Here is a 57,671-nt window from a genome sequence, read left to right on the forward strand (position 1 = left end):
CCAGGCGTCCGCGCGTCCGTCAGCCAGCGCCCGCGGTCCACCAGCAGGCGTGCGACGAAGTCCACGGCCAGTCCCGCCCACGCCACGCAGGCCAGCACCAGCGCGATCCGGGACAGGGTCTCGGCCCCCGTGAGATGCAGAGCGACCGACACGATGGCGGTGGCCACCACGGCGGCCCCGGCCGCCGGCGGACGCTGCGCCCACCAGGCACGGAGGGGGGACTTGCCGGACATGTCGCCGATGCTAAGGAGCATCACCGGTGGTGCGGCCGGGGCACGCGCGCGAGGAGCGTGAAAACCGCGCGGGCGCGGGACAGCGGCGGGGGCGCGGGGCGCCCGGGGGTGGTGGGGTGAGGGCGGGTGTGGGGGAGTGGCCGGGGGCGCCCGAGGCTCGGCGACGTGCGCCCCCGGCCTCCGGCCCCTGCCCCCGTCACCTCAAGCCGGTCGCACCACGCTGTGGATGATCGACTCGCCGCCGTAGTAGATCGACTCCTCCCGGACGTACGCGCCGGGCTTCGGGGCGTGGATCATCATGCCGTTGCCGATGTAGATGCCGACGTGGCTGACGTCGTCGTAGAAGAAGACCAGGTCGCCGGGCTGGGCGTCGGCGAGGGAGACGGTCGTGCCGGCGTTCACCTGGTCGTAGGTGGTGCGCGGCAGGGAGACGCCCGCGGCCTTCCAGGCGGCCTGCGAGAGCCCGGAGCAGTCGTAGGAGCCGGGTCCGGTCGCTCCCCAGACGTACGGCTTGCCGATCTGCGCGCGGGCGAAGGCGATGGCCTTGGCGGCCTTCGTGGCGTAGGAGGAGTCGGAGGCGGAGGACGAGGAGCCGCTGGAGGACGACGTCGACGACGAGGACGACGAGGTGTCCTGCTTGGCCGCGGCAGCGGCGGCCGCCTGCTGCTTCGCGAGCTCCGCGGCCTTGCGTGCCGCCTCCTCCTGCTTCTGCTTCTCGATCTCCGCCAGCCGCGCCTTCTCCTGTGCCGTCAGCTTGGAGAGCAGCTCCCGCGCGGAGGCCAGTTTCGTCTGGACGGTGGTCTTGGCGGTCTTGAGGTCGTCCTGCGTCTCGGTGAGCGTCTCGAGGCTCTTGGCGGCCTCCTGCCGCTTCTTCATGGTCGCGGACTGCTGGGTGACGTAGTCGTCGACCGCGTCCTTCTGGCGCGAGGTCAGCCGGCTCATCAGCTGTGTCTGGTCGAAGTAGTCCTGGGGACTGTCCGCGAGCAGGAAGGTCGCCGTGTCGGGGGCGCTGGCTCCGGTCCGGTACTGGGCCGCGGCGAACGACCCCAGTTCCTCACGCGCCTTGTTCAGCCGGTCCGTGCGCCGGGCGACGTCGTCGAGCAGGGTGTCGACCTGCTTGTGCTGCGTACCGGTCTTCTCCTTGGCCGCGTTGTACTTCTCGGTCGCCGACTCGGCCTGCCGGTAGAGGTCGTCGACCTTCTTCTCCACCTCCTCCATGCTCGGCTTGCCGTCCGCGGAGGGCGCGGCGTTGGCCGTCTGCGAGAGCAGGGCCACGGAGGTGAGGGCGGCGGTGGCCAGGGCGGGGGTGCGTATGCCTGCTACGCGCGTTCCCGAGGGGCGGGACTTGCGGTGCGACGCCAACGGAGGCGACTCCTTCCATGTTCCGCCTACCGAGTTAGCTGTCGGGTTCGGGCGGGTGGTTCGGAAGGGTTGCCCTACGGTCCCTCCCCGGACGGGGAGTTGGGACCGATTCACCCCAAGGTCGGTGTGGGTCCCCGGCTCCGGACGCGCGAAGGCGTCCCGGACTCGGCGGAGGCCGTACGGCCCGGCGACGTTCGCCGGTGGGTGTCGTACGGCCTGTCCGGCACGCTAGCCAACTCGTGTGGCCCGTGTGAAGGTTGATGTGCGATATGCCCGATACATTTTCGTGACCTTGGGGTTCGGGCTCGTCCGGCCCGGAAGGTTCGAGCTGGTGTGGGCGATTTGCCGGGATCGGTGCGGCGGCTTTCGGTCGCTCGTGGTCGCTCGGAGCCGCTCGTGCCGTGCGCCGACCGGCCGTGACGGAGGGAATCCGTGCGGTCACCCCGGCGAGTTTTCGGGGTGGCGGCCGGTTGTCGGTGGGGCGGCCTAGACTCGGAGAGCGATGAGCAGCCTCTTTGACGACAGCTTCCTGGCGAGCCTCCAGCCCCCGCGCGGCCACGAGGAGGAACCCCCGCCGCCGCCCGAGGACGAGCACGTACCGGAGCCGATTCCGGACGACCTGTTCGGCGGGAAGTTCGACGTGCCCCCGGACCGGGACACCCACTACCGCGACGGCGCCCCCCGCCCCGCCCTGGACGCGGCGGCGCTCCTGGACGGGCTGAACGACAACCAGCGGGCGGCGGTCGTGCACGCCGGCTCCCCGCTGCTCATCGTGGCCGGCGCCGGCTCCGGCAAGACGCGCGTGCTCACCCACCGCATCGCCCACCTCCTCGGCGAGCGCCACGTCCACCCGGGCCAGATCCTCGCGATCACCTTCACGAACAAGGCCGCGGGCGAGATGAAGGAGCGCGTCGAGCAGCTCGTCGGCCCGCGCGCGAACGCGATGTGGGTGATGACCTTCCACAGCGCCTGCGTGCGGATCCTGCGCAGGGAGAGCAAGAAGCTCGGCTTCACCTCCTCCTTCTCGATCTACGACGCGGCCGACTCCAAGCGCCTGATGGCCCTGGTCTGCCGCGACCTGGACCTCGACCCCAAGCGCTACCCGCCGAAGTCGTTCAGCGCCCAGGTCAGCAACCTCAAGAACGAGCTGGTCGACGAGGAGGACTTCGCCGCCCGCGCGAGCGACGGCTTCGAGAAGACCCTCGCCCAGGCCTACGCCCTCTACCAGTCGCGGCTGCGCGAGGCGAACGCCCTCGACTTCGACGACCTGATCATGACGACGGTCAACCTGCTGCGCGCCTTCCCGGACGTCGCCGAGCACTACCGCCGCCGCTTCCGGCACGTCCTGGTCGACGAGTACCAGGACACCAACCACGCCCAGTACGCGCTGGTCCGCGAGCTCGTCGGCACCGTTGACCACCCCGTCGACGTACCGCCCGCCGAGCACGACCTGCCGCCCGCCGAACTGTGCGTCGTCGGTGACGCCGACCAGTCGATCTACGCCTTCCGGGGCGCGACGATCCGCAACATCCTCCAGTTCGAGGAGGACTACCCGAACGCGACGACGATCCTCCTGGAGCAGAACTACCGCTCCACGCAGACGATCCTCTCCGCCGCCAACGCGGTCATCGAGCGCAACGAGTCCCGCCGCCCCAAGAACCTGTGGACCAACGCGGGCGCGGGCGCGCAGATCACCGGCTACGTCGCCGACACCGAGCACGACGAGGCACAGTTCGTCGCCGACGAGATAGACCGTCTGACGGACGCGGGCGAGGCGAAGGCCGGCGATGTCGCCGTCTTCTACCGCACCAACGCCCAGTCCCGTGTCTTCGAGGAGATCTTCATCCGCGTCGGCCTGCCGTACAAGGTCGTCGGCGGTGTCCGCTTCTACGAGCGCAAGGAGGTCCGGGACGTCCTCGCCTATCTGCGGGTGCTGGCCAACCCGGAGGACTCCGTCCCGCTGCGCCGCATCCTCAACGTCCCCAAGCGCGGCATCGGCGACCGCGCGGAGGCGATGATCGACGCCCTCTCCCAGCGCGAGAAGATCAGCTTCCCGCAGGCGCTCAAGCGCGTCGACGAGGCGTACGGCATGGCCGCGCGGTCGACCAACGCGGTCAAGCGGTTCAACACGCTGATGGAGGACCTCCGTACGATCGTCGAGTCGGGCGCCGGACCGGCCACCGTCCTCGAAGCCGTCCTCGAACGCACCGGCTACCTCGCCGAGTTGCAGGCCTCCACCGACCCGCAGGACGAGACCCGGATCGAGAACCTCCAGGAGCTCGCCGCCGTGGCCCTGGAGTTCGAGCAGGAGTCCGGCGAGGGCGAGCAGTCCGCCGGGCTCGCCGCCTTCCTGGAGCGGGTGGCCCTGGTCGCCGACTCCGACCAGATCCCCGACGACGACGAGAACGGCGACGGCGTCATCACCCTGATGACCCTGCACACCGCCAAGGGCCTCGAGTTCCCGGTGGTCTTCCTGACCGGCATGGAGGACGGCGTCTTCCCGCACATGCGCGCCCTCGGCCAGACCAAGGAGCTGGAGGAGGAGCGGCGCCTCGCGTACGTCGGCATCACGCGCGCGCGGGAGCGGCTGTACCTCACCCGGTCGTCGATGCGCAGCGCCTGGGGCCAGCCGTCGTACAACCCGCCCTCCCGCTTCCTGGAGGAGATCCCGGGCGCGTATCTGGAGTGGAAGCGGACCGGGGCGATGGCGCCGGTGTCCTCGGGGCCCGCGTCGGGCGTGGCCGCCTCGCTCTCCTCGTCCCGCTCGCGCTCCTCGGCGTCGGGCGCGTCCGGCTTCGCCACTCGGCGGACCTCGGAGAAGCCGGTGGTCTCACTGGCCGTCGGTGACCGGGTCACCCACGACCAGTTCGGCCTCGGCACGGTCGTCGGGGTGAAGGGCACCGGCGGGAACGCGGAGGCGACGATCGACTTCGGGGACGCCAAGCCGAAGCGGCTGCTGCTGCGGTACGCGCCGGTGGAGAAGCTGTAGAAGTGGAAAAGCCGTAGAAGTCGGATGAGCCCCCGCCGCCGGCGGGGGCTCGCTGCTCACTCGGAGAGATCAGGTGGGATCCAGCCCGTGGCTCCGCAGCCACGGCAGCGGGTCTATGGCGGAGCCGCCTGCGGGCCGGACCTCGAAGTGCAGGTGCGGGCCGGTCGAGTTGCCGGAGTTCCCGGAGTACGCGATCGGATCGCCGGCCTTCACCGTCGTACCGGAGGCGACGCGGTACGACGAGAGGTGGCAGTACCAGGTCTCCGTGCCGTCCTTCGCCGTCACGATCATCATGTTGCCGTAGGCGCTGTTCCACTTGGTGGAGACGACGCCGTCGGTCGCGGCCATGACCGTGGTGCCGTAGGAGACGGGGAAGTCGATGCCCGTGTGGACGGACATCCAGTTCACGCCGGCCTGGCCGAAGTAGGCGCTGAGCCCCCTCTGCGTGACCGGGAGGGCGTACTTGGGGCGCAGCCGCTCCTTGCGGGCCGCCTCCGCCGCCGCCTTCTTCTTCTCGGCGTCCTGCTGGGCCTTGAGGTCGATGCGCTCCTGGGTCCGGCTGGCCCGGTCGGCGAAGTCGTCGGCGCCCGCCGAGAGCGTCTTCAGTTGGGCGTCCAGCTTGCTGTTGGCGGCGGACGGTTTCACCGACTGCGCGTCCGAGGCGGAGGCCGTGGTGTCCTTGCCCTCGCCGGTCAGGCTGCCCACGGAAGCGGCCGCGATCCCGGCGACGCCCATCACACACGCGGAGGGCACGGCGACGGTCAGCAGCGCGGAGCGCTTGGGAGGCGTACGACGGCGGGAACGCGCCCCCGCGCGGGAGCCGGCGCGTGTCGTCGAGGCCGAAGCGTCCGGGGCGACCTCTTCCTGGTCCTCCAGCAGTGGCCTTACTGCAGGTAGCTCACCGGTCGCGGTCAACCCGCCGTCGGCCGGGAGGTCCTCCGCGAACTCTTCGTGCTCCGGGTGCCCCTCGTACTGCTCGTACTGTTCCTGCGGCTCGTGGTCGGCGGGCTGCGCCGGGGTGCCGTCGGTGTTCCACTGTGTGGCGTCGTACGCGCCGGTGTCGAAGGCCTGGGTGCCCCACTCCCACTGCTGGGTGGCGCCGGCCGCGGCCGGCTGGTCGGGCTGGAGCCAGGCGTTCGCGTCCCAGTGGCCGCTGGTGTCGGCGACCGTTGCCTGTGCCGGGTGCGCGGCCTGCGCCGGGATGGTCCAGGCGGTGCTGTCGTAGGCGCCGGAGTCGTAGGCGGCGTGGTGCTGGGCCGCGTACGGGTCGTAGTTCAGCGTCTGGTCGCCGACCGTCTGCCACTGCGTGGCGTCGTACGCGCCGGTGGACTGGGTCTGGCCCGGAAGGCTGCCGAAGAGCGGGTCGCTGTGGAACGAGGCGCCGGTAGCGGCGTGGTCGCCGTACGTGGTGAAGTCGCCGTACTGGGCTTCCTGGGTGCCGTACGGCGCGTAGTGCGCCTGGCCGGCGTCGGAAGCCGGGGCCGGGGTGGTCATGGTCCCCGACGGGTGACGGTCGTTCACCAACTTCTCTTTCGCCTCGACAACAGGGGCTGCCAGAGCAGTGCGGCGACTGTACCCGGCGGTATGCGGGCGCGACAATCTTCGGCAGGTTTCGTGGCTTCGGGAAACGGGCATTCGGCCGTGTTTCGGGGGACGGTGGGCGCGAGTTTGGCCTTGTGTTCGATGATTGTTCGATGACTGGGGGTCCCAAGCCCGCTCCGTCGGGCCGTCCTTGCCCGCCCGGACCGGCCGTCAGGCCACCGTCAGACCGCCCGCTGCCCGCTCCTCCGCGTGTGTTTCGTCCAGGGCCTGTCGTATACCGGTGGCGACCGCCGGGTGGACGGGCAGGGCGAGGTGGCCGATGCCGGTCACCTGCACATTCGTCGCGTCGAGGTCCGGATGGTCGATACGGGCCGTCTCCACCGGTTCCATCAGCGCGTCGAGGTCGCTCCAGAAGCTGACGAACCGGGTGCGGCAGCCGGGCGCGGGCCGGGTCAGCTCCTCGATCACCTCCGAGCCGGGGCGCATCTGGCGCACGATCGGGTGCGCGTCCGCGAGTGGCGCGACCCGTGTGCCGGCGTGCGGGGTACCGAGCGTCACCAGGGTGCGGACGCGCAGGTCGCCGCCGAGGCGCTGCACGTAGTAGCGCGCGATGAGTCCGCCCAGGCTGTGCCCGACGATGTCGACCCGGTCGCTGCCCGTGCGCTCGCAGATCTCCTCCATGTGCCGGCCGAGCAGTTCGGCGGCGGTGCGGATGTCGCAGGTCAGCGGCGAGTAGTTGAGGGACTCGACGCGCTGGCCGCCGTGCTGGGCGAGGGCGCGGCGCAGCAGGACGAAGACCGAGCGGTTGTCGATGAAACCGTGCAGCAGCACGACCGGCGGGGCCGAACGGACCGGCAGCCGGGCCGCGCCGTCACGCTCGGTGGGCTGCGCGGGCTGCGCGGGCGGGCGGCGCTCCGGGGTGAGGCCGGTCGGGTAGAGCAGCAGATGCCCGGCGAGGATCGCGGCCTCCAGGGCGGTCGCCTTCAGGAGGGCCAGGGACAGGTCGGCGAGTCTGCTGGGCAGGAGGCGGCAGAGCGGGAGGAAGGGTTCCAGTGCCTCGGTGACCTTCATCGGCCGACCTCCTGTCGGCACGCGGAGAGCGGCTCCGTCCCCCGTGTGCCCTCATGGGGGGCCGGGCGAAGGCGGCGAGGGTACGACGACGGGCCGCATCGCATGCCCGTATGTTTCCCCCGCGACCACGCTGCGGCTCCCTGACGTGTCCCACTCTCTGTGATTTCCCCCTCGGTAACCTCCGTGAAACTGCCGGTTGCGGGATGCTGGAGATAACGTTCGTTCACTCGCGGCGGGTGGTAGAACGTGCCGAATGTGCGGTACTTGTCGGTACGGATGGATGTCGGCACGTTCGTTTCATGGTCATGGAGGCAGCGATGGGTGTGGCAGCCGGTCCGATCCGTGTGGTGGTGGCCAAACCGGGGCTCGACGGCCACGACCGCGGGGCCAAGGTCATCGCGCGGGCGCTGCGCGACGCCGGCATGGAGGTCATCTACACCGGGCTCCACCAGACGCCCGAGCAGATCGTCGACACGGCCATCCAGGAGGACGCCGACGCGATCGGCCTCTCCATTCTCTCCGGCGCCCACAACACCCTGTTCGCCGCGGTCATCGACCTCCTCAAGGAGCGAGAGGCCGAGGACATCCTCGTCTTCGGCGGCGGCATCATTCCCGAGGACGACATCGCCCCCCTCAAGGAGAAGGGCGTCGCCGCGATCTTCACTCCGGGGGCGACGACGGGGTCGATCGTGGAGTGGGTGCGGGAGAACGTCCGGCAGCCGACGGAGGCGTAGGCCGCGGTTGCGGTGGGCCGACGTCCGGGTGCGGTGCCGGAGCGTGCGCGGCGCCGTCGTGGCTTGTCGTGCAGTTCCCCGCGCCCCTTACGGGCCGCGTCTTACGGGGTGTGTTCCAGTTCCGCCAGCATCGCCGCCCGGAGTCTCAGTGTCGTCACCAGGCGCTGGAACGCCTCCGCCCAGTAACCGCCGGCTCCAGGTGACGCGTCCTCCCGTTCGTCCGGTACCGCCAGCAGGCCGTCCAGCCGGGATGCCTCCGCCGGGTCCAGACAGCGCTCGGCGAGGCCCATCACCCCGCTGAAGCTCCAGGGGTAACTCCCCGCGTCCCGCGCGATGTCGAGGGCGTCGACCACGGCCCGGCCGAGGGGCGCGGACCACGGTACGGCGCACACGCCGAGCAGTTGGAACGCCTCCGACAGGCCGTGTGCCGCGATGAACCCGGCCACCCAGTCGGCCCGCACCCCGCCCGCCAGCGTGCCCAGCAGCTTGGCCCGCTCGGCCAGGGACACCGCCCCCGGACCGCCCGCCTCCGGCGCTGCCGGGACCCCGAGCAGCGCCCTCGCCCACTCGGCGTCCCGCTGCCGTACGGCGGCCCGGCACCAGGCCGCGTGCAACTCGCCCTGCCAGCCGTCCGCCACCGGCAGCGCCACGATCTCCCGGGGCGTACGGCCGCCGAGCCGCGCCGGCCAGGTGGTGAGCGGGGCCGCCTCCACCAACTGCCCCAGCCACCAGGACCGTTCGCCACGGCCGGTCGGCGGCTTGGCCACCACCCCGTCGCGCTCCATGCCCGCGTCGCACTCGGGCGGCGCCTCCACCGCGATCACCGGACCGTTCCCGGTGTGGTCGACCGCCACACACGCCGAGGCCCGCACCGCCATCCGTCCCGCCAGCGCCGAACCCGGCAGCGCGGACAGCAACTCGGCCGCCGTCGTGCGTACGTTACGACTGCGGTCCGACAACGCCTGCTCCAGGAACGGCTCGTCCCCGGCGGCCAGGCCCGTGCGCAGCGAGTCGAGGAACATCAGCCGGTCCTCGGCCCGCTCCGTGGCCCAGGTCCCGGCCAGCAACTCGCGCGCCGCCCCGGGTGTACGGGCGCGCAGCGCGGCCAGCAGCGCGACCCGTTCGGCGAACAGCCCCTCCTGCCACAACCTCCCTGTCGCCTCGGCGTCCTCGGGATCGGGCAGGGCCGTGCCATCGCCGGGGGCCGCGCGCAGGGCGAACCGCCAGTCCTGGTTGAGCCGGGCCAGCCACAGCGCGCGCGGTCCGGCGAAGGCCAGCGCGGCGGACCGCAGGTCGGTACGGCCCCGGGCCGCGTCCAGCAGCGCGGGCAGCGTCTGCGGGGGTGCGGCGAACCCGTGCGCGTTGGCCGCCGCGAGCCACTGCGGCAGCAGTTCCATCAGGTCGGGTGAGGTGCCCCGACGGCCGCCGGTCCCGGTGCCGGGGCGGTCGGACAGCAGCATCGCCAGCCTGCGCGCCGCGGCGGCGGGCAGCGCGGGGCGCGGGTCCGCGGGGGCCGGTTCGGGGCGGCGCGCCGCCGGTGCCGTCGCCGGCCGCAGTCCGGCCCGTCGCCGTACGGTCGCCATGGCCGCCTCGTCCAGCAGGGCCGGCGGCGCCTCCCGGCCGGGCCCACCGGTCGCGGGCGGCCGCCGGTCCGTGCCCAGCAGCGCCGTGGTGACGAGCTCCTCCCAAGCGGTCACGGGGTTCCCCTTCTGTGAGTCGGTTCGGTCGCCGATGGTCAGCACAGCGGCACCGCCTGGCCCGCTCCCTGCGGCCAGGCCGTCAGCGGGGTGAAGCCGAGGTGGCCGCACTCGCCGAAGACCGTGACCGGGGCGCCGCCGGACAGCGCGACCAGCCGCCACAGACCCGGCCGGGAACGGGCTACGGGAGACAGCGGCAGCGCGCACTCGGCCGCCGCGTCGGCCAGTTGCCAGGAGTCGCCGTCCGGGACAGGCACGACCCGGTCCAGGGTCACCGGCACCGACTCCAGCCACGGGTCCTCGCGCAGCGCCTCCCCGTAGCGGGCCGCCGCCTGCTCCGTCGTCAGGCCCGGCGGCCGTACGGAGAGGGGAGCGGGCGCGGCGAACCGCTCGCCCAGCGCCGCCCGGTGGCCGACCGCGCCGGGGTAGGCGGACAGCTCCGCCTCCAGGGCGAGGCCGACCGGCAGCGCCAACTCGGGCGCGCGGCCGGCCGCGCCGAAGGAGAGGAGCAGCGCCGTACGGCCCGAGTCGGCGCCGTGCAGCCAGATCCGGCGGGTCGTCAGCTTCGCGTCCACCGTGTCGTACTGGGCGAGGACCAGCCAGCGGTCGCGCACCGGCGGGCCGTCCGCCGAGGCGGGCAGGCCGACACGGGAGCGGACCGTGGCGGCGAGCGCGTCCGGCAGCCGGTCGCGGCGCAGCCAACCCTGGTTCAGGAGGTGCAGCAGCGCGCACTCCTCCAGCAGCCGCACCGGCCAGCCCGGTCCGGAGGCCGGTATCGCCCCCAACTCGCGCACCCTGGCGGCCAGTCCGGGTGCCTGGGCGTCGACCATCCGGGCCGCCGTCTCCTCCCACAGCCCGTACCCCGTCTGCTCGGCCGCGGCCAGGCCGCCGCGCAGCAGGTCGGTCAGACGCTGCTCCAGCTCCGTGGCCCCCGCGGTGACCCGCTCGGCCCGCTTCTCCGCCCGGCGCCGGGCCGCCTCGGGGTCGGCGGCTGCCGGGGAACTCCCGCCGCTCGCCGTCCGTTTGTCCTCCGCACGCCCGCGCCGGCCCGCGATCCACTGCTCGGCCCAGTCCGGCGCTCGGTCCGCCGCCGGCACCGTGTCGTCCTCGCCCGCCCAGAGCAGGAGCAGCCCGAGGGCGTGCTTGCAGGGGAACTTCCGGCTAGGACAGCTGCACTTGTACGCGGGCCCCGCCGGGTCCGCGATGTCCACGACCGTCTGGTACGGCTTGCTGCCGCTGCCCTTGCACAGTCCCCATACCGTCCCCTCCTCGCTGCTCCCCGCCCCGGACCACGGCCCCGCCGCGCCGAGCTTGCTTCCCGCTTTGCGTGACGCGGCGTCAGGCGCCAGTGCCAGCACCTGGTCCGCACTCCAGCGCACCCCCTGCTGAGTCATGCCATCGAAGGTAGATCCCCCCACTGACAATCGACCCTGCGAGCTCGTTTGTGCAGGTCAGGGCGATTGTCAGTGGCGTGGTGCACGGTGGACACCAGATCCGAACCGGCCGAGCTGGAGGGGGCCTCAGCCATGACTGTGTCCGTGGAACCGACCGACCCGACGACCGTCGACAGCGCGCTGCGACCGCACGCCGAGCACGCCTTCGCCGCCGAACTCACGGCGCTGGCCGCGCAGGACGACCGGCCGCGCCCGGCCCGCTGGAGGATGTCGCCGTGGGCGGTGGCCACCTATCTGCTCGGCGGCACCCTGCCGGACGGCACGGTGATCACACCGAAGTACGTCGGCCCGCGCCGCATCGTCGAGGTCGCCGTCACCACCCTCGCCACCGACCGCGCCCTGCTCCTGCTCGGCGTGCCCGGAACCGCCAAGACCTGGGTCTCCGAGCACCTGGCCGCCGCCGTCAGCGGCGACTCGACCCTGCTGGTGCAGGGCACGGCCGGCACCCCGGAGGAGGCGATCCGCTACGGCTGGAACTACGCGCAGCTGCTGGCCAACGGCCCGAGCCGGGACGCCCTCGTGCCCAGCCCGGTCATGCGGGCCATGGCGGAGGGCATGACGGCACGGGTCGAGGAGCTGACCCGGATCCCGGCCGACGTCCAGGACACCCTGATCACGATCCTGTCCGAGAAGACCCTGCCGATCCCGGAGCTGGGCCAGGAGGTGCAGGCGGTCCGCGGCTTCAACCTGATCGCCACCGCCAACGACCGCGACCGGGGCGTCAACGATCTCTCCAGCGCCCTGCGCCGCCGCTTCAACACCGTGGTGCTGCCCCTGCCGGAGAGCCCGGACGCCGAGGTCGACATCGTGGCCCGCCGTGTCGACCAGATCGGCCGCTCCCTTGAGCTGCCCGCCGCGCCCGACGGCATCGAGGAGATCCGCCGGGTGGTCACCGTCTTCCGCGAGCTGCGCGACGGCGTCACGGCCGACGGCCGCACCAAGCTGAAGTCGCCGAGCGGCACGCTCTCCACGGCCGAGGCGATCTCCGTCGTCACCAACGGCCTCGCCCTGGCCGCCCACTTCGGGGACGGAGTGCTGCGGGCGGGCGACGTCGCGGCCGGCATCCTCGGGGCCGTCGTCCGCGACCCGGCCGCCGACCGGGTCATCTGGCAGGAGTACCTGGAGACCGTCGTCCGCGAGCGGGACGGCTGGAAGGACTTCTACCGCGCCTGCCGGGAGGTGAGCGCGTGAGCGAGACCGAGTGGCGGTGGACCGGGCCGCTGCTGCTGGGGGTACGGCACCACGGGCCCGGCTCCGCGCGGGCGGTGCGGGCCGCCCTGGAGGCCGCCCGGCCGCGGGTGGTGCTCATCGAGGGGCCGCCCGAGGCGGACGCGCTGATCCCGCTGGCCGCCGACCCGGAGATGCGGCCGCCGGTCGCCCTCCTCGCGCACGCCGTGGACGAGCCCGGCCGCTCGGCCTTCTGGCCGCTGGCCGACTTCAGCCCCGAGTGGGTGGCCGTCCGCTGGGCCCTGGAGCACCAGGTCCCGGCCCGCTTCATCGACCTCCCGGCCACGCACACCCTGGCGTGGGGGAAGGCGGAGGAAGCGGCGGCGGAGGAGAAGGAGGGTACGGAGGCGGGTGCGGACGCCGAAGCCGAGGAGCCCGGCACCGCGCGGCAGTTGCGCGTCGATCCGCTCGCCGCCCTCGCCGAGGCCGCCGGTTACGACGACCCCGAGCGGTGGTGGGAGGACGTCGTCGAGCACCGGGGCGCGGCCGGCGAGCGGGACGTGTTCGCGCCCTTCGCCGCGGTGGCGGAGGCGATGGAGGCGCTGCGGGAGACGTACGGGGCCGGCGGACGCGACCGGGACCCCGTGCGGGAGGCGTACATGAGGCTCCGGCTGCGTGCCGCGCAGCGGGAGTTCGGCGAGCAGGTCGCGGTGGTGTGCGGGGCCTGGCATGTGCCGGCGCTGCGCGCGAGGAGCACCGTCGCGGCCGACAAGGAGCTGCTGAAGGGGCTGCCCAAGGTCAGGACGGACATGACCTGGGTGCCGTGGACGAACCGCCGGCTGGCCCGGGCGAGCGGGTACGGCGCGGGCATCGACTCGCCGGGCTGGTACGGACACCTGTTCCGCGCCCCGGACCGGCCGGTCGAGCGGTGGCTCATCAAGGTGGCCGGGCTGCTCCGCGAGGAGGACCGGATCGTGTCCTCGGCCCATGTCATCGAGGCGGTACGGCTGGCGGAGACCCTCGCGGTGATACGCGGCCGGCCGCTGCCCGGCCTGGGCGAGACGACCGACGCGGTGCGGGCGGTGCTCTGCGAGGGCTCGGACGTCCCGCTGGCGCTGGTGCACGACCGGCTGGTGGTCGGAGACGTGCTGGGGGAGGTGCCGGAGGCGGCGCCCGCGGTGCCCCTGCAGCGGGACCTGGCCCGGGAGCAGCGCCGGCTCCGGCTCAAGCCGGAGGCGCTGGAGCGCGAGCTGGAGCTCGACCTGCGCAAGGACACGGACACCGGGCGCAGCCGGCTGCTGCACCGGCTGCGGCTGCTCGGCATCGGATGGGGCGAGCCGACGGAGTCCCGGGGGAGCACCGGCACGTTCCGGGAGACCTGGCGGCTGCGCTGGGAACCGGAGCTGTCGGTGCGGGTGGCCGAGGCCGGGGTGTGGGGGACGACCGTGGAGGGTGCGGCGACGGCCAGGGCCGCCGCCGGCGCGGCCGACGCGAGCGCCCTCGCCGAGGTCACCGCGCTCGCCGAGCACTGCCTGCTCGCCGGGCTGCCGGACGCGCTGCCCGTGGTGATGCGGGCGCTCGCCGACCGGGCCGCGCTGGACACGGACGTCGGCCGGCTCGCCCAGGCACTCCCGGCCCTGGTCCGTTCGCTGCGCTACGGCGACGTACGGGGCACCGACACCCGGGCGCTCGCGGAGGTCGCCGGCGGCCTCGCCGAGCGGGTCTTCGTCGGACTCCCCCCGGCCTGCGCCGCACTCGACGCGGACGCGGCCGAGGAGATGCGCGGCCATGTGGACGCGGTGCACACGGCGGTGGCGTTGCTCGGCGAGACCGGGACCGGGGCGGCGGCCGACACCAGCGGGGCAGCGGCCGAGACCGCGCAGACACAGACGGCGCAGACGGCGCAGGCGGGCGATTCCGGCCACCACGCCCACCACGGCCTCCGTGGTCGCTGGCGGGCCGTGCTGCGCACGCTGGCCGGGCGGGACACCGTGGCCGGGGTGCTGCGTGGGCGGGCCGTGCGGATCCTGCTGGACGAGGGGGAGCTGGAGGCGGAGGAGGCGGCCCGGCTGATGGGGCTGGTGCTCTCGCCGGGCACCCCGCCGGCGGACGCGGCGGCCTGGATCGAGGGGTTCGTCGGGGGGAGCGGTGGCGGCGGGATGCTGCTGGTGCACGACGAGCGGCTGCTCGGCCTGGTCGACGCCTGGCTGACCGGGGTGCCCGCGGAGGCGTTCACGGACGTACTGCCGCTGCTGCGGCGGACGTTCTCGGCGTACGAGCCGGGGGTGCGCAGAACGCTCGGCGAGCTGGTGCGGCGCGGCCCGGGGGAGCGGACGCAGGGGCCCGGGCGGACCGCCGGGACCCCGGGCTTCGGCGCGGAGGCGGACGAGGAGCGGGCGGACGCCGTACTGCCGGTGCTGCGGCTGCTGCTCGGCCTCGACGACACGACACCGGACAACGAGCTTGTGGGGGTGGGGAGATGACGGCGGAACCGACGGACGGCGGGACCGCTCCCGGCGATCTCGCGCGGGAGCGCCTGCGGCGGTGGCGGCTGGTGCTCGGGGGCGAGGCCGCCGACGGCACCGGGTGCGCCCTGTCGGGGCGGGACGCGGCGATGGACGGGACGCTGGCCGCGCTGTACGGGAAGGGCGACCGGGCGGCGCAGCCGGGGCGGGAGCGTTCGGCGGGGCTGGGGGCGTCGGCGCCGTCGGTGGCGCGCTGGCTCGGGGACATCCGGACGTACTTCCCGTCCTCCGTCGTCCAGGTCATGCAGCGGGACGCCATCGACCGGCTCGGCCTGGCCGCGCTGCTGCTCGAACCGGAGATGCTGGAGGCGGTGGAGGCCGATGTGCACCTGGTCGGCACCCTGCTCTCGCTCAACAAGGCGATGCCGGAGACGACGAAGGAGACGGCACGGGCGGTGGTGCGCAAGGTCGTCGAGGACCTGGAGAAACGGCTGGCCACCCGCACCCGGGCCACCCTCACCGGCGCCCTCGACCGCAGCGCCCGGATCAACCGGCCCCGCCACCACGACATCGACTGGAACCGGACCATCGCGGCCAACCTCAAGCACTACCTCCCGGAGTACCGGACGATCGTGCCCGAGCGGCTCATCGGGTACGGGCGGGCGTCGCGGTCGGTGAAGAAGGAAGTGGTGCTCTGCATCGACCAGTCGGGGTCGATGGCCGCGTCGGTGGTGTACGCCTCGGTGTTCGGGGCGGTGCTGGCGTCCATGCGGTCGATCGACACCCGGCTCGTCGTCTTCGACACGGCGGTGGTCGACCTCACCGACCAGCTCGACGACCCGGTGGACGTGCTGTTCGGCACCCAGCTCGGCGGCGGTACGGACATCAACCGGGCGCTGGCGTACTGCCAGTCGCAGATCACCCGGCCGGCCGAGACCGTCGTCGTCCTCATCAGCGACCTCTACGAGGGCGGGATCCGGAACGAGATGCTCAAGCGGGTGGCGGCGATGAAGGCGTCGGGGGTGCAGTTCGTGGCGCTGCTCGCGCTGTCGGACGAGGGGGCGCCGGCCTACGACCGGGAGCACGCGGCGGCGCTCGCGGCACTGGGGGCACCGGCGTTCGCGTGCACGCCGGATCTCTTCCCCGAAGTGATGGCGGCGGCGATCGAGAAGCGGCCGATACCGGTTCCGGACACCGTGTGAGGCCGGATCCAAAGGGTGACTTGTCGACTCGGTGATCCGACTTCGGCCGTCAAAACGGACATGACTACCCATCGGTAATGGGGGGCTTGCGCGACCTCGGGAGGCCCGTGCAAGGATCGAGGCCTCCACCGGTCTTTCACCGGCCTTCACGCCGTCGCGTTGCCTCCGCTCCGTTCCGCCGCACGGGAGGGTCCTCCCCGTCTTGACCTCGCCAGCAGTTCTGCCCGGTACCGCCGCGCGCGCCCTGCGCACGGCGACGGGACGACGTGCGCTGCAACTGGCGCTGCTGGTCGGCGGACTGCTGGCGCTCGGCCTCCTCTGCGGGGCGCGGGCGCAGGCGGCCGAAGGGGTCTCCTCGACGCCGTCGTTGACGTCGGTCGTGGCCCAGAAGGTGCCGCTGCGGGACGTGCTGACGCCGCACAAGGCGCACAAGGCACCCAAGCGGCAGACGCCGACGTCGGCGCCGCGCAAGGCGACGGTGGCGGGGAAGTCCGTCACCGGGGCGGTGCCTGTGGTTCCGGTGGTCGACGAGACGCTCAAGGCGGAGAAGGTCCACAAGGTCGTGCGGTCGGTGACCGATTCCGTGACCGCCGTGACCCAGTCGCTCGACGAGACCGTGCGGCAGGTGGCGGAGCTTCCGGCGAAGGTGTCCCTGCCGCCCACCGTGCCGGTGGTGCAGTTGCCGGAGCTGCCCGTCGTCTCCGAGCTGCCGGGCGAGTTGCTTCCGGCGCCGGTCATCACGGTGCCGCGCCCCGCGCAGCCCCAGCCGCGGTCGCCGGTCACGCCCGGCACCGGGCACGAGAAGTCCGGTACGCAGGCGCCGGTGACGGCGGCCGTGTCGTACGGGCCGCGGCTCACCGTCGTCACCCTCACGTCGGACGGGGCGGCGCACGCCGGTGGCCACCGTGCCGCCCGGCCCGTAGGCGCTCCCACCCGTCCCGCGCCCGCCGGCGATCCGGACGGTGCGCTGGGCAAGTCGGCGGTCGACGGCGCCTCCTCCCGGCACGGTGACGCGCACGCCGTGACCTTCGTCGACCGGGCGCCGCTGCGGCTGGTTTCCGGTGCCGCCGCGCGTGTCGATGCGACAGAGACCCGGGACAGGTACCGGGACATCCCCGTCTTCCCCGGCTAGGACCGGCGACCACCTTCCCCGCCACAGACCTGTCGCGCGGGGGCGGAACAGGTCTGCCCGCCCGTCCGGACCCCTGCGGATCCCTCCCCCGGATCCCCTCCGAACCTTCCGGACGGCAATGTCCCCAGCCGTGCTTCCGGCACCCACCGGAAGCCCTCCCGGCTCCGCGTCCGCGTCCTGAACGCACCGGAGCCCCGAAGGATCTGACGCACGCATGAACAAGAACATCCGCCGCTCCATCGTCATAGCCGCCGGCGTCTCCGGCGCGTGGGCGCTCGGCTCGGCCGCGGCCAGCGCCGACGAACTGTCCGCCACGTCCGTCTCCGCACCGGACGCCACCACCCCCTCCCTCACCGGCACCCTCACCGACACGGTCGACGGAGCCGTGTCCGACGTCACCGGCACCGTCGCCTCGACGATCGCGAACACGACGACCGACACGACGACGAAGGCGACGAGCACCGTGCAGGACGCCGAGCAGTCGGCCAAGGCCAAGACCAAGACCAAGTCCGCGACCGCCGCGGCCAAGATCAGGGGCGGCGAGGCCATCAAGGGCGCCCAGGCGGCCCGCGCGGCAAAGGCGAAGGCCAAGACCGAGGCCGAGACCGAGACCGCGGCCCGCGCGGCGGCCGCCCACACCGCCCACGCGGCGCACACCGCCCACCACACGGCCGCCGAGGCCGTCGCGACCGCCGCGCACGGCGGCTCCCCGGCCGTCCCCCGGGACGACATCGACTATCTCTTCGGTCCGCTCGCCTCCTTCGCCCCGGAGGTCGAGCAGGCGCTGGCCGCCGCCCAGACCAAGGTCCAGGCGACCCGGGCCGCCCAGGCGGCCGTGCGCACGCAGGTGCGGCACACGGTGGCCGGCGCGGGCCGCACTGCGGCTCCGGTGACCGGCACGGCAGGCCGGGTGACAACCGCGGCCGACGCCACCGCCGCCGGCGTTCCCGGGCACGTCACCGGCACGGTCAACGGGGTAGGACAGCAGATGGTCGGCACCGTGGCGGCCGTTCCGGGCGCCGTGACGCCGGTCGTTGCCGGGGCGGTCGCCGCCGTGGTTCCGCCGGTCGCCGCCGACGCGGTGGACGGGGTGGTACCGGTCGCGACGGGCGTGGCCGGAGGTGTGCACGGCGCGGTCACCGGAGCGGTCGCGGGCGTGGTGCCGGTCGCCGGGGGTGCGGTCGCCGGGGTCGGCGGTACCGCCACCGGCGCCGTCGCCGCGGTGCTGCCGGTCGCCGAGAACGCGGTGACCGGCGTGCACGGCACCGCCACGGGCGCCGTGGCCGGTGTCCAGGGTGTCGCCACGGGCGTCGTCGGCGAGGTGTACCCGGCCGTCGCTGACGTGCCGCCGTACGCCACCGGGCTGGTCGGGGAGGTCACCCGGGACGCCGTCGGCGCCGTGCTGCCGCCCGTCGCGGCGACCGCCGTGCACGGGGTGGTGCCGGTCGCCGGGCAGGCCGTGGTGGACGCGTGGGCGCTGGCGTACGGCGTGGCCGGCGACGTCCGGCCCGTCGTCGGTGCCGTGCCGCCGCTCGCGTACGGGGTGACCGGGGAGGCCGCCACCTCTGCGGAGCACCTGGTCGGACCGGTCGTCGACGGCGCCGAGGCGCTCGGGTACGGCGTGGCCGGCGACGTCCGGCCGGTCGTGGCGGCCACCGGCCCGCTCGCCCAGGACGTGACCGGCACCCCGCTGGCCGCGCACGCGGTCGCCGGTGTCCAGCAGCTCACGGAGTCGGTCACCCCGGGCTACCTGCACGGTCCGCAGGCGGCGACCTACTCCGTCTGATTCCGAAGACTCCGAGGGGCGGCCGCGCCCGGACCGACCGAACACCGTCGGTCGGTCCGGCCGGAGCCCCGCGGAACCGGCCGACAGATCCCCACTGGGGCGGTGATCGCCGGCCAGGACTCCAGGGCCGTTCCTTAAGGCCGGCTCAGGGGTCCGAGAGGCCTCACCGGGCCAACCCCAGCCCGGTGAGGCCTCGCACATCACCGCCAAGACGGCACGCCGTGCCAGCAAATCCAGGGATACCCGGCATCATGTGACAGGTATCACCGCTCAGGTGTGACCCTCGATTTAGGGCGCCCCCGCAACCGGCGATAACCTGCGAGACGGACATGCCGCGCGCTCGGACACCGTGTGCGCTTCCCCTGTGACCCATGCGGACGTCACGTTGCCCTTCGCGGCACGCCCACGCATCCAACGAACCGCGAGATCACTGATAGGGACGGAAGCGCGTGGACCTGTTCGAGTACCAGGCGAGGGACCTCTTCGCCAAGCACGATGTACCGGTGCTGGCCGGTGAAGTCATCGACACGCCTGAGGCGGCGCGCGAGATCACCGAGCGGCTCGGCGGCAAGTCCGTCGTCAAGGCGCAGGTGAAGGTCGGTGGTCGCGGCAAGGCCGGTGGCGTCAAGCTGGCCGCCTCCGCGGACGAGGCCGTCGCCCGTGCCACGGACATCCTCGGCATGGACATCAAGGGCCACACGGTCCACAAGGTGATGATCGCCGAGACCGCCCCGGAGATCGTCGAGGAGTACTACGTCTCCTTCCTCCTCGACCGTGCCAACCGCACCTTCCTCTCCATCGCCTCCGTCGAGGGCGGCATGGAGATCGAGGAGGTGGCGGCCACCCGCCCCGAGGCCGTCGCCAAGACGCCGATCGACGCCAACGAGGGTGTCACCGAGGAGAAGGCCCGCGAGATCGTCGCGGCCGCGAAGTTCCCGGCCGAGGTCGCGGACAAGGTCGTGAACGTCCTCGTCACCCTGTGGAAGACGTTCGTCGAGGAGGACGCCCTTCTCGTCGAGGTGAACCCGCTCGCGAAGGTCGCCTCCGGTGAGGTCATCGCCCTCGACGGCAAGGTGACCCTGGACGAGAACGCCGAGTTCCGTCACCCCGACTTCGAGGAACTCCACGACAAGGACTCGGCGAACCCGCTCGAGGCCGCGGCGAAGGCGAAGAACCTCAACTACGTCAAGCTCGACGGCGAGGTCGGCATCATCGGCAACGGCGCGGGTCTCGTGATGAGCACCCTGGACGTCGTCGCGTACGCCGGCGAGGCGCACGACGGCGTCAAGCCCGCCAACTTCCTCGACATCGGTGGCGGCGCCTCCGCGCAGGTCATGGCGAACGGCCTGGAGATCATCCTGGGCGACCCGGACGTCAAGTCCGTCTTCGTCAACGTCTTCGGCGGCATCACCGCGTGCGACGAGGTCGCCAACGGCATCGTGCAGGCGCTGAAGCTCCTCGAGAACCGCGGCGAGAACGTCACCAAGCCGCTCGTCGTCCGTCTCGACGGCAACAACGCCGAGCTGGGCCGGCAGATCCTCACCGACGCGAACCACCCGCTGGTCCAGCGCGTCGACACCATGGACGGCGCGGCCGACAAGGCCGCCGAGCTCGCGGCTGCGAAGTAAGGGACGAGGGACACACAGCCATGGCTATCTTCCTCAACAAGGACTCCAAGGTCATCGTCCAGGGCATGACCGGCTCCACGGGCATGAAGCACACCAAGCTCATGCTCGCCGACGGCACCAACATCGTCGGTGGCGTCAACCCGCGCAAGGCGGGCACGACGGTCGACATCGACGGGACCGAGATCCCGGTGTTCGGCACGGTCGCCGAGGCGATCGAGAAGACGGGCGCGAACGTATCCGTCCTCTTCGTGCCGCCGGCCTTCGCCAAGGCCGCCGTGGTCGAGGCGATCGACGCCGAGATCCCGCTCGCCGTGGTCATCACCGAGGGCATCGCGGTCCACGACTCGGCCGCGTTCTACGCGTACGCCGTGTCCAAGGGCAACAAGACCCGGATCATCGGCCCGAACTGCCCCGGTCTCATCACCCCGGGCCAGTCGAACGCCGGCATCATCCCGGGCGACATCACCAAGCCGGGCCGCATCGGCCTGGTCTCGAAGTCCGGCACGCTGACGTACCAGATGATGTACGAGCTGCGTGACATCGGCTTCTCGTCCGCCGTCGGCATCGGTGGCGACCCGGTCATCGGCACCACCCACATCGACGCGCTCGCCGCGTTCGAGGCGGACCCCGACACCGACCTGATCGTGATGATCGGTGAGATCGGTGGCGACGCCGAGGAGCGGGCCGCGGCCTTCATCAAGGAGAACGTGTCGAAGCCGGTCGTCGGCTACGTCGCGGGCTTCACCGCGCCCGAGGGCAAGACCATGGGCCACGCGGGCGCCATCGTCTCCGGCTCCTCCGGCACGGCCGCCGCCAAGAAGGAGGCCCTGGAGGCCGCGGGCGTCAAGGTCGGCAAGACCCCGACCGAGACGGCGAAGCTGGCCCGCGCCATTCTCGGCAATTAATTACAGCCTCGCCGGCTGAACAACGCCGTAGCGGTACAGCAGTGCGACGGCAGGCCCGTTCCCCGAGGTGGGGGCGGGCCTGCCGTCGTTGCAGGACCCCTCCGGTCCGCACCCGGCGGTCTATCTCGCCACCGGTACCAACCGCTCCGGGCCGCTCGCCGGCTGCGCCTGCAACTTCGTCCGCAGCGCCCGCTCGCCCGCCGACAGCGGCCCCATCCCCACCTTCGCCGGCACCCCGCTGATCGCCTGCGCCGGGCCGATGGGCGCTTCGTAGTGCGTCGGCGCCGTCCGCAGGGTGAGGGTCGTGGCGGCGACGATCGCCGCCGTGAAGGCGAGCGCGGACCGGGTCCAGAAACGGGTCCGGCGTTCGGCGTACGTGCGGACCGACGGCGGCTGGGCGGCGCGCAGCCGCTCCGCCGAGGCCAGTTCGGTGAGCCGCCGGTGCAGCGCGGCGGGGTCGGCCAGCTCGGGGACGCCGGCCGCGACCGCCCGCCGTGCCTGGGTGAGCCGGCCGGCCGCGGCGGGCGTGCTCGCCTCCGTCTCCGCCGCCGTCTCCGGCAGGTCGAGGCCGACACCGTCGTACAGGAGGAGCGTGCGGCGGTAGGTCGGCGGGAGTGTGAGGAGCGCGTCCAGGAGGGCGCGGTCGGCCGCGTCGGCCGGTGGGGGTTCGGGGTGGCGGTAGCGCAGGCGGAACCGGTGCCAGGGGGAGAGCGCGCACTCGTGCGCCACCGCCCGCACCCAGCCGGCAGGGTCCCGGTCGCGGGCCACCTGCGGCCAGTTCTGCCAGGCCAGTTGGAAGGCCCGCTCCACGGCTTCCCGCGCGAGTTCCCGGCGCCCGGTGAGCAGATAGGTCTGTCGTACCAGGGCCGGGGCGCAGAAGGCGTAGAGCGCGTCGAAGGCCTGAGTGGGCGTCAGTGCCTCGTCGGTGCGGGCAGGGTTCTGCGTCACCGGGCGTACCTCCCTACGAAAAAGCACATAAACATATATTGGGCGACACTTCGGCGGTTGGCCTGTTACGCCGGGAAAGCGCGTGTCGTTGGGAGCATGGCGGTCGTGATCCGGATGCCCGCCCGCCGACCGTCGCTGTCCCGCCGCCGACAGGCGTCGCCGCCCCGACGGCTGTCGTTGTCGTCCCGCCTGCCGTCCCTGTCGCCGCTGTTCGACCGGGTGCGCGACCGTTCCCCCGGGCTGGCCGCGAGCCTGGCGGCCGGTGCGCTCGCGGCCGGGCTCGGACTGGGCGCGTTCGCCGTGCTGGCGATCGTGCTGTGGGTCAGTTCGCCGTATCCCGACAGCGGGCCGGGCGGCGCGCTGCACATCGGGGTGGCGCTGTGGCTGCTCGCCCACGGGGTCGAACTGGTCCGCACCGACACGCTGTCCGGGGTACCGGCCCCGGTCGGGATGACGCCGTTGCTGCTGCTCGCGGTGCCGGCGCTGCTGCTGTACCGGGGCACACGGGAGGCGGTGGACGTGCCGCACGGCCACGCCGGCCACGCCGCCGACCCACCGCCGCCGGTCCGGGCCGGTACCGCCTGGACCGGGGTCGTCGCCGGCTACCTGGGCGTCGGCGGTGGTGCCGCGCTGTACGCGTCCGGGGGTGAACTGCGGCCCGCATGGGGGTGGGTGGCGGTGTGTCTGCCGCTGTTCGCGGCGGTCGCGGCGGGCGCCGGGGTCTGGACGGCGTACGGCCGTCCGCGCGAACCGGCGCTGCATCTGGTGGTGGCGCTGCCGCACGCGGTACGACGGCTGCTGCTCGGGCGGGACGCCCGGCTGCGGTGGGGTACGGCCGTCCGCGCGTCCCTGGCCGGGGTGGCCGTGTTCTTCGGGGGCGGCGCACTGCTGCTCGCGGTGTCGCTGGTGGGGCACGGCGACGCCACGCGGGCGTCGTTCCTGCAGCTGACGGCGGGCTGGACGGGCCGGTTCGCCGTCCTGCTGCTCTGTGTCTCCCTCATCCCCAACGCGGTGGTGTGGTCGGCGTCGTACGCCGTCGGCCCCGGCTTCGCGCTCGGCGCCGGACATGTCGTGGGCCCCCTGGCCTCGGACCCGGCACCGCTCCTGCCGCCCTTCCCCCTGCTGGCGGCGGTGCCGGCGCACGGGCCCGGCACGCCGGTGACCTGGCTGGCCGGGCTGGTGCCGGTGGCGGCCGGGGTGACGGTGGCCTGGTTCGTGGTGGGCAGGGCGGTCGGGCGGGGCTGGCCGGCGAGGCGCACGGCCGAGGTCGTCACGCTGGCGGCCCTGCTCTGCGCGCTGCTGCTCGCGGCGCTCGCCGAGCTGGCCGGCGGACCCCTGGGCGTCTCGGCGCTCCACCGCTTCGGCCCCGTCGGGTGGCAGACGGGCGCGGCGGCCGCCGCCTGGCTGCTCGGCGTGGGCGTACCGGCGGCCCTGGCGCTCAGGGCGTGGCGGACGGAGGGCGCCGCCTCGCTCGCGGCCTGGCTGGGCTTCGGGAAGAGCCCGGCCGGCGGGGAGCAGCGGGCCCCGGGCAGGCCGAGTGCGGCGCCGTCGGCCCGAGCCCGGCCCAAGGCCCCGGCGTCGGCACCGGCCCCGGTCGTGGTGCTGCCCGACCAGGGCGACAGCGACACGTTCGAACCGTACGAGGCGCTGCCGCCCGAGCTCCCCGACCCCTACGAGCCGCTGCTCCCCGATCCGCCGTCCAGCCCCTGGCGGGACGAGGCGGTACGCAAGGCCCGCTGGGCGGCGCTGCGGGAGATGTCCGAGCCGCCACCGGAGGGCCCGGACGGCGTCTGACCGCCCCGGCTCCCCGCACCCCCGCCCGCTAGCTGTTCGCGGTGCCCAGGATGGTGCGCAGTTCCTGCGGCAGCAGGTGGTCGCAGGACTGCTTCGCCTCGTTGGTGAGGGCGTCCGTGACACAGGTGTAGTAGTCGCGGTAGACCAGCTGGGCCGTGAAGGTCGCCGCGACCAGGGCCAGCGCCAGCGAGGCCGTGACCAGACCGCTGATCGCCGCCGTCGTCTGGGGGCGGCCGGTGGTGGCCTCCTCGGGGCTGCGCGGCTTCATACGGAGCGCGCTGACACCCCAGTAGACGGCCAGCACACCCAGCAGCAGCGCCACGTACGGCCAGCTGAACAGGGCGAAGAAGAAGGCCCACATGCCGCACAGCAGGGCGTACCGCGCCCGGCGCTGGGCCGGGTCGGTCGGGTCCCAGCGCATCCCGGGACCGCCCGGTCCCCCCTGGCCGCCGCCGCCCGGGCCGCCGTCGGGACGCTGGCCGAAGCCGCCGCCCTCCCGGCCGGGCTGGCGGTCGCTCCACTGGCTGCCCCAGGGCGAGGACCCCTGGTCACCGTCCCCGGAGGGGCGGCGCGGCCGCCACGGGCTGTCCGGCGCGCCCTCCGGCGGCGGTGCGAAGGGGTTGTCGTCCTGCTGGTCGCCCTTCGGCCGGTCCGAGGGCGCGTCCGGCGGCGAGGCCGGCCGCTCCCGCAACAGCACGGCAGAACGCGGCCCTCCCTGTACCGACTGCGGGGGGAGCATGCGAAGTCCCAGGCTGCGGTCCGGCATCAAGTGAGCGTCTTCCCCTAGATGTGTACGACTGATCTGTGCGACTGAGTACGTGCGACTGGTGTGTACGGCTGGTGCGTGGGGCTGCTGGGTTACGGCTGCTGAATACGGCCGGCGAAGCGGCTGGTTACCTCGTGAACGCGTCGTGTCCCGGACGCGTTCCCGCCCCGGTACCTCCCAGACGCTACCTTCCGGCCACGCCCCCGTCCCGTGGGGGCCGCCCGGTGTGCCGGTATCGTTGCTGACGGTCGGCCGCTTCGTAGACTTCCCCGTATCCCAGGGCGCGAAGCACTCGTACGAATGTACAAACACCGTGCGGGGCCGGCCGCCGTACCGACGCTCCCCCGAGAAAGGGCCCCGCCGTGGCCGCCAAGCCCGTGGCCAAGCGCCTCGTCGTGCTGGTCTCCGGATCCGGCACCAACCTCCAGGCGCTCCTCGACGCGATCGCCGAGGCCGGCGTCGAGGCCTACGGCGCCGAGGTCGTCGCGGTCGGCGCCGACCGCGACGGCATCGAGGGGCTCGCGCGTGCCGAGCGCGCCGGGATCCCGACCTTCGTGACCCGGGTGAAGGACTTCGGGACCCGGGAGGAGTGGGACCGCGCGCTGGCCGACGCGGTGTCGGCCCACGAGCCGGACCTCGTCGTCTCCGCCGGGTTCATGAAGATCGTGGGCAAGGAGTTCCTGGCGCGGTTCGGGGGGCGGACCGTCAACACGCACCCCGCCCTGCTGCCCAGTTTCCCCGGGGCGCACGGCGTCCGGGACGCGCTCGCGTACGGCGCCCGGGTCACCGGTTGCACCGTCCACTTCGTCGACGACGGCGTCGACACCGGGCCGATCATCGCTCAGGGCGTGGTGGAGGTCCGGGACGAGGACGACGAGAGCGCTCTGCACGAGCGCATCAAGGACGTCGAGCGAAGGCTGCTCGTCGAGGTCGTGGGGCGGATCGCCCGCAACGGCTATCGCATTGAGGGACGAAAGGTAGTTATCCAGTGACCGCCACCGCCGAGAGCAACAAGCGGCCCATCCGGCGCGCGCTCGTCAGCGTCTACGACAAGACCGGGCTCGAGGAGCTCGCGCGCGGGCTGCACGAAGCCGGTGTCGAACTCGTCTCCACCGGCTCCACCGCCGCCCGGATCGCCGCCGCCGGCGTCCCCGTCACCAAGGTCGAGGAGCTCACCGGCTTCCCGGAGTGCCTGGACGGCCGGGTCAAGACCCTGCACCCCAAGGTCCACGCCGGCATCCTCGCCGACCTGCGCCTGGACAGCCACCGCAAGCAGCTCGACGAGCTGGGCGTGGCCCCCTTCGACCTCGTCGTCGTCAACCTCTACCCGTTCCGGGAGACCGTCGCCTCCGGTGCCTCGGCCGACGAGTGCGTCGAGCAGATCGACATCGGCGGTCCCTCGATGGTGCGCGCCGCCGCCAAGAACCACCCCTCGGTCGCCGTCGTCACCAGCCCCGCGCGGTACGCCGACGTCCTCGCCGCGGTCGCCGACGGCGGTTTCGACCTCGCCACCCGCAAGCGGCTCGCCGCCGAGGCCTTCCAGCACACCGCGTCGTACGACGTGGCGGTGGCCTCCTGGTTCGCCTCGGAGTACGCCCCCGTCGACGAGTCGCGGTTCCCCGACTTCCTCGGCGCCACCTGGGAGCGCGAGAACACCCTGCGCTACGGCGAGAACCCGCACCAGCCCGCCGCGCTCTACGTCGACGCGAGCGGCGCCGGCCTCGCCAAGGCCGAGCAGCTGCACGGCAAGGAGATGTCGTACAACAACTACACGGACACGGACGCCGCGCGCCGTGCCGCGTACGACCACGCCGAGCCGTGCGTCGCGATCATCAAGCACGCCAACCCGTGCGGCATCGCGGTCGGCGCGGACGTCGCCGAGGCGCACCGCAAGGCGCACGCCTGTGACCCGCTGTCGGCGTTCGGCGGGGTCATCGCCGTCAACCGGCCGGTGAGCAAGGAGATGGCGGAGCAGGTCGCCGAGATCTTCACCGAGGTCATCGTCGCGCCCGACTACGAGGAGGGGGCGCTCGAAGCCCTCGCCAAGAAGAAGAACATCCGCGTCCTGAAGGCGCCGGGCGCCCCGGCCAACCCGGTCGAGGTCAAGCCCGTCGACGGCGGTGTGCTGCTCCAGGTCACCGACCGCCTGCAGGCCGACGGCGACGATCCGGCGAACTGGACCCTCGCGACCGGCGAGGCGCTGGACGCGGCGGAGCTGGCGGACCTCGCGTTCGCCTGGAAGGCCTGCCGGGCCGTGAAGTCCAACGCCATCCTGCTCGCCAAGGACGGCGCCTCGGTCGGCGTCGGCATGGGCCAGGTCAACCGCGTCGACTCCGCGAAGCTCGCGGTCGAGCGGGCGGGGGAGGAGCGGGCGCGCGGCTCGTACGCCGCCTCCGACGCGTTCTTCCCCTTCCCCGACGGCCTGGAGATCCTCACCGCGGCCGGCGTGAAGGCCGTCGTGCAGCCGGGCGGTTCGGTCCGTGACGAACTCGTCGTCGAGGCCGCGAAGAAGGCCGGCGTGACCATGTACTTCACCGGGACGCGGCACTTCTTCCACTGAGCCGCGGACGCGTGGGCGTCCAGGTGCAAACACCAGGGCCGTGTCCCCCAGTGCGGGGGACACGGCCCTTGGAGTGCGGGTGACGCGCTCGCTCAGTTGCTGCGGATCACGATGGTGCTGCAGACCTTGTCGGCGAACGTCTGGCGCTTGGCGTCCCACGCCGGCCACAGCCAGCCCAGGTAGCAGGCGATGCTGTCCAGGAAGTGGGCGATACGGCGCACGAAGGCCATGCCGACGCCGATCGGCTGGCCGGTGGCCTCCTTGACCAGGCGGATGCCCAGCGCCTTCTTGCCGACCGTCTGACCGGTGCGGCCCTCCATGATCAGCTGCCAGATCGCGAGACCGATCAGCGCGATACCGCCGATGGCCACCAGCGCGGGGGTGTCCTTGCCGGCGATCACCAGGATGTACGGCACCAGGAAGACCAGGCCGTCGACGAGGGTGCCGAGGACACGCTGACCCCAGTTCGCGTACGGCGGCGTCGCGCCGTAGCCCTGGGGCGGGTAGCCGTAGCCGCCCTGCTGCGGGTAGCCCGGCTGCTGCGGGTAGCCGTAGCCCTGCTGCGGGGGCACGCCCTGCGGGGCCTGCTGGTAGCCGGGCTGACCCTGCTGCGGGTAGCCGTAGCCGGGCTGGCCCTGCTGGGGGTTCTGCGGCTGCTGACCGTAGGGGTTGTTGGGCGAGCCGAAACTCATGGCGGTCTTCCTCCGTTGGACCTGCGGGGACGACGCGGACAAGCACGGAGGTACGTCATGATCTGAGCGGTTTGCCCCCCACCGGACCGCGATACTGCGCCGTTCATCGTCAAGTACAGGCGAGTTGTTGTCCAGTCCGATTAGCGAGGTGTTGTGCAAGTGCAACATCATTGATCATGACCGCACACCCGACTGGAACCGGGAGACCGGCATCCGCGAGGATGGAGCCATGACCGCCCAGATTCTCGATGGCAAGGCCACCGCAGCCGCGATCAAGTCCGATCTGACCGTCCGCGTGGCGGCGCTGAAGGAGAAGGGCGTCACGCCCGGCCTCGGCACGATCCTCGTCGGGGACGACCCCGGCAGCCAGAAGTACGTCGCCGGCAAGCACCGCGACTGCGCACAGGTCGGCATCGCCTCCATCCAGCGTGAACTTCCGGCCACCGCGACCCAGGAGGAGATCGAGGCGGTCGTCCGCGAACTCAACGACGACCCCGCCTGCACCGGCTACATCGTCCAGCTCCCGCTGCCCAAGGGCATCGACGAGAACCGCATCCTGGAGCTGATGGACCCGCACAAGGACGCGGACGGCCTGCACCCGACAAACCTCGGCCGGCTGGTCCTCGGCGAGCCCGCGCCGCTGCCCTGCACCCCCAACGGCGTGCTCACCCTGCTGCGCCGCCACGGCGTGGAGATCAAGGGCGCCGAGGTCGTGGTCGTCGGCCGCGGCGTGACCATCGGCCGCCCGATGCCGCTGCTGCTCACCCGGCGCAGCGAGAACGCGACGGTCACGCAGTGCCACACCGGCACCCGCGACCTCGCCTCGCACCTCAAGCGCGCCGACATCATCGTCGCCGCCGCCGGCTCCCCGCACCTGATCCGCCCCGAGGACGTCAAGCCGGGCGCCGCCGTCCTCGACGTCGGTGTCTCCCGCAACGCCGACGGCAAGATCGTCGGCGACGTCCACCCCGGGGTCGCCGAGGTCGCCGGGTGGATCTCCCCGAACCCCGGCGGTGTCGGGCCGATGACCCGGGCCCAGCTGCTCGTCAACGTGGTCGAGGCGGCGGAGCGCAGTGTCGGCTGACGGGCGTCGTACGACGCGACGGTTCCCGCTGTTCACCCGGGACACGGCACGGCCCGAGGGCGGCGGCCGGGCCGCGTCCGGGGACCTCCCGGCGCCGGCGCGGCAGTGGCCCATCCTGGTGGTGCTGGGGACCGTCGCGGTGGGGTTGCTGCTGACCTCGCTGGACCAGTTCCGGGTGGGTGCGCTGCTGATCGGGGCGGCGCTGCTCGCCGGGGCGGTGATGCGGTGGATACTGCCGAGCGTGGGCATGCTGGCGGTCCGGTCGCGGTTCACGGACATCGCGACGTACGGGGTGCTGGGGCTGGCGATCGTGTTGCTGGCGTTGATGGCGCAGCCGAAGCCGTGGCTGGTGATCCCTTATTTGAAGGACACGCTGCATTTCACGATGAAGAGCTAGGGGTTCGTGGCTTGAAAAGTGGCCCGCACCTCCCCCGGTGGGTGCGGGCCTGCTTCCCCCGGATCGAAGGTAGGGGGTCGGCCGTGGGGGCGAATCACACTCCCGGTGGAACCGCCTACAACTTCCGCGGTACTCCCGGCGATTGACTCGGTGTCCCGGAGCCCGGCGTTACGCTGCGGCGATGCGACCGCGCACCCCGCCCCCGCTCGTCGTCGACTCGTTGATCGCGTGCGCGACGCTCGTGACGGCCGTGTTGCTGGGGCGGGAGTCGGCCGCGCAGGGCTGGCCGCCGCTCGACGCCCGCGGGTACGCGCTGGTCGGACTGGCGCAGCTGCCGGTGGCGCTGCGCGGGCGGTGGCCGCTCGGGGTCTTCGCCGTCGTGCAGGGGGCCGCGATCGTCTATGTCGGCCTCGGCTACTGGCCCGTGGTGAGCACCTTCGGCTCCATGCTGGCGCTGTACACGGTCGCCTCGGTGCGGCCGGTCCGGGTCGCCGTCGGCTGTGCGGTCTGCATGACCGGGGTGTGGGTGTACGCCGGGATCGTCACCGACCACTCCTCGATGGCGTCCGTCGTCATGCAGGCGCTGCTGTACTCCTCGGTGCTGCTCTGGTTCGGGCATCTCGCGCAGCGGTCGGCCGCGCTCACCCGGCATCTGCGGGCCGAGCAGGCCGAGCGGGCACGGCGGGCCGTCGCCGAGGAACGCGGGCGGATAGCGCGGGAGCTGCACGATGTCGTCGCCCACCACATGTCGGTGATCTCCGTGCAGGCGGGGCTCGCCCGGTTCGTCTTCGAGTCGGATCCGGGCAAGGCGCGCGGCGCGCTCGGCACCATCGCCGGCACCAGCGGCGAGGCACTGGAGGAGCTGCGCCGCATGCTCCAGGTGCTCAGGGACGAGGATCCGCAGGCCGCCGAGCGGGCCCCGATGCCGACCCTGGAGCGGCTGGCCGAACTCGTCGAGAGGGTGCGGTCCGGCGGACTGTCCGTGGACCTCGCGGTCGAGGGCGAGCCGCGGCCCCTGCCGCCCGGTGTCGAACTGTGCGCGTACCGCGTCGTCCAGGAGGCGCTCACCAACGTCCTCAAGCACGCCGGTCACGCGCACGCGCGCGTGCTGCTGCGGTACGGGGCCGGCGAGCTGACCGTGTCCGTCCTCGACGACGGGGAGGGGGTGAATCCGGACAGAGTGCGAACGGGCTCCGGACACGGCTTGATTGGCATGCGGGAGCGGGCCAAGCTCTACGGCGGGACGATCGGCGTCGGCCCACGCCCCGAGGGCGGCTTCGCGGTCCAGCTGACCCTGCCGACCTCGGCCACACTCGCACGGCGGGGGGACGACCGTACCGGATGACCAGAGTGCTCGTGGTCGACGACCAGTTCCTCATCCGCGCGGGCCTGGTGGGGCTGCTGGAGGCCGCGCCCGGGTTCGAGGTGGCCGGGGAGGCCGCGGACGGGGCACAGGCGGTGCGGCTGGCCGCCGAGACCCGGCCCGACGTCGTCCTCATGGACATCCGGATGCCCGGCCTCAACGGCATCGAGGCCACCGAACGCATCCTCGCGGAGGCCGTCGCCCCCGCGCCCCGCATCCTGGTGCTCACCACCTTCGACCTCGACGAGTACGTGTACGGCGCGCTGCGCGCCGGCGCCTCGGGGTTCCTGCTCAAGGACTCCGGGCCGGAGCGGCTGCTGGCCGCCGTCACCGCGGTGGACGGCGGTGACGCCCTGTTCGCGCCCAGCGTCACCCGGCGCCTGGTCGAGGCCTTCGCCCGGCAGCGCGGCCCCCGCCCCGGCACCGGCCCGCCGCCCGACCTGGAGGTGCTGACCTCCCGCGAGGTCGAGGTACTCGAGCTCACCGCGCGCGGACTGTCCAACCTGGAGATCGCCGACCGCCTCTACATCAGCGAGGCGACCGTGAAGACCCACCTCAACCGCACCATGACCAAGCTCGACCTGGGCAGCCGGGCCCAGGCGGTGGTGGTGGCCTACGAGACGGGGCTGGTGACCCCGGGCGGCCCGGCGGGCTGAACCGTACGGCGGCCCATCCCCTCCCCCGAGCAGGACGGACCGCCGTCGGGATTCAGCCTTCCCACCGGGCGGGACCTGTTCAACGGCTGTCCGACGGCTGTGGCACAGAGGTGACAGTTCCGCTACGGACCGCCCGCACTGCCACAACCTGCAGGAACCGTCCGCCCGCCGCCCGTCGTCACCCGCTCTGAACTGGCAACGAACTGGCAACGGGCAACGCCGTGGAGGTGCGGGGCGTTCTGGCCGTAGCGGCCTACAGAGCCGAGGTGTCACTGCTGGAGTCGCTTTGTCCGACAACGGAGTTGTCGGACCTACCGCCGGACGGGCGGAAAGTGACGCCTGTGGAGGCCCGTGTAAGACCGATCTCCCTGGAGACCGGCAAGGGCCTGTGAAGCAGGAACCCGCGGTGGTACCGCGAAGCGGTACGGACCGGAATTTCCCGCGTTCGCGTGGGAGAGGGCGTCAACTCAACGCCGTGCAGCCGCCTCCGGGCGGTCGGCCGAGGAGTCCGAGGACGGTCCCACCCTTTCCTGGGGGGACCGCCCAGAGGAAGAACCGCCCCCAACCGCACGGCCGCCTGCTGCTCTCCGCGGTCCTGCTGCTGCTCGTGCTGCTCCTGGTGACGGTCGTCGGAGCCGTGCTTCTGGGGTGAGGGGTGCACCCTGTGACCTGCGAGGTCACGGCTCGATGACCGGTGTGTCGATGTGTTGACAAGTTCGCGGATATGTCACGAAGCCGACCCACAAGCGGGCTAACGTGTCCAATCGGGACGAGCTGAGGGCCCGTTGGACCGCACCGCGGTCGGCGTGCGACGGTGCACGGCGGCGGGTCAATGCTCCAGTGCGCCCCCTGTCCGGGGACTGGGTTCCGGGGTCGCCGCATCCCGGTGGGTAGCCAGACGGGGACCCGCGCGGGGGCACCACGCGCAAGGGGAAACGCGGGGGAACACACGGCACCGAACCGGGGGAAAGAGGGGGGAAGCAATGCCTCGTTGGAAAGCCCTGCCGGATGAACTCGATCCGCAGGTGAAGGAGTTCGCGACCCAGCTGCGGCGGCTCGTGGACCGCAGCGGGCTGAGCGTCGCGGCACTGTCCGACCGCACGGGCTACAGCAGGACGTCCTGGGAGCGGTACCTGGGCGGCCGCCTGCTGGCACCCAAGGGCGCGATCGTGGCGCTCGCCGAGGTCACCGGCACCGATCCCGTCCATCTGACGACCATGTGGGAGCTGGCCGAACGGGCCTGGAGCCGTTCGGAACAGCGTCACGACATGACCATGGAGGCGATCCGGATCTCCCAGGCGCGGGCCGCGCTGGGCGAGTTCGGGGCGCCGCCGGCCGCCACCGCCCCCGCGGGCGGCAAGGCGCCGCGCCGGGCGGGCAGCGCCGTGGCGACACCGGGGATCGCCGGGCCCGCGGGCGTCTCGCCCACCATCCCGCCGCAGCCGACCGCGCCCGACGCCAACCGCCGGGAGGGGACGGGCTCCCGGGGACCGGCCGCGCCCCCGCCGCCCGCCGCGCCCGGCGGCGGCAGGCGACGGCTCACCATGTTCCTCGCGGGGGTCGTCGGAGTGGCCGTGGTCATCGCCGCGGTCTTCTTCCTCACCGGCGGCGACGGCGGCGGGAAGAAGAACCAGGGCAACGGCGTCTCGGCCACCCCCTCCACCCCCGCCACCAGCGTCAGCAGCGACCTGCCGGCCGGGGTGAAGTGCGCGGGCGCCCGCTGCACCGGCAAGGACGCGGAGGCCATGGGGTGCAGCGGCGACCTCGTGACCACCGCGAAGACCGTCACGGTCGGCGCGACCACCCTGGAGGTCCGCTACAGCAGGACCTGCGGTGCCGCCTGGGGCCGGATCACCGGCGCCGCCCGGGGCGACGCGGTCCGGGTCACCGCCGGCACCACCACGGAACGCGGCGGCATCACGGCCGTCGGCGACACGATCGCCTACACGCCGATGGTGGCGGTCAAGGACGCGGCGGAGGCGAAGGCCTGCGCGACGCTGGCCTCGGGACAGACGGGCTGCACGACGTAGGGACGAGAAAGTCGCGGTGTCCGGGGAATGCCGTCCCGTTTCCTGGGCACGCGAAACGTATCCCCCCACGGGAGTCCGGATACCGGCACCCCCGAGTGGCGGCCGCCTCGTCTCACCTCTCCCGGACGGGCGGCCGCCCCTTGTCGTGGGGCGCGTTTGTGGGGTGAGCCACACCCACCCCTCCACGTCCGGCATCCGGAATGCGCGATAGCCTGACCGGTGGATCTCTTGATGCCAAGAGATCGATCATTTGTACGTCCGCACCCCAGGGCACCCAGGGCAAGGACGCCCACCGCCAGCTGTCATACGGAGAACGCCATGACCCGCACTCCCGTGAACGTCACCGTCACCGGCGCGGCCGGCCAGATCGGTTACGCCCTGCTCTTCCGCATCGCCTCCGGCCAGCTGCTCGGCGCGGACGTGCCGGTCCGGCTCCGCCTCCTGGAGATCACCCCCGCGCTCAAGGCCGCCGAGGGCACCGCCATGGAGCTCGACGACTGCGCCTTCCCCCTCCTCCAGGGCATCGACATCAGCGACGACCCGAACGTCGCGTTCGACGGCGCCAACGTCGCCCTCCTGGTCGGCGCCCGCCCCCGCACCAAGGGCATGGAGCGCGGTGACCTCCTGGAGGCCAACGGCGGCATCTTCAAGCCCCAGGGCAAGGCCATCAACGACCACGCCGCGGACGACATCAAGGTCCTGGTCGTCGGCAACCCGGCCAACACCAACGCGCTGATCGCCCAGGCCGCCGCCCCGGACGTACCGGCCGAGCGCTTCACCGCGATGACCCGCCTCGACCACAACCGCGCGCTGACCCAGCTCGCGAAGAAGACGGGCTCCACGGTCGCCGACATCAAGCGCCTGACCATCTGGGGCAACCACTCCGCCACCCAGTACCCCGACATCTTCCACGCGACCGTCGCCGGCAAGAACGCCGCCGAGGTCGTCAACGACGAGAAGTGGCTGGCCGAGGAGTTCATCCCGACCGTCGCCAAGCGCGGCGCGGCCATCATCGAGGCCCGCGGCGCCTCCTCCGCGGCCTCCGCCGCGAACGCCGCCATCGACCACGTCCACACCTGGGTCAACGGCACCGCCGACGGCGACTGGACCTCCATGGGCATCCCCTCGGACGGCTCCTACGGCGTCCCGGAGGGCCTGATCTCCTCCTTCCCGGTCACCACCAAGGGCGGCCAGTACGAGATCGTCCAGGGCCTGGAGATCAGCGACTTCTCCCGCGCCCGCATCGACGCCTCGGTGCAGGAGCTGGCGGAGGAGCGCGACGCGGTCCGCGCCCTCGGCCTCATCTGAGCCACCCCGCACCCCACGGGCCCCGATCCGGTTTCGTCCGGAACGGGGCCCGTTCCCGTTTCCGCCGCTACCGTCGAAAGAGCCATACGGTGCGGTGGATCGGGGGGTTCGCGATGAGCGGACGCGGCGACTGGGACGGCTGGAACGACGAGAACAGCGAGAACGGCTGGAGCGACCGGAACGGCTGGAGCGACCGGGACGGCGGGGAAGGCCCGGAGGACCAAGGACGCTTGGAGGTCCCGGGAGGGCCGGAGGGCCAAGGGCGCGGGGAGGCCACGGTGGTTCCGGGAGAACCGGAGGCGGCGGGGCGTCGGGAGGCGCCGGGGCCGCGGGACCGGGGCCGGGTGGATTTCTCGAAGCGGACGGAGGCGGCGGACCGGCCCGAGGCGGACCGGCGCGGGCCGGAGGGGCCGGAGCGTCGGGGGTTCCGGAACGGGGCGTCGGCGCCGCAGGGGGCGGGAAACCCCGAGTGGCCGAGACCGCCGGAGCGTCCGGAGCTCTCCGGCGGTGGTCATGAGGGGTACGGCGCCGGGCGTGACCCGGGCGCGGAGAGCGGGCGGCCGGCGTGGTCACCGACGCCGACCGAGCCCGCCGCGCTGCCGCCGCTCCCGGCCGGGTTCTCGTCGCCGCGGGCGGCGCCGGAGCAACCCCGTGCCTACACCCCGCCGCCCTGGTCATCGGCCCCCACCTCGCCGGGCCTCCGCCTTCCGCCGACGCCTCCGCCGGCCGGGCACGTCCCGGGCCGCCGCCGGACCGGTGGTCGTACGGCCGCCGCCGTACTCGCCTTCGTGCTGGTCGCCGTGGGCGCCGGAGCGGGGGTCTGGTATCTCGGCCGGGACCACGGCAAGGGCACCGGCACCGGCGCCGGGGCCGGCCCGTCCGTGAGTGTCCGTGTGAAGTCCTCGGCACCGAAGGCGACTTCGTCACCCTCGTCCTCCTCGTCCTCCTCGTCCTCCTCGTCCGCCGAGCCCCCGCCGACGCCCACCCCCGCCGTTTCCTCCACCCCCTCCGGCTACCGCGTCGCGCACGACCCCGTCGGCTACACCCTCGACGTCCCCCAGGGCTGGACCCGGCGGCAGAAGCAGGGCGAGAAGGCGCCGGTGGTGTACTACGACTCCCCGTCAGACGGACGGCAGTTGCAGATCTTCGCGCTCTCGGAGGCCACCCCGGCCGAGTCCCTCGACCTCGCCGAGAACGACCCGGGGTACGGGTACGCGAAGCAGCCCGGCTACCGAGCCGAGGACCGCGCCTCGGGCGACACCTGGGCCGAGCTGTCGTATCGCTACGACGACACGGACCGGGGCGCCCGCCAGGTCATCGACCATCGCTTCAGGGCCGCCGACGGCACGCTGTACGCGATCCGCTCCAGCGGCCCCGAGAGCCTGGCGGCAGCTCTGGTGCGGGGCCCGTTGACCACCGCGGTCGACTCCTTCTGCCCGACGGACGCCGGGTGCTCCTGAGCGTCATTCCATCCCCTTCTTCCCCGGCGTCCAGAACGGCTTGGTGAGCACCGCCCGACGGTCCCACCCCGCCTCCTGGACCAGCACCTTCCGTACGGCCTGCACATCCCGGGCCTCCCCGGCGACATACGCGATCCCGCCGGGTTCGGGGGCGAGCCGTCGTACCGCCTCCGGCAGGGAGGTCTCGCCGCGGAGCACCCAGTCGAGGCGCTCCGCGTGGGCGAGGGGGAGGCGGTCCGCGGCCGTCGCCGTCTCCACGCAGCCGGAGACCGCGGCCTCCTCGGGCAGGGCCGCCAGCATCGCGCCGAAGGCGGCCGAGGCCGTCTCGTCGCCGACGAAGACATGGTGGGCGGCCTCGGGGCGGAGCGTGAAGCTGCCCTCGGGCCTGCGCAGCCGGACCTGCTCGCCCGTCCCGACGGTGCGGCCCCACCGGGCGCCCGGTCCGTCCTCGGAGTGGTCCAGCACGCACAACTCGACGACACCGGACGGGTCGTAGTGCCAGACGGAGTACGTACGGAGGGTCAGCCCGGTCACCAGGACCCGGACCTGCTGGCCCGGCCGGACGTCGAGGCCGGCGAGCTGGTCGCCGTCGACGCGCAGGCGGCGCATCCGGGCGGTGATCTGTTCGGCCTCGGTGACGGTGCCGCGTAGGGTCAGCAGGTCGAGGACGGGGGTCAGCAGTGCGGGCATGGGGGCTCCTCGACGGGCCGTACGGTGGAGGGAGTTGCTCAGGCGCCGGTGGAACGCGATAGTACGCGTTCCTTCTTGGACGCGATAGTGCGTGGCCGGCCGCCGTGCCGAGGGACGCCGAGCGCAGCCGGGCGGAGCCGAAGACCCGCGGGTCGAAGAGGGGGCGGGGCGAGCACAGGGCGTGGCCGGTGAAGAGGGCGATCAGCGCGCTGCCCGCCGCGAAGGAGCCCAGGATGGCGGCCGACGTCCAGCCGTACGTCGGGCCCTCGATGATGCCGAAGAGAACCGCCACCAGGCCCGCCGTGAGGAGCAGGGTGCCGAGCGGGTCGAGCTCGCTGTGCGCGGAGCGTTCGGTGCGCGGGGTGGCGACGGCGACCGCCAGTGCGAGCAGCGCCGCGAGCGGGACCATCACCGCGAACAGGGCCCGCCAGGACAGGAACTGGCCGACCAGACCGCCGCCGATGTTGCCCGCCGCGCCGCCCAGGCCGAGCGCCAGGGTCCAGGAGGCCAGGGCGCGGGCGCGCCGCTCGGGGGCGGAGAGCTGGATCAGGATCGACATGGTGGCCGGGGTGATCAGCGCGGCTCCGGCGCCGGACAGGCCCCGGCCCGCGATCAGGACGGCCGGGTCCGGGGCGAGCGCGCTGGTGGCCGCGCCCGCCGCGAACAGGGCGAGGCCCGCGAGCAGCGCGCCCTTACGTCCGTACCGGTCGCCGAGCGCGCCGGCCGGGATGAGCAGACCGGCGAAGGCGATGACGTAGGCGTCGACGGTCCACAGGATCTCGCTGTGCGAGGGATGCAGGGCGGACGAAGCCAGTTGGGGTATCAGGAGGTTGATGGCGGCGACCATGCTCTGCGCGACCAGCACGCAGGCGCACAGGACGAGCAGGGTCAGGCGGTTCAGGGCGTGCGTGGGCACGGCTCCTCCCGGGAGCTGGTGGATGGTCGGGGATGCCCTGGCACCGTAGGCTCGACCCTGACCTGCTTTCCAGTGCAACCTTTGCAAGGGATGCCTGCGCATGACGCAATCCACCGGGCCCTCCGGCAGCCTCGACCTGAACCTGCTGGTCGCGCTGGACGTGCTGATGGAGGAGTAGAGCGTGCAGGGGGCCGCCCGGCGGCTGCATCTGTCCGAACCGGCCATGAGCCGCACCCTCGGCCGGATCCGCAAGGCGCTCGGCGATCCGGCGCTGGTGCGGGCCGGGCGCGGGATGGTGCCGACCCCGCACGCGCTGGCCGTGCGCGCCGAGGTGAGCGCGGTGGTGGAGCGGGCGCGGGCCCTGTTCGCACCGGGCCGGGACACCGATCTGCGGACCGTCTCCCGGACGTTCACGATCATCGGCCACGACGCGATCGCCGCCCCGCTGGGCGCCCCGCTGTTCGCGCGGGCCGCCGAGGAGGCGCCCGGCATCCGCGTCCGCTTCCTCGCCGAGAGCCACGTCGACGCGCCGTTCCTGCGGCAGGGCACCGCCGACCTGGAGATCGGGGTGATCGACACCTCCGCGCCCGAGGTGCATGTGGAGCACCTCCAGGACGACCTCATGCGCGGAGTCGCACGGGCCGGACACCCGCTCCTGGAAGGCGCGTTGACGCCCGAGCGGTTCGCGACCGCGGGCGGTCACCTGACCGTCTCGCGGCGCGGCAAGCTACGCGGCCCGGTGGACGACGCCCTGGCCGGACTCGGCCTGGAACGACGGGTGGTGGGCAGCGTCGGCACCTTCCCCGCCTCCCTCTTCGTGCTCCGCGACTCCGACCTGATCGGCCTGATCAGTTCCTGGAGCGTGCCGCTGGCCACCGCGCTCGGCCTGGTCACCTTCGAGGTGCCGCTCGACCTCCCGCCGCTCCCCCTCGGCCTGGCCTGGCACCCGCGCCACGACGCCGACCCGGCGCACGCCTGGCTGCGGCGCTGCGTCCGGGAGCTGCTGCTGGGCGACGGGAGTTGAGGGTCGGGGAGGAGGGCGTTGTCAGTGGCGGGTCGTAGCCTTCGGGGCATGACTGATGACACCCGGTCCGCCGTGTGGTGGGAACCGCCCGTCGCCGGCAGTGAACTCGACACCCTGATCGGCTCCCTGGAGCGGCAGCGGCGCACCTTCGCCTGGAAGAGCGAGGGACTGGACGCGGCGGCGCTCGGCCGGCGGCTGGCCCCCTCCGCCCTCACCCTCGGCGGGCTGTTGAAGCACCTCGCCCTGGTGGAGGACCAGTACTTCACGGTGCGGCTGACCGGGGAGCAACTCCCCGCGCCGTGGGACGCGGTGGACTGGGACGCCGAGCCGGACTGGGAGTGGAAGTCGGCCGCCGCCGACAGCGCGGGGGAGCTGTACGGGCTGTGGGAGGCGGCGGTGGCCCGGTCCCGGGCGAACATACGGCGCCTGGCCGCCGAGGCCGACGGGGACGCCGGACTCCTGATCGCGTACACGTCCCGCAGCGGTGCGCGGCCCAGCCTGCGCCGGCTGCTGACCGACATGATCGAGGAGTACGCCCGGCACGTCGGGCAGGCCGACCTGATCCGGGAGTCGATCGACGGGCGCGTGGGGGAGGACCCGCCGGCCGACTTCTGACCAGCGGCGTCTTCGGTGAATTCCGTATCGCCGGTCACGGCCGTCCCCCTATGCTGATGGTTTGTCAACTCGACGTCCAACAACGCACTTCACACGCATCGGGGGATGGCGTGAGCACTGCTTACGTGCCGCAACAGCCACAGCCGGGGGTGCCCGCCGGGGCGCCGCCCGCGCAACCGCCCACCCCGCCGTGGGCCAGCGAGGCGACCCGGCTGCTGTGCGCGGGTACCTATCTGGACTCCGGTTACCGGGACCGGGTCATCGAGGAACTCCAGCTCAACGAACAGCGGATCGCGGCGCCCTCGCTGGGCTTCGACGCGGCCCGGGTCCTCGCCCACGCCCTGCGCGCCCGCCGCCAGGAGCTGCTCTGGGCCGCCGCGATCGTCGGGCTGTGGCTGGTCGGGCTGCCGCTCAGCGGCTGGCTGCTCGCCTTCTTCCTGCTGCCCAGCATCGCGCTCGCCGTCGCCCCCTGGATCCGGGGGTTCACCGTCCTTCCGCCGATGTACCGGATGATCGGCGCCTTCCTGGTCCGCTGGTGGGGCCGGGTGTTCTTCACGGCTGCCCTGGTCCTCACCCTGGTCCTCGCGTTCGGCGGCGGCTCGGACGACGGCTCGTCCTACGACCCGTACAGCTCCTCCTACGGCTCCGGCTACTCCGGCTCGACCGGTGCCGGCGATCTGCTGGCCCCGGGCCTCGGCGACGTCGGCGGCCTGGCGAAGCCCTGGCACGCCTGGTTCGCGCTCGCGGTGCTGGCCGGCATCGCCCTGTGCGGGCACGCCCAGCGCACCCAGTTCAGCCGGGCGCTGGCCGCCGAACTCTCCCCGCAGCGCTTCCCGGACGCGGCGAACGACCCCGCCGAGAAGGTCGACAACCCGCGCTTCCAGCGGCTCAAGCAGCGCATCCGGATCGAACAGCACGCTCCGCTGATCATGTACAACGAGGCGGATCCGTTCTGCGGGGCCGGGGCCGCGTACAGCACCTGGGTGCTCGCCGTCGAGCTCAAGCGCGACGAGCTGAAGAAGGAGCAGCAGCCGATCGGCAACCGGGCGATCCTGGAGAAGGTCCGCCCGCTGCTGGAACAGCTGCGCGTCCCCGCCGAGTACGCCGGACCCGGCGTCCGGGACCGGCTGCGCCAGCTGGAGATCGACGAGTGCGTGTTCCTGCCGGCCGAGGGACTGCCCGCCCGCGACCAGGCGCCGTACACCCCGCAGGCCTTCGAGGAGCACCGGGCGCGGGCGGTCGAGGAGGGCGCCGAGAAGCGCCGGCACTTCCTGCGCATCCGCGTCGGCGGCTGGGAGGAGGAGGTCGTCGTCACGGTGTTCGTCCGGATCCACACCCAGGGCCGGATGCTCGTGCTGGAGATCGCGCCGCACGTACTGACGCCGGTCCGGGCGGACTTCAAGGAGGCCGACCGCACCGCCCACCGCTACCGGAACAACAACTGGGCCGGCAAGGCGGCCGTCGCGATCGTCCTGGTCCCCGGCTCCGTGGGCCGTTCGCTGGCGCAGCTCGGCCGGGGCGCGGTGTACCTGTGGCGGCTGCTGACCGGCGGCCACGCGGGCGCGCTGCCGGAGGGGCCCGCGCTGTCCGTGCGCGAGCTGGGCTCGGTGGAGGTCGGCTCGCACTTCCAGGAGATGGACGTCGCCCGCTATCTGCGCAGCGTCCAGGACCGGGTGGGGAACGGCGTGCGGGCCGCGCTCGCCGAAGCCGGTTACGAGACCGGCGAGTTCGTCCAGAAGATCGTCAACGTCAGCAACGACGTGAGCATCGGCCGGGTCGAGGGCTCCACCTTCGCGATCGGTACCCACGCCTCCGCCACCAGCGTCTCGCAGCAGAAGGGGTCCGACAGCAATGGCAAGTGACGAGCCGCAGGTCACCTTGGGGAACGTCTCCGGGAGCACGTTCGCCATCGGCAGCCACGCGCACGCCGAGAGCCACCACCACGGTGCCTCCGGCTCGCAGGCCGACGAGGAACTCCTCGCCGCCGTACGGGAGTTGCGCGCCGACCTGGCGCGGGTGCGGGGCACCGAGCAGACGGCGGCGCTGGGCACGGCGCTCGCCGAGACCGAGGACGAGATCACCAGCACCGGCCAGGCGGGACCCACCCGCCGGCAACGCCTGCGCGAACTCCTCACCGACTCCCAGTCCCTGCTGAGCGTCCTCGCCTCGGCGGGCGCGCTGGCCGGCCTGCTGGGCATGTGAGAGGGAGACCATGACCAACGGGGGACCGCACCACTGGAACGAGGACACCCAGCGCTGGGAGACCACCACCCACCCCACCCCACCGACCCCCTCCTCCCCACAGCCTCCGACGGGCCCGGGGGACTGGCCGACACCGCCACCGAGCCCGACTCCGCCGCCGACGTGGGACGCGACTCCGCGACCGACGCAGGCCGCGACTCCGCCGCCGGCCGTGGCTTCGGCAACGGCTCCGGGCGCGGCCGCGGCGCCGGGTGTGACTCCGGCAGGGGGTGTGGCTGCGGCTCCGGGCGTGACTTTGCCGTCGGCTTCGGCGCCGGCCTCAGGTCCGGCTTCGGATCCGGGTCCGGCGTCGGCTTCGGGGGCGCCGGTGCCTTGGCCTCCCGCTCCGGCGTCGGTTCCACCGTCGGCCCTTGCTCCCGGGGCGGCCTCCGTGCCCGGATCGGCCCCTGCCCCCGCGTCGCCCTCCGTGCCCGCGTCGGGTTCCGGTGCGGGGCGGGAGTGGTGGGCGGATGCGGGGAGTGGCTGGGCGGCGGGTGGCGGGCAGTCGGTGCCGACGCCTCCGGCCGGGGGAGTGCCGGTAGGCCGGTCGGCCGGGGTGGCGTCCATGGGACCGGGCTGGCCCCCGCCGCCCGGTGAGCCGGCTCGGGCGGTGGGGGCCGGTTGGTGGGCCGGGCGGCGGCTGCTGTGGTCCGGTGTGGTGGGGGCCGCTGTTGTGGGTGTGGCCGTGAGTCTGGTGCTGACGCTGGTGGTCGGTGATGGGGGAGACGGGGACAAGCCCGCGAGGGCCGCCGCCACCGTCAGCCCGAGCTCCAGCTCCGGGTCCAGCCCAGGTTCCAGTGCCGGTTCGGGCTCCGGTGCGAGTTCCTCCGCGCAGCCCACGGACAGTGGATCGCCGTCGGCCTCCGCGCCCCCTGCCGGGTACGAGTTGCGTGCGGACACCGAGGGGTTCCGGATCGCCGTCCCCGAGGGCTGGTCGCGTTCCGCCGTGCGGTCCCAGTTCGGCATGGCCGTGGTCAGTTACCGCAGCCCCGACCGCGAGCACCGGCTGCAGGTCTACCAGGTCGCGGAGGAGTCCCCGGAGGCGTCCTTCGAGCTCTACCTCTCCGACGGGACCCCCAAGCCGGACGGGTTCCAGGAGCTCGGCCTGACCCGCCTCGACGACGGCCCGTTCACCGGCTCCCGGCTGGAGTACCTGGCCGACCGGATCGACCGCGAGCCGGACGTCGGCACCTGGCACGTGATCGACGAGCGGTTCGTCGCGCAGGACGGCAGGATCTACGCCGTCGCCTCCTACGGCCCCGACGCCGACGGCCGCGACGACGAGCTGGCCCAGGTCACGACCGCGGTGGACTGGTTCTGCCCGCCGGACACGCAGTGTGACGACGATCCCGCCGTCGACTGAGCGCGGTCACATCGTCATTCCTTTAATTTCGATATTCACGGAATGTAACCGCCCGCATATTCACAATTTCGTCAATTGTGCCCGCCGGGTATTCAATAGCTTCTCGTGTGGGTGACCTGAATTCCCCCGAACGCCCCAAATCCTTACCCGTGTGGCCGTCGTTAGGTGACCGTGACGCGATTGGACTGGCACCCGACGGAAGATCACCCGACGACCGTGCTCCGCTGGTCCGGAAGTATGGATATCACCTCATGCTCGGACCTGCTCGATGATTTCCTGAAGAGAATCAACGTGATGGAAAATGAATATCGACGGACGCTGGCGGATCTGTACAGGGCGTTCTGAGGCGGGCTGCGGAGGTTTTACCGATGGACGGGATTCAGCATGACACCGGTCTCTACGACCCCACTGGTCTCTACGACCACACCGCCCGGTACGACCATGGCGGCCTCTATGAGCACCCGGGCCTCTACGACCACGCCTGGGGAGCCCCCGAGCCGGATGTCACGCCGAGTGACTGGGATCCCGTCGAGGAGCTGGCCCAGATACTGTCCGCACCGACCGGAGTGACCGCGGCCACCACCCTGCTGGACGTGCCGGCCCCGCGCAGGAGCAACCGCCGCCGGGTCCGCCACGACTCCCACCTGCTCGACGGCGGCCGGCGCGTCACCCACATCACGCTGCTGATCGCGGCGGTCTCGCTGTGCGCGGTGTCCATGCTCGGCTGGTCCGTCTGCTACTCGTACGGGCAGCTGCGCGGGATCGCCTCGTCGATCCTGCCGCCGGGGCTGGCGCAGTACTGGCCGCTGACGGTGTACGGGCCGTGGTTCGTGGCGGCGCTCTCCGTCATTCGGGCCACCGTCCAGCGCCGGAGCGCGCGGCGGTCCTGGTGTGTGGTGCTGGCGGCCTCCGTGATGGCGGTGGTGCTGTGTGTCAGTCACTCCGCGCATGCGCTGATCTCGTTAGTGATCTTCGGGATTCCGCCGGTCACCGCCCTGGTGTGCTTCTGGGAGCTCGTCGGCCAGATCTCGACCAAGAGCCGCCCCCGGCACGCCACGCCCGCCGAGCCTCCGAGCGCCCCGACGCCGTGACGACCTTCCTTACGCCTTTTGTCCTGCTTTGACCGACTGTTCAGTGATGCAGCGCACTTTCGGCCATCGATTGCGCATGCAATCCGAGACCGAGGGCAGGCGGTGACGGTCCCCGAGTGTGACCTCAAGGTCACACAGGGGCACCGAACAGGAACGGAAGGCAATACCGATCATGGCGGACAGAGCGGCACGAGCGACCATCCATGCCGGAGGAGAGTGGCTGGACGCCGCCTCCGGCGCGACGCGCGAGATCATCGACCCCGCGGACGGCCTGCCCTTCGCCGTGGTCGCCGAGGGCGACGAGAAGGACGCCGAGACGGCGGTGGCCGCCGCCCGGCGTGCCTTCGACACCGGTGACTGGCCCCGCACACCCGTCGCCGAGCGCGCTGCCCTGCTCCGCCGACTGGCCGACCTGCTCGTACGCGACCGCGAAGAGCTGGGTCTCCTGGAGAGCCGGGACGCGGGCAAGACCGTCGAGGAGGGCCGCGTCGACATCGACTGCGTCGCCGACGCCTTCCGCTACTTCGCCGACCTGGTGGCGGCGGAGGGCGCGGGCCGTGTGGTCGACGCGGGCTCGGCCGACGTCCACAGTGTCGTCGTACAGGAGCCGGTCGGCGTGTGCGCGCTCATCACGCCCTGGAACTACCCACTGCTCCAGGCGAGCTGGAAGATCGCGCCGGCGCTCGCGGCCGGCAACACCTTCGTGGTCAAGCCGAGCGAGATCACCCCGCTGACGACGATCGCGCTGATCGAGCTGCTGGCGGAGGCCGGGCTGCCCGCCGGGGTCGCGAACCTCGTCACCGGCCCCGGGCACACCGTGGGCGCCCGGCTCGCCGAACACCCCGACGTCGACCTGGTCTCCTTCACCGGCGGCCTGGTCAGCGGGGTCAAGGTCGCCCAGGCCGCCGCGCCCACCGTCAAGAAGGTCGCCCTCGAACTCGGCGGCAAGAACCCCAACGTCGTCTTCGCCGACGCCTGCGCCACCCCCGAGGGCTTCGACACCGCCGTCGACCAGGCCCTGAACGCCGCGTTCATCCACAGCGGCCAGGTCTGCTCGGCCGGCGCCCGGCTGATCGTCGAGGAGCCGCTCCGGGAGCGGTTCGTAGCCGAACTGGCCCGCAGGGCGGCGCGGATCCGCCTCGGCCGGGGCACGGCGGACGGCGTCGAGTGCGGTCCGCTGGTCTCCGAGCAGCAGCGCGCCAAGGTCGAGGCGTACGTCGCGTCGGCGCTGGCGGAGGGCGCGGTGCTGCGCGCCGGAGGCAGGCGCCCGGACCCCTCCGCCGACCGGCCCGCCACCGGCTACTTCTACGAGCCGACCGTCCTCGACCAGTGCCACCGGGAGATGAGGGTCGTCCGGGAGGAGGTCTTCGGGCCGGTCCTCACTGTCGAGACCTTCCGCACCGAGGACGAGGCGGTCGCCCTCGCCAACGACACCGAGTACGGCCTCGCGGGCGCGGTCTGGAGCGCCGACGCGGGACGCGCCCGCCGGGTGGCCGGCCGGCTGCGGCACGGCACGGTCTGGATCAACGACTTCCACCCCTACCTCCCGCAGGCGGAGTGGGGCGGCTTCGGGAAGAGCGGGACCGGCCGCGAGCTGGGTCCCGCCGGGCTCGCCGAGTACCGCGAGACCAAGCACGTCTACCAGAACCTCGCGCCGAGGCCGGTGCGCTGGTTCGCCGGCTGAGCCCACTCCCGATCGCCGTACACGGCACGTCTTCACGCCTTTTGGAGCACCCCCATGTCCCACACCTACGACTACGTCGTCATAGGCGGCGGAACCGCCGGTTCCGTCATTGCCTCCCGCCTCACCGAGAACCCCGATGTCACCGTCGCCGTCATCGAGGGCGGCCCGAGCGACGTCGGCCGTGAGGACGTCCTCACCCTGCGCCGCTGGATGGGTCTGCTCGGCGGCGAACTGGACTACGACTACCCGACCACCGAGCAGCCCCGCGGCAACTCCCACATCCGGCACAGCCGCGCCCGGGTGCTCGGCGGTTGCTCGTCGCACAACACCCTCATCTCCTTCAAGCCGCTCCCGTCCGACTGGGACGAGTGGGAGGAAGCCGGAGCCAAGGGCTGGGGCGCGGTCCCGATGGAGGCGTACTACGCCCGCCTCCTCAACAACATCGTCCCGGTCGACGAGCAGGACCGGAACGCCATCGCCCGTGACTTCGTCGACGCGGCGCAGCAGGCGCTGGGCGTCCCGCGCGTGGAGGGCTTCAACCGCAAGCCGTTCACCGAGGGCACCGGCTTCTTCGACCTCGCCTACCACCCCGAGAACAACAAGCGCTCCAGCGCCTCGGTGGCCTATCTCCACCCCGTGATGGACGAGCGGCCGAACCTGACGATCCTGCTGGAGACCTGGGCGTACCGGCTGGAGCTGGACGGCACCCGCGCCGAGGGCGTGCACGTGCGCACCAAGGACGGCGAGGAACTGCTGATACGGGCCCGGAACGAGGTCGTCCTGTGCGCCGGCGCCGTCGACTCCCCGCGCCTGCTGCTGCACTCCGGCATCGGCCGCCGGGAGGACCTCGAAGCGCTCGGCATCCCGGTCGTCCACGACCTCCCGGGCGTCGGCGAGAACCTCCTCGACCACCCCGAGTCGGTGATCGTCTGGGAGACCCACGGCCCGATCCCCGAGAACTCCGCGATGGACTCCGACGCCGGCCTGTTCGTCCGCCGTGACCCCGGCCACGCGGGCCCGGACCTGATGTTCCACTTCTACCAGGTGCCGTTCACGGACAACCCCGAGCGGCTGGGCTACGAACGCCCCGCGCACGGCGTCTCGATGACCCCCAACATCCCCAAGCCGCGCAGCCGCGGCCGCCTCTACCTCACCAGCGCCGACCCGTCCGTCAAGCCCGCGCTGGACTTCCGCTACTTCACCGACGAGGACGACTACGACGGCCGCACCCTCGTCGACGGCATCCGGATCGCCCGCGAGGTCGCGAGGACCGAGCCGCTGGCCTCCTGGCTGAAGCGCGAGGTGTGCCCCGGGCCGGAGATCCAGGGCGACGCGGAGCTGAGCGAGTACGCCCGCAAGGTCGCGCACACCGTGTACCACCCGGCGGGCACCTGCCGGATGGGACCGTCCGACGACCGACTGGCCGTCGTCGACCCCGAGTTGCGCGTCCGGGGCCTGGACGGCATCCGGATCGCGGACGCGTCCGTCTTCCCGACCATGCCGGCCGTGAACCCGATGATCGGGGTGCTGATGGTCGGTGAGCGGGCCGTGGACCTGATGAAGGGCGGTGCGTGATGAGTACGACCCCTGCCCCGGTGTTCTCCGTCGACGGCCTGTGGAAGGTGTTCGGCCCCAAGGCCGACCGCGTCCCCGCGGACCCCGAACTGACCGCGCTCGCGCCCGCCGACCTCCGCGCCCGCACCGGCTGTACGGCCGCCGTCCGCGACGTCTCCTTCGACGTGCGCAAGGGCGAGGTCTTCGTGGTGATGGGCCTGTCGGGGTCCGGGAAGTCGACGCTGGTGCGCTGCCTCACCCGGCTCATCGAACCGACGGCCGGCACGATCGCCATCGACGGCGAGGACGTCCGGGCGATGGACAAGGGCCGGCTGCGCGAACTGCGCCGGCACCGCGCCGCGATGGTCTTCCAGCACTTCGGCCTCCTCCCGCACCGGTCCGTGCTCGACAACGTGGCCTACGGCCTGGAGATCCAGGGCGTCGGGAAGTCCGAGCGGCGCAAGCGGGCCGCCGAGGTCGTCGCCAAGGTCGGCCTGGACGGCATGGAGCAGCGCCGCCCCGCCCAGCTCTCCGGCGGCCAGCGCCAACGCGTCGGCCTCGCACGGGCGTTGGCCGTCGACCCCGAGGTCCTGCTCTTCGACGAGCCGTTCAGCGCGCTCGATCCGCTGATCCGGCGGGACATGCAGGAGGAGGTCGTCCGCCTGCACGGGGAGGAGGGCCGCACGATGGTCTTCATCACGCACGACCTGTCGGAGGCGCTCAAGCTCGGTGACCGCATCGCCCTGATGCGCGACGGCCGGGTCGTCCAGCTGGGCACCCCGGAGGAGATCGTGGGTTCGCCCGCCGACGACTACGTCCGCGAGTTCGTGCGGGACGTGCCGCGCGAGCAGGTGATGACCGTCCGCCGTGCCATGCGGGCGGCGGAGGCGGGGGAGGCCGAGGCGGGTCCGGTGGTCAGCCCGGCCGCGACGGTCGCCGAGGCGATCGACGTGGTGGCGGGGGCCGGTGTCCCGGCGCGGGTCGTGGAAGACGATCGGTGCGTCGGGGTCGTGGACGCCGACGCGTTGCTCGGGGTCGTGGCGAAGGCCGATGCGGGTAGTGGTCCGGCCGCGGGTGGTGGTGGGCCGGTCGCGCAGTTCCCCGCGCCCCTGGGCGGGGATCCGGAGCGCTCGTCGGAAAGTGCCCAGGCTGTTCCGGCTGTGGGCAGTCATGCGGCGGTACCCCGCCAGCGCGGGCGAGTGACACCCCCCGCCGCCGGCAGCAACCCGGAGGGCGTCTGATGGCGACGATCACTCTCCCCACTCCGCGAGCGATGCGCACGGTCCATCCCGCCGTACGCAAGCTGCTCGTCCTCGCCGCGGCCGCCGCGATTCTCGTCCCCCTGGCCAACTCCCACTGGGCGTCCGCCGCCTGGCCGCACAGTCTCACCGTCGATCTGTCCGGGCCGCTGGCCTCCGCCAGCAACTGGGTGATCGACAACCGCGACACGCACCCCCTCTTCCTCTACTTCTTCGGCTACATCAGCAACGCCGTCGTCCTGGCCGTGCGCGGTGTCTACCTCACGCTCCTCGCGGCCGGCTGGCCCGGTGTCACCGTGCTCGCCGCCGTGGTCGCGCACCGGGTGGCCGGGGTCCGGCTCGCCGCCGGTACGGCCGTCGCGTTCCTGGCCTGCGGTGTGCTCGGCATGTGGGTGCCGACGATGCAGACGCTCGCGCTGATGGTGGTGGCCGTCCTCGCGTCCGTCATGGTCGGGTTCGTGCTCGGGCTCGGGGCCGGGCTCTCCGACCGGCTGCACCGCGCCCTGCGTCCGGTGCTGGACACGATGCAGGTGCTGCCCGCCTTCGCGTACCTCCTCCCCGTCGTCCTGGTCTTCGGCATCGGCGTGCCCGCGGCCGTCCTCGCCACCGTCGTCTACGCCGCCCCGCCGATGGCCCGGCTCACCGCCCTCGGCCTGCGCGGTGCCGACCCCGAGGTCCTGGAGGCCGTGGAGTCGCTGGGCGCCACCGGCAGGCAGCGGCTGCTGACCGCCCGTGTCCCGCTGGCCCGCAAGGAGCTTCTCCTCGGCCTCAACCAGACGATCATGATGGCGTTGTCGATGGCGGTCATCGCCTCCGTCATCGGCGCCGGCGGCCTCGGTGACCGCGTCTACCAGGCCCTCGCCTCGGTCGACGTCGGCGCGGCCCTCGCCGCCGGGATTCCGATCGTGCTCCTCGCGGTCGTACTGGATCGGATCACGGCGGCCGCGGGCGAGCGCACCGACGCCCGGCCCCGGCCCCGCGCCTGGGCGTACGCAATCGGCGCCACCGTGGCCGTGGCTTTGGCCGCCCGTCTCCTCGGCCGCCTGGACTGGCCCACCGCCTGGACCCTGAACTTCACCGAACCGGTCAACCGCGCCGTCGACTGGATGACCGCCCATCTGTACTCGGGCGTCCCGGTCGTCGGCGGTACCGCCGACTGGGCGGGCCACTTCACCACCTGGGTCCTCGACCCCGTCCGCGACGGGCTGCAGTGGCTGCCCTGGTGGGCGGTGCTGCTGATCGTCGCCGCCCTGGCCTGGCTGATCGGCACCTGGCGTACCGCGCTCACCGCCGTCCTCGCGATGGCCGGGATCGGGGTGCTGGGGGTGTGGGAGCCGTCGCTGGACACCCTGTCCCAGGTGCTCGCGGCCGTCGCCGTGACGCTCGTCCTCGGCTTCGCCACCGGGGTCGCCGCCGCCCGCAGCGACCGGGTGCAGCGCGTACTCCGTCCCGTCCTGGACGTCTTCCAGACCATGCCGCAGTTCGTGTACCTGATCCCGGTCGTCGCGCTGTTCGGTGTCGGCCGCGCGCCCGCCGTGGCCGCCGCCGTCGTCTACGCGCTGCCCGCCGTCGTACGGATCACCGCGCAGGGGCTGCGCCAGGTGGACCCGGCCGCCCTGGAGTCCGCGCGGTCGCTCGGCGCGACCGGCCGGCAGCAGCTGTGGCAGGTGCAACTCCCGCTCGCCCGGCCCGCGTTGCTGCTCGCCGTGAACCAGGGTGTGGTGCTCGTCCTCGCCGTCGTCATCATCGGCGGACTCGTGGGCGGTGGTGCGCTCGGTTACGACGTCGCCTTCGGGCTCGCGCAGGGCGACCTGGCAACCGGGCTGGTGGCCGGTGCCGCCATCGTCTGCCTGGGGCTGATGCTCGACCGGGTCACCCAGCCCACGGAGCGCCGTACGGAGAAGGGAGCGTGACCATGCGTCGTACGACACTCGTCGCCGCCGCCTCCGTGCTGGTGCTCGCCACCGGGTGCGGCGCCGCCGACATGACCCGGCAGGCCTCGCCGTTCGCCAACGCGCAGGGGTCGAAGACCGTGACCCTGTCCGTGCAGTCCTGGGTCGGCGCGCAGTCCAACGTGGCCGTCGCCCAGTACCTCCTCGAGCACAAGCTCGGCTATCGCGTCGACACCGTGCAGGTCGACGAGGTACCGGCCTGGGACGCGCTCAGCCAGGGGCGGGTCGACGCGATCCTGGAGGACTGGGGGCACCCGGACCAGGAGAATCGGTACGTCCAGGACAAGAAGACCATCAGCGGTGCCGGGGACCTCGGGGTCACCGGGCACATCGGGTGGTTCGTGCCGACCTATCTGGTCAGGCAGCATCCCGACATCACCGACTGGAAGAACCTCAACAAGTACGCCTCGCTCTTCCGCACCGCGGAGAGCGGCGGCAAGGGGCAGCTGCTGGACGGCTCGCCGTCGTACGTCACCAACGACAAGGCGCTGGTGAGCAACCTGAAGCTGGACTACCAGGTCGTCTTCGCCGGGTCCGAGGCCGCCCAGATCACCCAGATCAAGCAGTTCGCCAAGGAGAAGAAGCCCTTCCTGACCTACTGGTACGCACCCCAGTGGCTGTTCAAGAAGGTGCCGATGACCGAGGTGAAGCTGCCGGCGTACAAGGAGGGCTGCGACGCCGACGCGGCCAAGGTCGCCTGTGCCTATCCGCACACGGCGCTGCAGAAGTACCTCAACGCGGACTTCGCGCGGACCGGCGGCAAGGCGGCGGCCTTCCTGAAGAAGTTCAGGTGGACGACCGAGGACCAGGACCAGGTCTCCCTGATGATCGCCGACCAGAAGCTGAGCCCCGAGGAGGCCGCGAAGAAGTGGGTGGACAGCCACCCCTCGGTGTGGAAGGAGTGGCTGTCCTAGGCCAACACCTCGTGGACCACCTCTTGGACCGACCGCGAGGGGCCCGTGTCGTCCAGGCGGGCGTACATGTTCAGCGGGCCCTCGATGCCGGAGCGGAGGAGGGGGGAGCAGGGCGGTCGGCGCCTCGATCGGGTACACGCAGTCGGCGCCGGCCGCGACGTCCAGCGCGGCCCGCTCGATGACCCGGTCGGGGTCGGTGACCCCGTGGACGAACGTGTCGACGCGGGCGTTGACGAAGAGCCCGCCGTCGGCCGCCGAGCGGAACTCGGCCAGCCACTCGGCGTGTTGGCGAGGGTCCCTGGGGACGCCTCCGCTGGAGTCCTCCACGTTGCAGCCGGCCGCGCCCGCCTCCAGCAGGTGCTCGGCCAGCTCCTTCGGCGCCGGCCCGTAGCCGTCCTCCACGTCCGCCGACACCGGTACGTCCACCGCCCGGGCGATCCGCGCGACCGCCGCGGACATCTCCGCCGCCGGCACCTCGCCGTCCGCGTACCCCAGCTCGTCGCGACCCCGGCGCCGGGTGTCGCCGGCGCCGGGAACCCGGCCGCCGTCAGGGCCCGGGCGCTGGCCGCGTCCCACGGCCCCGGCAGGATCTGGGGGTCCCCCCACGCCCTTAAGGCAGTGGGGGAGGGTCACCCGGCGGGCGCCCGTGGTGCAGCGCCCGGAAGACCGCGGCCTTGCTCACCCGTGCTGCCCCGGGGTGTAGTGCCCGGGGACCATCCGGGTCGTCACGGCGAACCGGTTCCAGGAGTTGATCACGATGATCGAGGCGATCAGCTGCGTCAGCTGCACCTCGTCGAAGTGCTTGGCGGCCCGCTCGTAGACCTCGTCCGGCACGGAGCCTCCCCCTGACTTCGTCCCGGAGGTGCCCCCGGTCAGCACGGTGATGGCCTCGGTCAGCTCGATCGCGGCGAGCTCCTGCGCGGTGTAGAAGTGCTTCGACTCCTCCCACGCGCTGAGCTGGACGATCCGCTCGACGCTCTCGCCCGCCGCGAGCGCGTCCTTGGTGTGCATGTCGAGGCAGTACGCACAGTGGTTGAGCTGCGAGGCACGGATCTTCACCAGTTCGAACAGCTTGGCGTCCAGGCCCTTACGGGCGGCTCCGTCCAGCCGGACCATCGCCTTGTACACCTCGGGCGCGTGCTGCGCCCAGGCGAGGCGGGGGGTGTGCTCCGGGACGTACTCGACGTTTTCCTGATGGGTCATGATGTCGACTCTAGGCGTCGGGCAGCCCAGGAGTATGGTCCATTTCCATGGCGAACTCATGGGCCACTTTGGGTGTGGACCTGCATCTGGAACCGGCCGGTCCGGGCCTGCGCAGGGGGCTGACCGACGCCCTGCGCGAGGCCGTCCGCAGCGGCCGGCTGGTCCCCGGCACCCGGCTGCCCTCGTCCCGCTCCCTCGCCGCCGACCTGGGCATCGCCCGCAACACCGTCGCCGACGCCTTCGCCGACCTGGTCGCCGAGGGCTGGCTCACCGCCCGGCAGGGCTCCGGCACCAGGGTGGCGACCGGGGTACCGGCCCTGCCGCCGGGGCCGCACCCCACGGCCCCGGCCGCCGGTACGACCGCCCACCGCCCCGCCTACGACCTGCGGGCCGGCTTCCCCGACGTCTCCGCCTTCCCGCGCACCGAGTGGCTCAGGGCCGCCCGCCGCGCCCTCACCGCCGCCCCCCACGACGCCTTCGGCTACGGCGACCCCCGCGGCCGCGTCGAACTGCGCACCGCGCTCGCCGCCTACCTCGCCCGCGCCCGGGGGGTGCGCGCCGACCCCGAACGCATCGTGATCTGCGCCGGGTTCTCGCACGGCCTGAGCCTGCTCGGGCGGATGCTGCGGGCGCGCGGGGCGGACACGGTCGCCGTGGAGTCGTACGGCCTCGACGAGCACTGGCAGCTGCTGACGGCGGCCGGACTCCGCATGCGCGCCCTGCCCCTGGACGAACTCGGCACGGACACCCGGGAGTTGACCCGGGGGCCGGCCGCGGTGCTGCTGACCCCCTCCCACCAGTTCCCGATGGGGGTGGCGCTGCACCACGACCGGCGGGCGGCCGTCGTGGACTGGGCGCGGCGCACCGGCGGCCTGGTCCTGGAGGACGACTACGACGGCGAGTTCCGCTACGACCGCCGGCCCGTCGGCGCCCTCCAGGGCCTCGCCCCCGACGAGGTGGTCTACCTGGGCACGGCCAGCAAGTCCCTGGCCCCGGGGCTGCGGCTGGGCTGGATGGTGCTGCCGCCGGCCGTGGCCGAGGAGGTGACGGCGGTCAAGGGCGGGGTGGACACCTGCGCGGCGCCGGACCAGCTGACGCTCGCCGAGTTCATCGCCTCCGGCGCCTACGACCGTCATGTCCGCGCCTCCCGCTCCCGCTACCGGCGGCGCCGGGACGCGCTGGTCGCGGCCCTCGCCGCGCGCGCCCCGGCGATCCGGGTCACCGGCATCGCGGCCGGTCTGCACGTCGTCCTGCGGCTGCCGCCGGGCAGCCAGCAGCGGGTGATCCGGGCCGCCGCCGAACGCGGCCTCGCCATCGAGGGCCTCACCCCGCGCCACCGCCACCCCGACGCCGCCGTGCGGGCGCCGGACGCCCTCGTCCTCGGCTACGGCACCCCCGCCGACCACGCCTGGTCGGGAGCGCTGGACATCCTGTGCACGGTCCTCTCGGACCCGGCCGTGATCGACGCCCGATGAATTCCCCGGCAATGATCCCCAGAATTGAATTCCGGAGGCTAGAGTCTCCCTCATGAGCAATGGCGATCAGATATCCCGTGTGGCCCTCAAGAAAATCACCCCGGACGTCTCCTCGGCGATGGGTTCGCTGCATGCCGCCGCCGTCACCGCGGCCCAGGACGCCAAGGTCGAACCGGAAATCCTGGAACTGGTCAGAATCCGCGCCTCCCAGCTGAACGGCTGCGCGTTCTGCCTCGACATGCACACCAAGGACGCCCGCGCGCAGGGCGAGACCGAGCAGCGGATCTACGCGCTGAACGCCTGGCGGGAGACCCCCTTCTTCACCGGACGGGAGCGCGCCGCACTGGCGTTGGCCGAGGCCGTGACCTTCGTCGCCGACGGCCAGGTCCCGGACGCGGTGTACGCCGAGGCCGCCGGGGTCTTCGACGAGGCGCAGATCGCGGCCCTCGTCTGGGCGGCCACCGTCATCAACGCCTACAACCGGATCGCCATCGCCACCCGGATGGTGCCGGGGGCTTATCAGCCCAAGCAAAAGTAATCAGGCAAAAGTAATCGGGAAAAATTAGTCAGGGCAGCGGAAAATGCGCCGGGTCGGATTCGATCCGGCGCATTCTCTTTCCGGTCGGTTCAGTTTCCCGGCAGCGGCTCCATCGCGTCGTCCAGCCACGTCCGCCATTCCCCGGCGTGCGCCGCCCGCGGTGCCCGCAGCGGTTCGCCGATCCACTCCGTGACCGGCCGGATCCCGTGCAGCGCGTTGACCAGCCACACCTCAAGGCCGTCCAGCTCGGCCACGGTCCGCTCCCGGTGGGCCAGCCGGATCCCGGCCCGCTGGGCCCGCTCCTGGATCAGGGCGACGGTCACCCCCGGCAGGACGGGCAGCTGCGGCGAGGGCAGGCACAGGGTGCCGTCCTCCCACCACAGCACGCTGGAGGTGGCCGCCTCCAGCACGATCCCGGTGGCCGCGACCAGCACCGCCTCGTCCGCACCGGCCCCGGTCGCCCGGCCGCGCACCCGGGCCAGGATGTCCAGGTCCGGCCCCTTGCGGCGGGGGACGGTCCGCGGGTCGGACTGGCCGGCCGCCCACACCCGCACCCCGGACCCCAGCGGCGGCGCATGACGCAGCCGCAGCCGCAACTCCCGCGAGCCGGGGGTGAGTTCGACGCGGGGGAACCACGCGCCGGTGCGGGGCAGCGCGGCCGTCATGTCCTGCCAGAACTCCAGCAGCCGGCGCAGCGGCGGCCCGTCGCACGCGCCGCAGGACCGCAGGAAGCGCTCCCGGTGCCGGTCGAGGCCGCGCACCCTGCCGTCCCGGACCAGCCAGGAGTCCGCCACGAGCAGCCGCCCGCCGGGCCCCGGGTCCTCGGCGGGCCGCAGCCCTCCCGCCGGAGACCAGGCCAACAGACCTTCCCCGAACGTCACCTGTGCGCCCACGCCCGCCTCCTCCGCAGTGCTTCCTCGGTACTTCCTCAGTACTTCCGGCCCGCCAGCGCCGGCGCCCCGTGCCGGGGACCGTAGGGCGCGTGCTCCAGCCAGGACCCGCAGGACGGCAGGACCGGCGCCAGCGCCGCCGCCGCACGCTGCCGCAGCCGGACGATCCGGCGCCGGGGCCGCAGATGGTCCAGGGCGACCCCGGCCGCCGCGCTGTTGAACAGGCCCGCGGCCCGCCGTACCGCCGCGAAGTCGGCCACCGTCCCGGTCGCCACCGCCTCCGCTGCCGCCGCCGCGACTGCATCTGCCGCCGCTGCCGCGTCGGCGATTCCGCTGTTCATGCCCCGCGCCCCGAACGGCGGGAACAGATGCGCGGCCTCCCCGACGAGCAGCACCCGCTCGTGCGGGTCGGTGAAGGAGGCCGCGACCTTGCGCAGGAAGCGGTACGTCGACACCCACAGGATCCGGTCCGCGTAGCCGTCGCCGACCACCCCGGGGAGCCAGCCGCGGACGGCCTCCTCCGTGCCGTACTCCTCCGCCCGGTCCCCGGCATGGCACTGGAGGTCCACCTGGAAGCCCCCGGTGAACGGCACCCGCATGACGCTGCGGCCGCCGACGCCCGGATGCTCGTAGTGGAAGACCCGCTCCAGCGGCAGCTCCGCGCCCGGCCGGTCGGCGACGTCGACGACGACGTGGAAGCCCTCGCCGTGGGTGCCCTCCATGGGGATGCCGAGCCCGGCCCGGACGGCCGAGCGGGCGCCGTCCGCGGCGATCACGTACCCGCACGCCACCTCCCGCCCGTCCGCGCAGCTCAGCGAGACACCCGAGGCGGTGGTACGGACGCCGATCACCCGCGCGTTCCACGCGAACTCCACCCCCGCCCGCTCGCACGCGTCCCGCAGGAAGCGCTCGGTGTCCACCTGGCGCAGGCTGGTGAAGGGCGGCCGGCCGGAAGGGGGCGGGAAGGTGCGGGAGTACACCTCCCGCCCCCGGTACAGGGTGCGCCGGGTGTGCCAGGTCCGGCCGTACGAGGTGATCTCCCCGGCCAGCCCCGGCCGCATGGCGTCGAGCAGCGCGAGGGTCTCGCGGTGCACGAACAGGGCCCGGCTGCCCGGCCGTTCGCGGTTCTCCGGGTCCGCCTCGAGGAGCACCACCGGCAGCTCCCGCGCACGCAGCGCCAGCGCCGCCGACAGGCCCACCGGACCGGCGCCGACCACCACGACCGGGGTCGGGGTCATGCGCGGACCCCCTCCGCCAGCATCCGGGTGATCTCCACCCGCTTCACCTTCCAGGTCGCCGTCATCGGCAGTTCCTCGAACCGCCACTGCCGGGGCTCCGCCATCGCGGGCAGGTCGGCGGTCGCCTCCTTCCACCGCCGTGGATCCAGCGGCCGTTCGTCGCGGACGCACACCACCGGCACCGGCTCCCGGTCCGCGCCCGGCACGATGACCACCTCGCGCAGCTCCTCCAGCCGATCCATCAGGGTGTCCTCGACCTCCAGGTTGCTGTGCACCGAGTCGATCTGGTCGATCTCGCGGTCGATCAGGTACAGCGCGCCCAGCCGGCTCCGGTACCCCATGTCGCCCATCTGCCACCACTCGCCGTCCAGTTGGCGCTCGTACTGGTCGCGGGCGCCGAGGTAGGTGAGGATGCGGCCCCGGGTGCGGGCCTCGATCCGGCCGGGCGACCCGGGCGCAGCGGGCAGCCCGTCGGGGCCGGTGACCCGGACCCGGGTGAAGCCCGGAATCCCGATCCCGACCCGCCGCCCGTCCGCCCGGGCCACGCTCCGGCGCGTGAACCACTGGAAGGCGACGGGACCGGTCTCGCTCTGCCCGTA

At 72.9% G+C, this 57,671-nt stretch carries 46 protein-coding genes, 2 pseudogenes and 1 riboswitch (2 of these 49 running past the window's edge); of the genes and pseudogenes, 32 read left to right on the plus strand and 16 right to left on the minus strand.

Going from position 1 to position 57,671, the window contains the following annotated elements; all coding sequences use genetic code 11:
- Positions 1–233 carry the beginning of a tellurite resistance/C4-dicarboxylate transporter family protein gene (locus ACFZDK_RS02270; RefSeq protein WP_390968894.1) on the minus strand. 736 nt of this gene lie to the left of the window's left edge, so 233 of the gene's 969 nt are visible here — the first part of the coding sequence; the start codon lies at positions 231–233; the stop codon falls past the left edge of the window.
- Between the two features lie 201 nt (positions 234–434).
- Entirely contained in the window at positions 435–1,595 is a 1,161-nt protein-coding gene (locus ACFZDK_RS02275) for an NlpC/P60 family protein (RefSeq protein ID WP_390968896.1), read from the minus strand.
- Positions 1,596–1,603: 8 nt separating this feature from the next.
- A riboswitch (cyclic di-AMP (ydaO/yuaA leader) is annotated at positions 1,604–1,776 on the minus strand.
- Positions 1,777–2,097: 321 nt separating this feature from the next.
- Between ACFZDK_RS02275 and pcrA the strand changes: the two genes are divergently transcribed.
- On the plus strand, positions 2,098–4,584 hold the full coding sequence (pcrA, locus tag ACFZDK_RS02280) for a DNA helicase PcrA (protein ID WP_390968898.1): 2,487 nt from the start codon (positions 2,098–2,100) through the stop codon (positions 4,582–4,584).
- Positions 4,585–4,653: 69 nt separating this feature from the next.
- Here the strand turns inward: pcrA and ACFZDK_RS02285 are convergent, their stop codons facing one another.
- Together ACFZDK_RS02285 and ACFZDK_RS02290 are read right to left on the minus strand one after the other, a co-directional pair.
- Positions 4,654–6,105: a peptidoglycan DD-metalloendopeptidase family protein gene (locus tag ACFZDK_RS02285; protein ID WP_390968900.1), complete on the minus strand. Its 1,452-nt coding sequence runs from the start codon at positions 6,103–6,105 to the stop codon at positions 4,654–4,656.
- A gap of 231 nt (positions 6,106–6,336) precedes the next feature.
- A complete protein-coding gene (locus ACFZDK_RS02290; RefSeq protein WP_390968902.1) occupies positions 6,337–7,197 on the minus strand; it encodes an alpha/beta fold hydrolase in 861 nt (286 codons plus the stop codon).
- A 317-nt stretch (positions 7,198–7,514) separates the two neighbouring features.
- Here ACFZDK_RS02290 and ACFZDK_RS02295 point away from each other — a divergent pair, with 317 nt between their 5' ends.
- Positions 7,515–7,931 carry a cobalamin-dependent protein gene (locus tag ACFZDK_RS02295; protein ID WP_390968904.1) on the plus strand — a complete coding sequence of 139 codons (417 nt, stop codon included), beginning with the start codon at positions 7,515–7,517 and terminating at the stop codon, positions 7,929–7,931.
- 101 nt (positions 7,932–8,032) lie between these two features.
- Here ACFZDK_RS02295 and ACFZDK_RS02300 read toward each other — a convergent pair whose 3' ends face one another.
- Positions 8,033–9,664: a DUF5691 domain-containing protein gene (locus tag ACFZDK_RS02300; protein ID WP_390970058.1), complete on the minus strand. Its 1,632-nt coding sequence runs from the start codon at positions 9,662–9,664 to the stop codon at positions 8,033–8,035.
- A gap of 2 nt (positions 9,665–9,666) precedes the next feature.
- Entirely contained in the window at positions 9,667–11,022 is a 1,356-nt protein-coding gene (locus ACFZDK_RS02305) for an SWIM zinc finger family protein (RefSeq protein ID WP_390968906.1), read from the minus strand.
- A gap of 132 nt (positions 11,023–11,154) precedes the next feature.
- Here ACFZDK_RS02305 and ACFZDK_RS02310 point away from each other — a divergent pair, with 132 nt between their 5' ends.
- The 7 genes from ACFZDK_RS02310 (at position 11,155) to sucD (ending at position 21,367) form a co-directional block, all read left to right on the plus strand.
- On the plus strand, positions 11,155–12,273 hold the full coding sequence (locus ACFZDK_RS02310) for an AAA family ATPase (protein ID WP_390968908.1): 1,119 nt from the start codon (positions 11,155–11,157) through the stop codon (positions 12,271–12,273).
- On the plus strand, positions 12,270–14,732 hold the full coding sequence (locus tag ACFZDK_RS02315; protein WP_390968910.1) for a DUF5682 family protein: 2,463 nt from the start codon (positions 12,270–12,272) through the stop codon (positions 14,730–14,732). The genes ACFZDK_RS02310 and ACFZDK_RS02315 overlap by 4 nt, the downstream gene beginning before the upstream one ends.
- A complete protein-coding gene (locus ACFZDK_RS02320) occupies positions 14,729–15,916 on the plus strand; it encodes a VWA domain-containing protein (protein ID WP_390968912.1) in 1,188 nt (395 codons plus the stop codon). The genes ACFZDK_RS02315 and ACFZDK_RS02320 overlap by 4 nt, the downstream gene beginning before the upstream one ends.
- Positions 15,917–16,118: 202 nt before the next feature.
- The gene (locus tag ACFZDK_RS02325) at positions 16,119–17,048 is read left to right on the plus strand and encodes a hypothetical protein (RefSeq protein ID WP_390968914.1); all 930 of its coding nucleotides are present in this window, start codon (positions 16,119–16,121) and stop codon (positions 17,046–17,048) included.
- A gap of 214 nt (positions 17,049–17,262) precedes the next feature.
- Positions 17,263–18,834, plus strand: coding sequence for a hypothetical protein (locus tag ACFZDK_RS02330; RefSeq protein ID WP_390968916.1), 1,572 nt, complete (start codon positions 17,263–17,265; stop codon positions 18,832–18,834).
- Positions 18,835–19,283: 449 nt separating this feature from the next.
- On the plus strand, positions 19,284–20,462 hold the full coding sequence (sucC, locus tag ACFZDK_RS02335; RefSeq protein WP_390968918.1) for an ADP-forming succinate--CoA ligase subunit beta: 1,179 nt from the start codon (positions 19,284–19,286) through the stop codon (positions 20,460–20,462).
- Between the two features lie 20 nt (positions 20,463–20,482).
- Entirely contained in the window at positions 20,483–21,367 is an 885-nt protein-coding gene (gene sucD / locus ACFZDK_RS02340; RefSeq protein ID WP_390968920.1) for a succinate--CoA ligase subunit alpha, read from the plus strand.
- A gap of 120 nt (positions 21,368–21,487) precedes the next feature.
- Here the strand turns inward: sucD and ACFZDK_RS02345 are convergent, their stop codons facing one another.
- Positions 21,488–22,651: a sigma factor-like helix-turn-helix DNA-binding protein gene (locus tag ACFZDK_RS02345; protein WP_390970060.1), complete on the minus strand. Its 1,164-nt coding sequence runs from the start codon at positions 22,649–22,651 to the stop codon at positions 21,488–21,490.
- On the opposite strand from ACFZDK_RS02345, the gene ACFZDK_RS02350 reads away from it, so the two are divergent.
- Positions 22,535–24,109 carry a DUF6350 family protein gene (locus tag ACFZDK_RS02350; protein WP_390968922.1) on the plus strand — a complete coding sequence of 525 codons (1,575 nt, stop codon included), beginning with the start codon at positions 22,535–22,537 and terminating at the stop codon, positions 24,107–24,109. The two genes, ACFZDK_RS02345 and ACFZDK_RS02350, sit on opposite strands and share 117 nt — an antisense overlap.
- Before the next feature lie 28 nt (positions 24,110–24,137).
- Here the strand turns inward: ACFZDK_RS02350 and ACFZDK_RS02355 are convergent, their stop codons facing one another.
- The gene (locus ACFZDK_RS02355; protein ID WP_390968924.1) at positions 24,138–24,875 is read right to left on the minus strand and encodes a hypothetical protein; all 738 of its coding nucleotides are present in this window, start codon (positions 24,873–24,875) and stop codon (positions 24,138–24,140) included.
- Between the two features lie 362 nt (positions 24,876–25,237).
- Here ACFZDK_RS02355 and purN point away from each other — a divergent pair, with 362 nt between their 5' ends.
- Positions 25,238–25,867: a phosphoribosylglycinamide formyltransferase gene (purN, locus tag ACFZDK_RS02360; RefSeq protein ID WP_390968926.1), complete on the plus strand. Its 630-nt coding sequence runs from the start codon at positions 25,238–25,240 to the stop codon at positions 25,865–25,867.
- The gene (purH, locus tag ACFZDK_RS02365; RefSeq protein WP_390968928.1) at positions 25,864–27,435 is read left to right on the plus strand and encodes a bifunctional phosphoribosylaminoimidazolecarboxamide formyltransferase/IMP cyclohydrolase; all 1,572 of its coding nucleotides are present in this window, start codon (positions 25,864–25,866) and stop codon (positions 27,433–27,435) included. Before purN ends, purH begins: the two co-directional genes overlap by 4 nt.
- 92 nt (positions 27,436–27,527) lie before the next feature.
- Here the strand turns inward: purH and ACFZDK_RS02370 are convergent, their stop codons facing one another.
- A complete protein-coding gene (locus ACFZDK_RS02370; protein WP_390968930.1) occupies positions 27,528–28,127 on the minus strand; it encodes an RDD family protein in 600 nt (199 codons plus the stop codon).
- A 229-nt stretch (positions 28,128–28,356) separates the two neighbouring features.
- Here ACFZDK_RS02370 and ACFZDK_RS02375 point away from each other — a divergent pair, with 229 nt between their 5' ends.
- The 7 genes from ACFZDK_RS02375 (at position 28,357) to ACFZDK_RS02405 (ending at position 36,425) form a co-directional block, all read left to right on the plus strand.
- Complete coding sequence (locus tag ACFZDK_RS02375; RefSeq protein WP_359215298.1) at positions 28,357–29,211, plus strand: bifunctional methylenetetrahydrofolate dehydrogenase/methenyltetrahydrofolate cyclohydrolase; 855 nt, start codon at positions 28,357–28,359, stop codon at positions 29,209–29,211.
- On the plus strand, positions 29,201–29,608 hold the full coding sequence (locus ACFZDK_RS02380; protein WP_355711180.1) for a DUF3017 domain-containing protein: 408 nt from the start codon (positions 29,201–29,203) through the stop codon (positions 29,606–29,608). Before ACFZDK_RS02375 ends, ACFZDK_RS02380 begins: the two co-directional genes overlap by 11 nt.
- A gap of 181 nt (positions 29,609–29,789) precedes the next feature.
- Positions 29,790–30,953, plus strand: coding sequence for a histidine kinase (locus ACFZDK_RS02385; protein WP_390968933.1), 1,164 nt, complete (start codon positions 29,790–29,792; stop codon positions 30,951–30,953).
- Positions 30,950–31,627, plus strand: coding sequence for a response regulator (locus ACFZDK_RS02390; RefSeq protein WP_390968935.1), 678 nt, complete (start codon positions 30,950–30,952; stop codon positions 31,625–31,627). Before ACFZDK_RS02385 ends, ACFZDK_RS02390 begins: the two co-directional genes overlap by 4 nt.
- 983 nt (positions 31,628–32,610) lie before the next feature.
- Positions 32,611–33,657 (plus strand): helix-turn-helix domain-containing protein, encoded by a 1,047-nt coding sequence (locus ACFZDK_RS02395; RefSeq protein ID WP_390968937.1) that lies wholly within the window; start codon positions 32,611–32,613, stop codon positions 33,655–33,657.
- Positions 33,658–33,975: 318 nt separating this feature from the next.
- Entirely contained in the window at positions 33,976–34,965 is a 990-nt protein-coding gene (locus ACFZDK_RS02400; protein WP_390968939.1) for a malate dehydrogenase, read from the plus strand.
- A 113-nt stretch (positions 34,966–35,078) separates the two neighbouring features.
- Positions 35,079–36,425: a hypothetical protein gene (locus tag ACFZDK_RS02405; RefSeq protein ID WP_390968941.1), complete on the plus strand. Its 1,347-nt coding sequence runs from the start codon at positions 35,079–35,081 to the stop codon at positions 36,423–36,425.
- A gap of 3 nt (positions 36,426–36,428) precedes the next feature.
- On the opposite strand, the gene ACFZDK_RS02410 is transcribed toward ACFZDK_RS02405, so the two are convergent.
- Complete coding sequence (locus ACFZDK_RS02410; protein WP_390968943.1) at positions 36,429–37,115, minus strand: SIP domain-containing protein; 687 nt, start codon at positions 37,113–37,115, stop codon at positions 36,429–36,431.
- 94 nt (positions 37,116–37,209) lie between these two features.
- Positions 37,210–38,031 (minus strand): annotated as a pseudogene (locus tag ACFZDK_RS02415) (MFS transporter); the annotation flags it as partial.
- Positions 38,032–38,212: 181 nt separating this feature from the next.
- On the opposite strand from ACFZDK_RS02415, the gene ACFZDK_RS02420 reads away from it, so the two are divergent.
- From ACFZDK_RS02420 to ACFZDK_RS02470, 11 genes are all read left to right on the plus strand, one after another.
- On the plus strand, positions 38,213–39,055 hold the full coding sequence (locus tag ACFZDK_RS02420) for a LysR substrate-binding domain-containing protein (RefSeq protein WP_390968945.1): 843 nt from the start codon (positions 38,213–38,215) through the stop codon (positions 39,053–39,055).
- Between the two features lie 48 nt (positions 39,056–39,103).
- Positions 39,104–39,670, plus strand: a complete 567-nt coding sequence (locus ACFZDK_RS02425) for a DUF664 domain-containing protein (protein WP_390968947.1) — start codon at positions 39,104–39,106, stop codon at positions 39,668–39,670.
- Between the two features lie 110 nt (positions 39,671–39,780).
- Positions 39,781–41,532 carry a hypothetical protein gene (locus ACFZDK_RS02430; protein ID WP_390968949.1) on the plus strand — a complete coding sequence of 584 codons (1,752 nt, stop codon included), beginning with the start codon at positions 39,781–39,783 and terminating at the stop codon, positions 41,530–41,532.
- On the plus strand, positions 41,522–41,872 hold the full coding sequence (locus ACFZDK_RS02435) for a hypothetical protein (protein ID WP_390968951.1): 351 nt from the start codon (positions 41,522–41,524) through the stop codon (positions 41,870–41,872). The genes ACFZDK_RS02430 and ACFZDK_RS02435 overlap by 11 nt, the downstream gene beginning before the upstream one ends.
- A gap of 724 nt (positions 41,873–42,596) precedes the next feature.
- Positions 42,597–43,274, plus strand: a complete 678-nt coding sequence (locus tag ACFZDK_RS02440; protein WP_390968953.1) for a hypothetical protein — start codon at positions 42,597–42,599, stop codon at positions 43,272–43,274.
- A 368-nt stretch (positions 43,275–43,642) separates the two neighbouring features.
- Positions 43,643–44,365, plus strand: coding sequence for a DUF2637 domain-containing protein (locus ACFZDK_RS02445; protein ID WP_390968955.1), 723 nt, complete (start codon positions 43,643–43,645; stop codon positions 44,363–44,365).
- Between the two features lie 172 nt (positions 44,366–44,537).
- The gene (locus tag ACFZDK_RS02450; RefSeq protein ID WP_390968957.1) at positions 44,538–46,049 is read left to right on the plus strand and encodes an aldehyde dehydrogenase family protein; all 1,512 of its coding nucleotides are present in this window, start codon (positions 44,538–44,540) and stop codon (positions 46,047–46,049) included.
- Positions 46,050–46,103: 54 nt separating this feature from the next.
- Complete coding sequence (locus ACFZDK_RS02455; protein ID WP_390968959.1) at positions 46,104–47,624, plus strand: GMC oxidoreductase; 1,521 nt, start codon at positions 46,104–46,106, stop codon at positions 47,622–47,624.
- Positions 47,624–48,844, plus strand: a complete 1,221-nt coding sequence (locus tag ACFZDK_RS02460; protein WP_390968961.1) for a betaine/proline/choline family ABC transporter ATP-binding protein — start codon at positions 47,624–47,626, stop codon at positions 48,842–48,844. Before ACFZDK_RS02455 ends, ACFZDK_RS02460 begins: the two co-directional genes overlap by 1 nt.
- Entirely contained in the window at positions 48,844–50,775 is a 1,932-nt protein-coding gene (locus ACFZDK_RS02465; RefSeq protein ID WP_390968963.1) for an ABC transporter permease subunit, read from the plus strand. The genes ACFZDK_RS02460 and ACFZDK_RS02465 overlap by 1 nt, the downstream gene beginning before the upstream one ends.
- Before the next feature lie 2 nt (positions 50,776–50,777).
- Positions 50,778–51,728, plus strand: a complete 951-nt coding sequence (locus tag ACFZDK_RS02470; protein ID WP_390968965.1) for a glycine betaine ABC transporter substrate-binding protein — start codon at positions 50,778–50,780, stop codon at positions 51,726–51,728.
- Positions 51,729–51,763: 35 nt separating this feature from the next.
- Here ACFZDK_RS02470 and ACFZDK_RS02475 read toward each other — a convergent pair.
- Positions 51,764–52,383: pseudogene (locus ACFZDK_RS02475) on the minus strand (isocitrate lyase/phosphoenolpyruvate mutase family protein); the annotation flags it as partial.
- A 23-nt stretch (positions 52,384–52,406) separates the two neighbouring features.
- Entirely contained in the window at positions 52,407–52,931 is a 525-nt protein-coding gene (locus tag ACFZDK_RS02480; protein ID WP_390968967.1) for a carboxymuconolactone decarboxylase family protein, read from the minus strand.
- Positions 52,932–52,978: 47 nt separating this feature from the next.
- Here ACFZDK_RS02480 and ACFZDK_RS02485 point away from each other — a divergent pair, with 47 nt between their 5' ends.
- Complete coding sequence (locus tag ACFZDK_RS02485) at positions 52,979–54,406, plus strand: aminotransferase class I/II-fold pyridoxal phosphate-dependent enzyme (RefSeq protein WP_390968969.1); 1,428 nt, start codon at positions 52,979–52,981, stop codon at positions 54,404–54,406.
- Positions 54,407–54,458: 52 nt separating this feature from the next.
- Positions 54,459–54,944 (plus strand): carboxymuconolactone decarboxylase family protein, encoded by a 486-nt coding sequence (locus ACFZDK_RS02490; protein WP_390968971.1) that lies wholly within the window; start codon positions 54,459–54,461, stop codon positions 54,942–54,944.
- An 89-nt stretch (positions 54,945–55,033) separates the two neighbouring features.
- Here the strand turns inward: ACFZDK_RS02490 and ACFZDK_RS02495 are convergent, their stop codons facing one another.
- The 3 genes in view from ACFZDK_RS02495 to ACFZDK_RS02505 are tightly spaced (at most 35 nt apart) and all read right to left on the minus strand, a layout consistent with a single transcriptional unit that may run on beyond the window.
- Positions 55,034–55,837 carry an aminotransferase class IV gene (locus ACFZDK_RS02495; protein ID WP_390968973.1) on the minus strand — a complete coding sequence of 268 codons (804 nt, stop codon included), beginning with the start codon at positions 55,835–55,837 and terminating at the stop codon, positions 55,034–55,036.
- Positions 55,838–55,872: 35 nt separating this feature from the next.
- The gene (locus ACFZDK_RS02500; protein WP_390968975.1) at positions 55,873–57,072 is read right to left on the minus strand and encodes an FAD-dependent monooxygenase; all 1,200 of its coding nucleotides are present in this window, start codon (positions 57,070–57,072) and stop codon (positions 55,873–55,875) included.
- Positions 57,069–57,671 carry the 3' end of an AMP-binding protein gene (locus ACFZDK_RS02505; protein WP_390968977.1) on the minus strand. The gene runs 948 nt beyond the window's last position, so 603 of the gene's 1,551 nt are visible here — the last part of the coding sequence; its start codon lies off the right edge, out of view; the stop codon is at positions 57,069–57,071. Before ACFZDK_RS02505 ends, ACFZDK_RS02500 begins: the two co-directional genes overlap by 4 nt.

Source organism: Streptomyces sp. NPDC007901 (assembly GCF_042959465.1).
Lineage (GTDB): Bacteria > Actinomycetota > Actinomycetes > Streptomycetales > Streptomycetaceae > Streptomyces.

Bases quoted from the DNA above. Each gene is read 5' to 3' on its own strand.
- ACFZDK_RS02455 (WP_390968959.1), top strand. From the start codon at position 46,104: ATGTCCCACACCTACGACTACGTCGTCATAGGCGGCGGAACCGCCGGT.
- sucD (WP_390968920.1), top strand. From the start codon at position 20,483: ATGGCTATCTTCCTCAACAAGGACTCCAAGGTCATCGTCCAGGGCATG.
- ACFZDK_RS02470 (WP_390968965.1), top strand. From the start codon at position 50,778: ATGCGTCGTACGACACTCGTCGCCGCCGCCTCCGTGCTGGTGCTCGCC.
- ACFZDK_RS02425 (WP_390968947.1), top strand. From the start codon at position 39,104: ATGACTGATGACACCCGGTCCGCCGTGTGGTGGGAACCGCCCGTCGCC.
- ACFZDK_RS02395 (WP_390968937.1), top strand. From the start codon at position 32,611: ATGCCTCGTTGGAAAGCCCTGCCGGATGAACTCGATCCGCAGGTGAAG.
- ACFZDK_RS02405 (WP_390968941.1), top strand. From the start codon at position 35,079: ATGAGCGGACGCGGCGACTGGGACGGCTGGAACGACGAGAACAGCGAG.
- ACFZDK_RS02330 (WP_390968916.1), top strand. From the start codon at position 17,263: ATGAACAAGAACATCCGCCGCTCCATCGTCATAGCCGCCGGCGTCTCC.
- ACFZDK_RS02490 (WP_390968971.1), top strand. From the start codon at position 54,459: ATGAGCAATGGCGATCAGATATCCCGTGTGGCCCTCAAGAAAATCACC.
- ACFZDK_RS02480 (WP_390968967.1), bottom strand. From the start codon at position 52,931: ATGACCCATCAGGAAAACGTCGAGTACGTCCCGGAGCACACCCCCCGC.
- ACFZDK_RS02410 (WP_390968943.1), bottom strand. From the start codon at position 37,115: ATGCCCGCACTGCTGACCCCCGTCCTCGACCTGCTGACCCTACGCGGC.
- ACFZDK_RS02465 (WP_390968963.1), top strand. From the start codon at position 48,844: ATGGCGACGATCACTCTCCCCACTCCGCGAGCGATGCGCACGGTCCAT.
- ACFZDK_RS02435 (WP_390968951.1), top strand. From the start codon at position 41,522: ATGGCAAGTGACGAGCCGCAGGTCACCTTGGGGAACGTCTCCGGGAGC.
- ACFZDK_RS02445 (WP_390968955.1), top strand. From the start codon at position 43,643: ATGGACGGGATTCAGCATGACACCGGTCTCTACGACCCCACTGGTCTC.
- ACFZDK_RS02460 (WP_390968961.1), top strand. From the start codon at position 47,624: ATGAGTACGACCCCTGCCCCGGTGTTCTCCGTCGACGGCCTGTGGAAG.
- ACFZDK_RS02400 (WP_390968939.1), top strand. From the start codon at position 33,976: ATGACCCGCACTCCCGTGAACGTCACCGTCACCGGCGCGGCCGGCCAG.
- ACFZDK_RS02290 (WP_390968902.1), bottom strand. From the start codon at position 7,197: ATGAAGGTCACCGAGGCACTGGAACCCTTCCTCCCGCTCTGCCGCCTC.
- ACFZDK_RS02385 (WP_390968933.1), top strand. From the start codon at position 29,790: ATGCGACCGCGCACCCCGCCCCCGCTCGTCGTCGACTCGTTGATCGCG.
- ACFZDK_RS02390 (WP_390968935.1), top strand. From the start codon at position 30,950: ATGACCAGAGTGCTCGTGGTCGACGACCAGTTCCTCATCCGCGCGGGC.
- ACFZDK_RS02355 (WP_390968924.1), bottom strand. From the start codon at position 24,875: ATGCCGGACCGCAGCCTGGGACTTCGCATGCTCCCCCCGCAGTCGGTA.
- ACFZDK_RS02370 (WP_390968930.1), bottom strand. From the start codon at position 28,127: ATGAGTTTCGGCTCGCCCAACAACCCCTACGGTCAGCAGCCGCAGAAC.
- ACFZDK_RS02305 (WP_390968906.1), bottom strand. From the start codon at position 11,022: ATGACTCAGCAGGGGGTGCGCTGGAGTGCGGACCAGGTGCTGGCACTG.
- ACFZDK_RS02320 (WP_390968912.1), top strand. From the start codon at position 14,729: ATGACGGCGGAACCGACGGACGGCGGGACCGCTCCCGGCGATCTCGCG.
- ACFZDK_RS02450 (WP_390968957.1), top strand. From the start codon at position 44,538: ATGGCGGACAGAGCGGCACGAGCGACCATCCATGCCGGAGGAGAGTGG.
- ACFZDK_RS02485 (WP_390968969.1), top strand. From the start codon at position 52,979: ATGGCGAACTCATGGGCCACTTTGGGTGTGGACCTGCATCTGGAACCG.
- ACFZDK_RS02295 (WP_390968904.1), top strand. From the start codon at position 7,515: ATGGGTGTGGCAGCCGGTCCGATCCGTGTGGTGGTGGCCAAACCGGGG.
- ACFZDK_RS02310 (WP_390968908.1), top strand. From the start codon at position 11,155: ATGACTGTGTCCGTGGAACCGACCGACCCGACGACCGTCGACAGCGCG.
- ACFZDK_RS02375 (WP_359215298.1), top strand. From the start codon at position 28,357: ATGACCGCCCAGATTCTCGATGGCAAGGCCACCGCAGCCGCGATCAAG.
- pcrA (WP_390968898.1), top strand. From the start codon at position 2,098: ATGAGCAGCCTCTTTGACGACAGCTTCCTGGCGAGCCTCCAGCCCCCG.
- ACFZDK_RS02500 (WP_390968975.1), bottom strand. From the start codon at position 57,072: ATGACCCCGACCCCGGTCGTGGTGGTCGGCGCCGGTCCGGTGGGCCTG.